The organism is Pseudomonas sp. ICMP 10191 (assembly GCF_001467335.1).
Taxonomy (GTDB): domain Bacteria; phylum Pseudomonadota; class Gammaproteobacteria; order Pseudomonadales; family Pseudomonadaceae; genus Aquipseudomonas; species Aquipseudomonas cerasi.
The window spans coordinates 1-57,292 of record NZ_LKGW01000111.1 but is presented as its reverse complement, the minus strand read 5'-3'; the positions used below and the strand labels follow the sequence as shown (position 1 = coordinate 57,292).

Annotated in this window: 53 protein-coding genes, 2 tRNA genes and 3 pseudogenes (1 of these 58 cut by a window edge); 18 read left to right on the top strand and 40 right to left on the bottom strand. The window is 57.7% G+C overall.

Translation table 11 applies throughout. The features are described from left to right. The 3 genes from AO388_RS14440 to AO388_RS14430 form a co-directional block, all read right to left on the bottom strand. Positions 1–249, bottom strand: the start of a protein-coding gene (locus AO388_RS14440) for a DUF2937 family protein (protein WP_003368303.1). The gene continues 276 nt to the left of window position 1, outside the view; 249 of the gene's 525 nt are visible here — the first part of the coding sequence; the start codon lies at positions 247–249; its stop codon lies beyond the left edge, outside the window. Between the two features lie 46 nt (positions 250–295). After that, on the bottom strand, positions 296–1,096 hold the full coding sequence (locus tag AO388_RS14435) for a class II glutamine amidotransferase (RefSeq protein WP_003368302.1): 801 nt from the start codon (positions 1,094–1,096) through the stop codon (positions 296–298). Positions 1,097–1,172: 76 nt separating this feature from the next. Further along, positions 1,173–1,649, bottom strand: a complete 477-nt coding sequence (locus tag AO388_RS14430) for a hypothetical protein (RefSeq protein WP_003368300.1) — start codon at positions 1,647–1,649, stop codon at positions 1,173–1,175. Between the two features lie 132 nt (positions 1,650–1,781). On the opposite strand from AO388_RS14430, the gene AO388_RS14425 reads away from it, so the two are divergent. From AO388_RS14425 to AO388_RS14395, 7 genes are all read left to right on the top strand, one after another. Further along, entirely contained in the window at positions 1,782–3,842 is a 2,061-nt protein-coding gene (locus tag AO388_RS14425; RefSeq protein WP_058416644.1) for a S9 family peptidase, read from the top strand. 76 nt (positions 3,843–3,918) lie between these two features. After that, the gene (locus tag AO388_RS14420) at positions 3,919–4,395 is read left to right on the top strand and encodes a cyclic nucleotide-binding domain-containing protein (protein ID WP_003345583.1); all 477 of its coding nucleotides are present in this window, start codon (positions 3,919–3,921) and stop codon (positions 4,393–4,395) included. A gap of 66 nt (positions 4,396–4,461) precedes the next feature. After that, a complete protein-coding gene (locus tag AO388_RS14415; RefSeq protein ID WP_003317410.1) occupies positions 4,462–4,836 on the top strand; it encodes a YajD family HNH nuclease in 375 nt (124 codons plus the stop codon). Between the two features lie 86 nt (positions 4,837–4,922). Then, positions 4,923–6,701 carry a copper resistance system multicopper oxidase gene (locus AO388_RS14410; RefSeq protein WP_058416643.1) on the top strand — a complete coding sequence of 593 codons (1,779 nt, stop codon included), beginning with the start codon at positions 4,923–4,925 and terminating at the stop codon, positions 6,699–6,701. Between the two features lie 8 nt (positions 6,702–6,709). After that, positions 6,710–7,606 (top strand): copper resistance protein B, encoded by an 897-nt coding sequence (locus AO388_RS14405; RefSeq protein ID WP_003368284.1) that lies wholly within the window; start codon positions 6,710–6,712, stop codon positions 7,604–7,606. Positions 7,607–7,672: 66 nt separating this feature from the next. Further along, positions 7,673–8,173 (top strand): RNA methyltransferase, encoded by a 501-nt coding sequence (locus AO388_RS14400; protein ID WP_003317406.1) that lies wholly within the window; start codon positions 7,673–7,675, stop codon positions 8,171–8,173. Between the two features lie 105 nt (positions 8,174–8,278). After that, on the top strand, positions 8,279–8,659 hold the full coding sequence (locus AO388_RS14395) for a YgaP family membrane protein (RefSeq protein WP_003368282.1): 381 nt from the start codon (positions 8,279–8,281) through the stop codon (positions 8,657–8,659). A gap of 4 nt (positions 8,660–8,663) precedes the next feature. Here AO388_RS14395 and AO388_RS14390 read toward each other — a convergent pair whose 3' ends face one another. After that, complete coding sequence (locus tag AO388_RS14390) at positions 8,664–9,113, bottom strand: YcgN family cysteine cluster protein (RefSeq protein WP_058416642.1); 450 nt, start codon at positions 9,111–9,113, stop codon at positions 8,664–8,666. A gap of 210 nt (positions 9,114–9,323) precedes the next feature. On the opposite strand from AO388_RS14390, the gene AO388_RS14385 reads away from it, so the two are divergent. Next, the gene (locus AO388_RS14385) at positions 9,324–9,917 is read left to right on the top strand and encodes a nitroreductase family protein (protein WP_003317403.1); all 594 of its coding nucleotides are present in this window, start codon (positions 9,324–9,326) and stop codon (positions 9,915–9,917) included. Positions 9,918–9,983: 66 nt separating this feature from the next. Here AO388_RS14385 and AO388_RS14380 read toward each other — a convergent pair whose 3' ends face one another. From AO388_RS14380 to gvpU, 6 genes are all read right to left on the bottom strand, one after another. Beyond that, the gene (locus tag AO388_RS14380; protein ID WP_003368280.1) at positions 9,984–10,916 is read right to left on the bottom strand and encodes a D-2-hydroxyacid dehydrogenase; all 933 of its coding nucleotides are present in this window, start codon (positions 10,914–10,916) and stop codon (positions 9,984–9,986) included. A 70-nt stretch (positions 10,917–10,986) separates the two neighbouring features. Next, complete coding sequence (locus tag AO388_RS14375; RefSeq protein WP_003317401.1) at positions 10,987–11,280, bottom strand: YcgL domain-containing protein; 294 nt, start codon at positions 11,278–11,280, stop codon at positions 10,987–10,989. After that, positions 11,277–12,410 (bottom strand): ribonuclease D, encoded by a 1,134-nt coding sequence (gene rnd / locus AO388_RS14370; RefSeq protein ID WP_058416641.1) that lies wholly within the window; start codon positions 12,408–12,410, stop codon positions 11,277–11,279. The genes AO388_RS14375 and rnd overlap by 4 nt, the downstream gene beginning before the upstream one ends. A 189-nt stretch (positions 12,411–12,599) precedes the next feature. Then, positions 12,600–14,240, bottom strand: coding sequence for a phosphoethanolamine transferase (locus tag AO388_RS14365; RefSeq protein WP_058416640.1), 1,641 nt, complete (start codon positions 14,238–14,240; stop codon positions 12,600–12,602). 232 nt (positions 14,241–14,472) lie between these two features. After that, positions 14,473–16,164, bottom strand: a complete 1,692-nt coding sequence (locus AO388_RS14360) for an NAD-dependent malic enzyme (protein WP_058416639.1) — start codon at positions 16,162–16,164, stop codon at positions 14,473–14,475. Positions 16,165–16,477: 313 nt separating this feature from the next. Further along, positions 16,478–16,960, bottom strand: a complete 483-nt coding sequence (gene gvpU, locus AO388_RS14355) for a gas vesicle accessory protein GvpU (protein WP_003409447.1) — start codon at positions 16,958–16,960, stop codon at positions 16,478–16,480. Positions 16,961–17,257: 297 nt separating this feature from the next. Between gvpU and AO388_RS14350 the strand changes: the two genes are divergently transcribed. Then, positions 17,258–18,241, top strand: coding sequence for an LLM class oxidoreductase (locus tag AO388_RS14350; RefSeq protein WP_058416638.1), 984 nt, complete (start codon positions 17,258–17,260; stop codon positions 18,239–18,241). A 472-nt stretch (positions 18,242–18,713) separates the two neighbouring features. Here AO388_RS14350 and AO388_RS14340 read toward each other — a convergent pair. The 5 genes from AO388_RS14340 to dapA all read right to left on the bottom strand — a co-directional run bounded on the left by AO388_RS14340 (position 18,714) and on the right by dapA (position 22,407). Further along, positions 18,714–18,803: transfer RNA gene (locus tag AO388_RS14340), tRNA-Ser, on the bottom strand. 90 nt (positions 18,804–18,893) lie between these two features. Beyond that, positions 18,894–19,604: a phosphoribosylaminoimidazolesuccinocarboxamide synthase gene (purC, locus tag AO388_RS14335; protein WP_003430849.1), complete on the bottom strand. Its 711-nt coding sequence runs from the start codon at positions 19,602–19,604 to the stop codon at positions 18,894–18,896. A 28-nt stretch (positions 19,605–19,632) separates the two neighbouring features. Further along, on the bottom strand, positions 19,633–20,391 hold the full coding sequence (locus AO388_RS14330; protein ID WP_003430848.1) for an MBL fold metallo-hydrolase: 759 nt from the start codon (positions 20,389–20,391) through the stop codon (positions 19,633–19,635). Beyond that, complete coding sequence (bamC, locus tag AO388_RS14325) at positions 20,392–21,510, bottom strand: outer membrane protein assembly factor BamC (protein ID WP_003368268.1); 1,119 nt, start codon at positions 21,508–21,510, stop codon at positions 20,392–20,394. An 18-nt stretch (positions 21,511–21,528) separates the two neighbouring features. After that, positions 21,529–22,407 (bottom strand): 4-hydroxy-tetrahydrodipicolinate synthase, encoded by an 879-nt coding sequence (gene dapA, locus AO388_RS14320; RefSeq protein ID WP_003368265.1) that lies wholly within the window; start codon positions 22,405–22,407, stop codon positions 21,529–21,531. A gap of 325 nt (positions 22,408–22,732) precedes the next feature. Here dapA and AO388_RS14315 point away from each other — a divergent pair, with 325 nt between their 5' ends. Next, positions 22,733–23,296 carry a glycine cleavage system protein R gene (locus tag AO388_RS14315; RefSeq protein ID WP_003368263.1) on the top strand — a complete coding sequence of 188 codons (564 nt, stop codon included), beginning with the start codon at positions 22,733–22,735 and terminating at the stop codon, positions 23,294–23,296. Positions 23,297–23,305: 9 nt separating this feature from the next. Beyond that, the gene (locus AO388_RS14310) at positions 23,306–23,779 is read left to right on the top strand and encodes a peroxiredoxin (RefSeq protein WP_003317382.1); all 474 of its coding nucleotides are present in this window, start codon (positions 23,306–23,308) and stop codon (positions 23,777–23,779) included. 66 nt (positions 23,780–23,845) lie between these two features. Here the strand turns inward: AO388_RS14310 and AO388_RS14305 are convergent, their stop codons facing one another. Then, positions 23,846–24,916: an AI-2E family transporter gene (locus tag AO388_RS14305; RefSeq protein ID WP_011267087.1), complete on the bottom strand. Its 1,071-nt coding sequence runs from the start codon at positions 24,914–24,916 to the stop codon at positions 23,846–23,848. A 35-nt stretch (positions 24,917–24,951) separates the two neighbouring features. Continuing rightward, the gene (locus AO388_RS14300) at positions 24,952–25,203 is read right to left on the bottom strand and encodes a sulfurtransferase TusA family protein (protein WP_003368260.1); all 252 of its coding nucleotides are present in this window, start codon (positions 25,201–25,203) and stop codon (positions 24,952–24,954) included. A 140-nt stretch (positions 25,204–25,343) separates the two neighbouring features. Between AO388_RS14300 and AO388_RS14295 the strand changes: the two genes are divergently transcribed. After that, complete coding sequence (locus tag AO388_RS14295) at positions 25,344–26,777, top strand: M48 family metalloprotease (protein ID WP_003368258.1); 1,434 nt, start codon at positions 25,344–25,346, stop codon at positions 26,775–26,777. A 76-nt stretch (positions 26,778–26,853) separates the two neighbouring features. Here the strand turns inward: AO388_RS14295 and nadA are convergent, their stop codons facing one another. Then, entirely contained in the window at positions 26,854–27,912 is a 1,059-nt protein-coding gene (nadA, locus tag AO388_RS14290) for a quinolinate synthase NadA (protein WP_003368256.1), read from the bottom strand. A gap of 322 nt (positions 27,913–28,234) precedes the next feature. Between nadA and AO388_RS14285 the strand changes: the two genes are divergently transcribed. Then, a complete protein-coding gene (locus AO388_RS14285) occupies positions 28,235–29,089 on the top strand; it encodes an oxidoreductase (RefSeq protein ID WP_058416636.1) in 855 nt (284 codons plus the stop codon). Positions 29,090–29,159: 70 nt separating this feature from the next. Here the strand turns inward: AO388_RS14285 and AO388_RS14280 are convergent, their stop codons facing one another. The 3 genes from AO388_RS14280 to AO388_RS14270 all read right to left on the bottom strand — a co-directional run bounded on the left by AO388_RS14280 (position 29,160) and on the right by AO388_RS14270 (position 31,507). Beyond that, on the bottom strand, positions 29,160–30,485 hold the full coding sequence (locus AO388_RS14280) for a hypothetical protein (RefSeq protein WP_058416635.1): 1,326 nt from the start codon (positions 30,483–30,485) through the stop codon (positions 29,160–29,162). Between the two features lie 119 nt (positions 30,486–30,604). Continuing rightward, a complete protein-coding gene (locus AO388_RS14275) occupies positions 30,605–31,186 on the bottom strand; it encodes a DedA family protein (protein WP_054080769.1) in 582 nt (193 codons plus the stop codon). Between the two features lie 54 nt (positions 31,187–31,240). Continuing rightward, a complete protein-coding gene (locus AO388_RS14270) occupies positions 31,241–31,507 on the bottom strand; it encodes a cupin domain-containing protein (RefSeq protein WP_003351897.1) in 267 nt (88 codons plus the stop codon). 319 nt (positions 31,508–31,826) lie between these two features. On the opposite strand from AO388_RS14270, the pseudogene AO388_RS28690 reads away from it, so the two are divergent. The 3 genes and pseudogenes from AO388_RS28690 to tssI all read left to right on the top strand — a co-directional run. Then, a pseudogene (locus AO388_RS28690) lies at positions 31,827–33,450 on the top strand (DEAD/DEAH box helicase); the annotation flags it as partial. 472 nt (positions 33,451–33,922) lie between these two features. Further along, positions 33,923–34,903, top strand: a complete 981-nt coding sequence (locus AO388_RS14260; RefSeq protein WP_046719775.1) for a hypothetical protein — start codon at positions 33,923–33,925, stop codon at positions 34,901–34,903. 741 nt (positions 34,904–35,644) lie between these two features. Further along, complete coding sequence (tssI, locus tag AO388_RS14250; RefSeq protein WP_046719777.1) at positions 35,645–37,501, top strand: type VI secretion system tip protein TssI/VgrG; 1,857 nt, start codon at positions 35,645–35,647, stop codon at positions 37,499–37,501. A 333-nt stretch (positions 37,502–37,834) separates the two neighbouring features. Here the strand turns inward: tssI and AO388_RS27490 are convergent. Both AO388_RS27490 and AO388_RS14235 read right to left on the bottom strand, forming a co-directional pair. Continuing rightward, positions 37,835–38,092 (bottom strand): annotated as a pseudogene (locus AO388_RS27490) (TonB-dependent receptor domain-containing protein); the annotation flags it as partial. A gap of 416 nt (positions 38,093–38,508) precedes the next feature. Then, positions 38,509–40,593 carry a calcium-binding protein gene (locus AO388_RS14235; RefSeq protein WP_058416633.1) on the bottom strand — a complete coding sequence of 695 codons (2,085 nt, stop codon included), beginning with the start codon at positions 40,591–40,593 and terminating at the stop codon, positions 38,509–38,511. A 205-nt stretch (positions 40,594–40,798) separates the two neighbouring features. Here AO388_RS14235 and AO388_RS14225 point away from each other — a divergent pair. Then, positions 40,799–41,948: pseudogene (locus tag AO388_RS14225) on the top strand (IS3 family transposase). Positions 41,949–42,547: 599 nt separating this feature from the next. Here the strand turns inward: AO388_RS14225 and AO388_RS14220 are convergent. The 17 genes from AO388_RS14220 to AO388_RS14140 all read right to left on the bottom strand — a co-directional run bounded on the left by AO388_RS14220 (position 42,548) and on the right by AO388_RS14140 (position 56,192). Continuing rightward, positions 42,548–42,623: transfer RNA gene (locus AO388_RS14220), tRNA-Lys, on the bottom strand. 64 nt (positions 42,624–42,687) lie between these two features. Then, positions 42,688–43,377, bottom strand: a complete 690-nt coding sequence (gene queC / locus AO388_RS14215) for a 7-cyano-7-deazaguanine synthase QueC (RefSeq protein ID WP_003364714.1) — start codon at positions 43,375–43,377, stop codon at positions 42,688–42,690. Between the two features lies 1 nt (position 43,378). Continuing rightward, complete coding sequence (gene queE, locus AO388_RS14210; RefSeq protein ID WP_003390957.1) at positions 43,379–44,026, bottom strand: 7-carboxy-7-deazaguanine synthase QueE; 648 nt, start codon at positions 44,024–44,026, stop codon at positions 43,379–43,381. 171 nt (positions 44,027–44,197) lie between these two features. Next, entirely contained in the window at positions 44,198–45,016 is an 819-nt protein-coding gene (gene ybgF / locus AO388_RS14205; RefSeq protein ID WP_072365720.1) for a tol-pal system protein YbgF, read from the bottom strand. 6 nt (positions 45,017–45,022) lie between these two features. Then, positions 45,023–45,526, bottom strand: coding sequence for a peptidoglycan-associated lipoprotein Pal (gene pal, locus AO388_RS14200; protein ID WP_003314369.1), 504 nt, complete (start codon positions 45,524–45,526; stop codon positions 45,023–45,025). 52 nt (positions 45,527–45,578) lie between these two features. Then, a complete protein-coding gene (gene tolB, locus AO388_RS14195) occupies positions 45,579–46,829 on the bottom strand; it encodes a Tol-Pal system beta propeller repeat protein TolB (RefSeq protein WP_210434907.1) in 1,251 nt (416 codons plus the stop codon). Between the two features lie 47 nt (positions 46,830–46,876). Next, positions 46,877–47,947, bottom strand: coding sequence for a cell envelope integrity protein TolA (gene tolA, locus AO388_RS14190; RefSeq protein ID WP_003364724.1), 1,071 nt, complete (start codon positions 47,945–47,947; stop codon positions 46,877–46,879). Next, positions 47,947–48,411, bottom strand: coding sequence for a protein TolR (gene tolR / locus AO388_RS14185; RefSeq protein WP_002554654.1), 465 nt, complete (start codon positions 48,409–48,411; stop codon positions 47,947–47,949). Before tolR ends, tolA begins: the two co-directional genes overlap by 1 nt. 14 nt (positions 48,412–48,425) lie before the next feature. After that, positions 48,426–49,121 (bottom strand): protein TolQ, encoded by a 696-nt coding sequence (gene tolQ, locus AO388_RS14180; RefSeq protein ID WP_002554655.1) that lies wholly within the window; start codon positions 49,119–49,121, stop codon positions 48,426–48,428. Beyond that, complete coding sequence (gene ybgC, locus AO388_RS14175; protein ID WP_003314364.1) at positions 49,111–49,578, bottom strand: tol-pal system-associated acyl-CoA thioesterase; 468 nt, start codon at positions 49,576–49,578, stop codon at positions 49,111–49,113. Before ybgC ends, tolQ begins: the two co-directional genes overlap by 11 nt. 134 nt (positions 49,579–49,712) lie before the next feature. Continuing rightward, positions 49,713–50,774 carry a Holliday junction branch migration DNA helicase RuvB gene (gene ruvB, locus AO388_RS14170; RefSeq protein WP_003433316.1) on the bottom strand — a complete coding sequence of 354 codons (1,062 nt, stop codon included), beginning with the start codon at positions 50,772–50,774 and terminating at the stop codon, positions 49,713–49,715. Further along, a complete protein-coding gene (gene ruvA, locus AO388_RS14165; protein ID WP_003364731.1) occupies positions 50,775–51,383 on the bottom strand; it encodes a Holliday junction branch migration protein RuvA in 609 nt (202 codons plus the stop codon). Positions 51,384–51,469: 86 nt separating this feature from the next. Next, entirely contained in the window at positions 51,470–51,994 is a 525-nt protein-coding gene (ruvC, locus tag AO388_RS14160; protein WP_003364732.1) for a crossover junction endodeoxyribonuclease RuvC, read from the bottom strand. Between the two features lie 130 nt (positions 51,995–52,124). Then, positions 52,125–52,871: a YebC/PmpR family DNA-binding transcriptional regulator gene (locus tag AO388_RS14155; protein ID WP_003364734.1), complete on the bottom strand. Its 747-nt coding sequence runs from the start codon at positions 52,869–52,871 to the stop codon at positions 52,125–52,127. Positions 52,872–52,988: 117 nt separating this feature from the next. Beyond that, a complete protein-coding gene (gene aspS / locus AO388_RS14150) occupies positions 52,989–54,764 on the bottom strand; it encodes an aspartate--tRNA ligase (RefSeq protein WP_002554661.1) in 1,776 nt (591 codons plus the stop codon). 292 nt (positions 54,765–55,056) lie between these two features. After that, positions 55,057–55,401, bottom strand: a complete 345-nt coding sequence (locus tag AO388_RS14145; RefSeq protein WP_058416631.1) for a ribbon-helix-helix domain-containing protein — start codon at positions 55,399–55,401, stop codon at positions 55,057–55,059. A gap of 317 nt (positions 55,402–55,718) precedes the next feature. Next, entirely contained in the window at positions 55,719–56,192 is a 474-nt protein-coding gene (locus tag AO388_RS14140) for a Dps family protein (RefSeq protein ID WP_003314356.1), read from the bottom strand. A gap of 469 nt (positions 56,193–56,661) precedes the next feature. Between AO388_RS14140 and AO388_RS30030 the strand changes: the two genes are divergently transcribed. Further along, positions 56,662–57,270 (top strand): cold-shock protein, encoded by a 609-nt coding sequence (locus AO388_RS30030; protein WP_003364739.1) that lies wholly within the window; start codon positions 56,662–56,664, stop codon positions 57,268–57,270. Positions 57,271–57,292 lie beyond the last annotated feature (22 nt).

Genomic DNA, 57,292 nt, shown 5'->3' with positions numbered 1-57,292 from the left:
CAGGGTGTCGATAGTGTCCGCATCGCTGCGAAAAACCGGGTCCTCACTGCTGCGATAATGCTGGATCAGCGCCTGAATATCGCCCTTGAAGAACTGCTGCGCAGTGGCGGTATAGCCCTTGACGGATTGCTGCGCCTCGATCAGATGCGCTTCGACACGCTTGCTGTAGTCACTGATGAAACCGGGAATCTGTACCCCGAACAGCAGGCCCATGGTGAACAGGACCAATCGCAGATAACTTCGCAGCATCAATATCCCTCTTCTTTTTTATCCAGTAAGCCGATGGGCCGGTGTCTCAGGGCCTGGTCGTTTCAGTGACGGTGTCGACCGAGCCCTGCGCCACGCACTCGCCCTTGCGCCACAGGCTCCACTGGCCCGGCTCATAGCGGTTCCAGTTTTCGTTCTCGGTCAAGGGTTCGGTCGCGATGACCGTGACCACGTCGTGCGGCGTCGTTTCAGCCTGAAAATCGACAATCACATCGACATCTTTCAACCTCGCCGGACCGAATGGGGCACGGCGGGTGATCTGAACCAGTTTGGTACTGCAAAAGCAAAACAGCCAGTCACCGTCGCTCAACAGACAGTTGAACACGCCTTTGCTGCGATATTCGGCACATGCCTGGATCAGAGAAGGCAGCAATTCCTCGACTTCGACCGGTTCGGGAAAGGCTTCGCGGACGCGATTGAGCAGGTCGCAGAATGCCGCTTCGCTGTCGGTATCGCCCACCGGCCGATAAAAGGTAACGCCCGGGGTGAAATCCGCCAACTGACCATTATGGGCAAAGCACCAGTTACGGCCCCAGAGTTCACGCACGAAAGGATGGGTATTGGACAGGCAGACCTTGCCGACGTTGGCCTGACGAATATGGCCAATCACGACTTCGCTTTTGATGGGATAGCGCTGCACCAGTTGTGCGACTTCCGATTCGCTGCTGGCTGCCGGGTCCTGAAACAGGCGCAGGCCGCGGCCCTCGTAGAAGGCAATGCCCCAGCCATCGCGATGCGGACCGGTGCGGCCGCCCCGCTGCATCAGCCCGGTAAAGCTGAAGACTATGTCGGTCGGGACATTGGCGCTCATGCCCAGTAGTTCACACATGCTCAGGTTCTCGCTTCAAGACGTTTTGCAGCAGGTCACGCGCCGCTGCTAACGGCGCTTGCCAACGAAGCGGGATCTACAGCCGCGGCTCGACCCGTGCAGCCCTGGTCGGCGGAAGGGGCGCAGCGTTTCTGCGAGCGTAGTGATCGTCTTCGGCAAACGGTTCGTCAGCAGGGTCGGTGTCCACAGGCTGGGCCGCAGCCTTGGGTTGGCGAGCCTTGCGGCTGCGCTCGATCGGCCAGCGGATCAGCACGAACAGCAGGTACGCGGCGAAGGCGAACATGCCGTACATGGCAAGGTCCGACACGGCGGTCCAGACATTGCTGCCGACCTTGAACATCAGGTCGAGCGCGGTGATCGCGACGGCTGGCGCCATCGCGTCCTTGGCAGGGTCGACCATGGTCGGCGTAAACAGCAGCACCGCGACCGCCACCAGCAACGGCTCCTTGAGATACCGCCACATCCAGCGGGTCATCAGAAACCATACCAGCAGGCAACCCAACGCGGCGAAGGCGTAGACGCTCCAGGCGATCAGATAGTCGTTTTCGGTCATGACGTCCGTGGTAAGCCAGGTAAAGAGGCGCTTATGATAACGGCTTTTGCCTGACGCGGCTTGCCTCGCTGCAGTATTCGGTTCAGCGTGTACCGATATTTTCCTGATTGATGCCTTAACAGAGAGCCCAGCATGTCCTTCTCGAATGCAACCTCCAGCGCCCCGATCGCTCGCAAGGCCGACGGTTCCGACCCCTACGCCTGGCTGCAGAACCGCGACACTGACGAAGTGCTCGACTACCTCAAGGCCGAAAACGCCTGGCAGGAGCAGCAACTGGCAGAGCAGGCCGGACTGCGCGATAGCCTGTTTGAAGAGATCAAGGGCCGTATCCTCGAAACCGACCTGTCGCTGCCCTCCCCCTGGGGGCCGTACCTTTATTACACCCGCACCACACAAGGCGACGAATACGCCCGGCACTACCGCTGCCCGCGCCCGGCCGACGACAGCAACACGGTGGATGAAAACGCTGAGGAGCTGTTGCTCGACCCCAACGAGATGGCCGATGGCGGCTTTTTCTCACTGGGCGCGTTCAGCATCAGCCCGGATCACCAGCGTCTGGCCTACAGCCTGGACACCAGTGGCGACGAGATATACGAGCTGTACGTCAAAGAGCTGAGCACCGGTCAGATCAGCAGCCTGCCTTTCGAAAACTGCGACGGCAGCATGACTTGGGCCAACGACAGTCAGACCCTGTTTTTCGGCGAGCTGGACGAAACCCATCGTCCGGGCAAGCTGCATCGCCATACCCTGGGCACGTCATCAGCCGAGCTGGTGTTCGACGAGCCGGACGGCAGATTCTTCCTGCATTGCTTCCGCAGCAGCTCAGAGCGCCAACTGATCATTCTGCTCAACAGCAAAACCACCAGCGAAGCCTGGGTGCTGGACGCCGATCATCCGCAACAGGCCTTCACCTGCCTCGCGCCACGCAGCGAAGGCCACGAATACTATCCGGACCACGGGCTGCTCAATGGCGTCTGGACCTGGTTCATCCGCAGCAATCAGAGCGGCATCAACTTCGCGCTGTATCACGCTGCGCAACAAGCCAGTGATGTACCGGGGCGCGAGGACTGGCAGACACTGGTCGCGCACGACGACCAGGTCATGCTCGAAGGCGTCAGCCTCAACGCCAAAGGCATCAGTCTGAGCCTGCGCGAGGGCGGCCTGCCGATCATCGAAGTGCGTCCGCAGGCGCTGCCGACTTATCGCGTGCAGCTGCCTGACGCCGCTTACAGCCTGTACGTGCAGGACACGCTGGAATTCGACAGCGACAAGATTCGCTTGCGCTACCAGTCGCTGAACCGTCCGGCCCAGGTCCGCCAATTGACCCTGGCCAGCGGCGAGCAGGCAGTGCTCAAGGAAACCCCGGTACTGGGCACCTTCGACGCCGATGCCTACGTCAGCCAGCGTTTGTGGGCCACGGCCAGCGATGGCACCCAGGTGCCGATCAGCCTGGTGGTCAAGCGCGAACTGGCCGGACAGGCCACCCCGCTGTATCTGTACGGCTACGGCGCCTATGGCGAGAGCCTCGACCCGTGGTTTTCCCACGCCCGTCTGAGCCTGCTCGACCGTGGCGTGGCGTTCGCCATTGCTCATGTGCGCGGCGGCGGCGAGCTGGGCGAGGCCTGGTATCGCAACGGCAAGCAGGAGCACAAACAGAACACCTTCGGCGATTTCATTGCCTGCGCCGAACACCTTGTTGCCCAGGGGCTGACCAGCGCTGAACAACTGGTGATCAGCGGTGGCAGCGCCGGTGGCCTGCTGATCGGTGCGGTGCTCAACCAGCGGCCAGAGCTGTTCAAGGCAGCGATTGCCGAAGTGCCGTTCGTCGATGTGCTGAACACCATGCTCGACCCGGACCTGCCGCTGACCGTCACCGAATACGACGAATGGGGCAACCCGCAGGAGCCCGAGGTCTACGCGCGTATCAAGGCTTACGCGCCCTACGAAAACGTCACGGCCCAGGCCTACCCGGCCATGCTGGTCATCGCCGGTTATAACGACAGCCGCGTGCAGTATTGGGAAGCCGCCAAATGGGTCGCGAAGTTGCGCGCCACCAAGACCGACGACAATCCGCTGCTGCTCAAGACCGAACTGGGTGCCGGACACGGAGGCATGAGCGGTCGCTATCAGGGCTTGCGTGACGTGGCGCTGGAATACGCGTTTATCTTCAAGGTATTGCAGATCGCTGAATGAACTTGGTGTGAAACACCTGTCTTACTAGGATCGGGGGCAGCGGAGTTGCCCCTTTGTCAGGATTACCAGACCTCACATGTCAGAACCACTGTCCAACCTGAACAACGCCATACGCGACATGCTGCTGGATTGCGGCCTGTTCGACACGCTGCTGCCGGGCGATTTCTTTACCGTAGCCGGCTATTTCAGCATTACCGATATCGATAAAGGCGAGACCATCTTCGCCGAGGGCGATGCCGGAACCTTCATGTGCATCATCCATCAGGGCACCGTGTCTGTGCAGAAGCTTGCTGCAGACGGTCAACAGGTGGAAATCGCCGTTCTGCGGCGCGGACGCGCCTTCGGAGAAATGGCGGTGCTGGATGGCGAGCGCCGCTCGGCCAGTTGTATCGCAGCCACCAGTTGCCAGCTATTGAACCTGGGCCGTGATTCGCTGGACAAGATGCTCGAGGACGCGCCGAAAATCGCCGCCAAGATCATTCGCGCCCTGGCCATCTCGTTGTCCAAGCGCCTGCGCATGGTCGATGGTCAATTACTCTCCCAGCAGGTGTGAGTTTGCCCATCTGGCGCTAAACTTGCCGACATTCCGCTTTCAATGCGCACACGCACAGGTGACACCATGAGCACGGCCAATCCTCCTTCCCATACTGCCAAGCTGGACCGCATCCTGGCCGACGCCCAGCGCGACCGCGAGATGGGCTACCGCGACAAGGCGCTGCGCATGTACCCGCACGTTTGCGGCCGCTGCGCGCGCGAGTTCGCAGGTAAACGCCTCAGCGAACTGACCGTACACCACCGCGACCACAACCATGACAACAACCCGCAGGACGGCTCCAACTGGGAGCTACTGTGCCTGTATTGCCACGACAACGAGCACTCGCGCTACACCGATCAGCAGTACTTCGCCGATGGCTCCCTGGGCAGTCCGAAAACCGCCAAGGCGACCCACAACCCGTTCGCTGCACTGGCCGGACTGATGAAAAAGGACGAGTGACCTCGGTACCTTCAACGCCCCGCGCTCCCCCGCCCTACCTGCACTTCTCCTGGCCTGCGGCCACCCGACCGACCGGATATTTCGCCATGCCCACCCGAACCTCAAGACGAACCTTTGTGAAAGGGCTGGCCGCCAGTGGCCTGCTCGGCGGCCTCGGGCTATGGCGCAGTCCGGCGTGGGCGGTGCCCAATCCGGGTCAGCCCAACGGGTTGTCCGGCACTGAGTTCGATCTGTATATCGGCGAAACCCAAGTCAACATCACCGGCAGCGCCAGGACCGCGCAGACCATCAACGGCGGCATTCCTGGCCCGCTGCTGCGCTGGCGCGAAGGCGACACCGTGACCCTGAGGGTCAAGAACCGGCTCGACGAAGCCACATCCATCCATTGGCACGGCATCATCCTGCCGGCCAACATGGACGGCGTGCCAGGGTTGAGCTTTGACGGCATCGCGCCGGATGGCCTGTATGTCTACCGCTTCAAGGTCAGGCAGAACGGCACCTACTGGTATCACAGCCACTCCGGCTTCCAGGAACAGTCGGGGGTCTACGGGCCACTGGTGATCGACGCGAAAGAGCCGGAGCCGTTCGAATATGATCGCGAACACGTGATCATGCTCAGCGACTGGACCGACGAAAAGCCGGTCCAGCTGATGAAAACGCTCAAGAAACAGTCCGATTACTACAACAATAACCAGCGCACCGTCGGCGACTTCATCAACGATGTGGGTGAAAAGGGCTGGAGCGAGACCACCAGGGATCGCTGGATGTGGGCGAAGATGAGAATGGACCCGACCGATCTCGCGGATGTCAGCGGCGCAACCTACACCTACCTGATGAACGGTCAGGCGCCGAACATGAACTGGACCGGGCTGTTCAAGCCTGGCGAGCGGATCCGACTGCGGCTGATCAACGGCTCGGCAATGACGTACTTCGACGTGCGTATTCCGGGCCTGAAGATGACCGTGGTGGCCAGCGACGGCCAGCACGTCAAGCCGGTGACTGTCGATGAGTTGCGCATCGCAGTGGCGGAGACTTTCGACGTGATTGTCGAACCGGCGGAAGGTGCCTATACCCTGTTCGCCCAGTCGATGGACCGCACCGGTTATGCCCGCGGCACCCTGGCCAGCAGGCCCGGCCTGCAGGCTGTCGTTCCGCCCCTCGATCCACGCCCGCTGTTGAGCATGGATGATATGGGCATGGCGGGCATGGATCATGGCAGCATGAACCACGCCGCAGCCCCGACAACGCACGACATGTCAGGCATGGACCACAGCAAGATGGGGCACGACGCGATGCCCGCAATGGACCACACGCAGATGCCGGCCCCGAAAACGCCGAACCCGCAATCGCACCCCGCGAGCGAAAACAATAACCCGCTGGTCGACATGCAAGCCATGAGCACCTCGCCCAAGCTCGACGATCCGGGCATCGGCCTGAGGGGCAATGGCCGTAGAGTCCTGACCTACGCTGATCTGCACAGCACCTTCGAAGACCCGGACGGTCGTGAGCCAAGCCGCACGATCGAGCTGCACCTGACCGGGCATATGGAAAAATACGCCTGGTCGTTCGACGGTGTGAAGTTCTCGGACGCCAAACCGCTGATGCTCAAATACGGTGAGCGGGTGCGTGTCGTGCTGGTCAACGACACGATGATGACCCACCCCATCCATCTGCATGGCATGTGGAGCGACCTCGAAGACGAAAACGGCCGGTTCATGGTGCGTAAACACACCATCGACATGCCACCGGGATCACGCCGCAGCTATCGGGTGACCGCCGATGCGCTGGGCCGTTGGGCTTATCACTGTCACATGCTGTACCACATGGAAATGGGCATGTTCCGCGAAGTGCGAGTGGAAGAATGAGGACCTTGATGTTGAGCAGAACGCTGAATTCGCCCCGCCTGCCGATGCTGTTGCTGGCTGCCGGGCTGACCGCTGCACCGTGGACCTTGAGCATGGCCGCGGGGATGGAAGGCATGGACCACGGCAGCCATGCGATGCATATGGATGCCAGCGACAGCGAGGACGCGTCCTCGACGCAGTCTGCGCCCGCCCAGAGCCGAACCCCGATCCCGCCGATCACCGATGCGGACCGGGCTGCGGTGTACACCAGCCACGCCGGCCATCAGGTCCATGACAGCGCCATTAACAGTTACTTTCTGGCCGACAAGCTGGAATGGCAGGACGCCAATGACGGCAGCGCGCTGGCCTGGGACCTGTCCGGCTGGATCGGCGGTGATATCGACCGCCTGCTGTTGCGCTCCGAAGGCGAGCGAACCAACGGCAAGACCGAAGAAGCGGAAATCCAGGCGTTGTGGGGCCACTCGATCAGCCCATGGTGGGACGTGGTCGCCGGTGCACGTCAGGATTTCAAACCGGGCGCGCCGCAAACCTGGGCCGCCTTCGGCCTGCAGGGCCAAGCCATTTCGGATCTGGATATCGAGGCCACCGCGTTCATCGGTGAAGCCGGGCAGACCGCCGCTCGCCTGGAGGCCGACTACGACCTCCAACTGACCAACAATCTGGTGCTGCAGCCCACCGCGGAGCTGAACTTCTACGGCAAGAACGACCCGCAACGCGGCAATGGTTCGGGCCTGTCGACCAGCGAGTTCGGCCTCAGGCTGCGCTACGAAATCACCCCGCAATTCGCACCTTATGTCGGCGTGAGCTGGGACCGCTCCTACGGCAAGACCGCCGATTACGCGCGCGAGGACGACGAGGACACCCAGGACGCGCGACTGGTGGTCGGCGTGCGCATGTGGTTCTGAACACAGTCAATGGCATTGCTCTGAGGCTGCCGTATAATCCCCGGTTTTCTTCAGAGCACCCTCCCCGTGGCCAACAAACGGTACGCCTGCATCGGTCTTTACAACCCCAAGTCCCCGGAAAACGTCGGCTCCGTGATGCGTGCGGCCGGCTGTTACGGCGTGGCGTCGGTGTTCTATACCGGTAAACGCTATGAGCGCGCGCGGGACTTCATCACCGACACCAAGAAAATCCATCAGGACATCCCGCTGATCGGCATCGAAGACCTCAAAAGCATTCTGCCGCTGGGTTGCATCCCGGTGGCCGTCGAACTGGTCGACGGCGCCCGCGCACTGCCCGAATACACGCACCCTGATCGCGCGCTGTATATCTTCGGCCCGGAAGATGGCTCGCTGGATCAGGAGATTCGCGACTGGTGTGAAGACGTGGTCTATATCCCGACCGAGGGCTGCATGAATCTGGCGGCGACCGTCAACGTCGTCCTCTACGACCGCATGGCCAAAGGTATCAATACCCGTTCGGGCCCGCAGTTCGGTCGCGAGAAAATTGATCCGGCCAGTGACCGCTGACGGAAAAGCATTGAACCTGTGTCGCGCGCGGGCAGTCAGTTTCTCTGAATCGAGCAACTGCTTCCAATTTGCCAACTCCGACCTACTACCTCATGGAGAGCCATCATGCGCGACACCCCGATCATCGAACGCATCGACACACCTGAACTGCTTCAACGCAACCCCGAGCAGAATGTACAGGGCTGGGAGCGCATCGGCTCACTGGCTGGCGGCGTACTGCTGATGGGTAAAGGCGTCCGTCGTGGCGGCTTTCTGGGCCTGATTCAACTGGCCATCGGCGGCGCGGCACTGGCTCGCGGCATCAGTGGTCACTGCTCGGCGAAAAGCCTGATGGAAAAAGGCCGCAGCGATCTGCAAAGCGCACGCTCGACCATCGAACGTGCCGGTGCAGAACTGAACACCCTCAAGGACGACGCTGAAAATGCCGTGAAGACGGCGGCTGTCAAAGGCGTGGAAGCGTTGACCGAGCCAAAGCCGGTCATTTAAGCGTTCAACCTGCGCGAAAAATCAGGTAATCCTCCCAGTCGTCTTCGGCCACATTGTTCTCGTTGAGCATGCGGCCTGACTGGGAGATGCGTTCGTGATGCACGGCCGTGCGATCACCACACACCAGATGGTGCCAGAGCGGCAAATCCTTGCCCTCGCTGACCAGACGATAGCCGCAGGTCGGCGGCAGCCACTTGAACTCATCTGCCTGACCAGGCGTTAGCTGAATGCAATCGGGCACCGAGGCACGACGGTTTGCGTAGTCGGAGCACTGGCAGGTTTTCAGATCCAGCAGCTTGCAGGCAATTCGCGTGTAATAAACCGCGTTGTCTTCCTCGTCCTCAAGCTTCTGCAGGCAGCACAGGCCACAGCCGTCGCACAACGACTCCCACTCCTGGGTATCGAGCTGGTCAAGGGTCTTGCGAATCCAAAAGGGTTCAACTTTAGCGGCCATGGTTCGGACAACGGTATCGATAATGAAAAGGCCGCCAGTCTAGAGGTACACGGGGTGCGGGCCAAGCACTTGCGACTGCCGGTAGCCGGGACTTGTCAGCGACGGGGCAAAACAGTAGCGTTAACGGGTTTTCAGTGCGTTCAAGCGATGCCTGCCGACCACGGCCCATCAAGCCACGCTCGTTTTCAACCTTCGCTATCAAGGACTTTCATGAGCACGAACCCTCGCATCGCCGATCACCCTATCGACCCGCAATTCACCGAGCGCTGGTCGCCACGTGCCTTCAGTGGCGAGAGCATCGACCAGGAAACCCTGCTGAGCTTTTTCGAAGCCGCACGCTGGGCACCCTCGGCGTATAACTCGCAGCCCTGGCGCTTTCTCTATGCACGTCGCGATACGCCAAACTGGGAGCGTTATCTGGGCCTGCTGAACGAGTTCAACCGCAGCTGGGCGCAACACGCGGCGGCCTTGGTGATCGTCATTTCCAAGACCACCTTCGTCGCCCCCGGCGCAAGCGAAGAGAGCCCGGCGCTATGGCACACCTTCGACACGGGTTCGGCATGGGGTTACCTGGCACTGCAGGCCAGCCTGAGCGGCTGGCACACCCACGGCATGGCCGGTTTCGATCAGGATCTGACCCGCAAGGAACTGAATATTCCCGAGGGCTACGCTGTGCACGCGGCCATCGCGATCGGCAAGCTGGGTGACAAGTCGACCCTGCCGGACTACCTGCAAGGCCGCGAAGTGCCAAGCCCGCGCAAGCCGCTGGCAGAACTGGCCGCCGAAGGTGATTTTTCGCTGTAACTGACTGGTTGCAGTAATCGATGCCTGCGAGCCGGCGCCTGAAACGTCGGCTCGTTGGCAAGGGCGTCAGTAACCTCGCGAAAAATCGACCTCGCCGCGCAGCGCTTCTCCTGCCTGGAAAGCTTGCAGGTTATGGACGAAAAGCTCGGTCATGGCCACGGGCGAGGTAGGCGCCGAGCTGTGACCGGTCAACAGCAGACCGTAGGCAGTCCAGAACGGATGCCGCTGCGGCAAAGGCTCCTGACGGCAGACGTCAATCACCGCGCCAGCCAGATGCCCTTCCTTCAACGCCTCGACCAGATCCGCATCGACAACCGCCACGCCGCGCCCGACGTTGATGAACAGCGCCGTGGGCTTGAAGCTGGCGAACAGCTTGGCATCGTACAGGTCGTGCGTCTCGGGCGTGTTGGGCAGCAGGTTGATGACGTAATCCATCTCGCCGAGCAGACGCGTCATGTCTGACAACGCCGTCACTTCGATGAACGGTTCCTGTGCGCGCGCACTGGAAGCCACACCGTACACCTGCACACCGAACGGCAAGAGGAACTCGGCAACCCGCTGACCGATATCACCGGCACCGACGATCAATGCCTTGCGGCCCGACAGGCTCTGCCCGGTCCGGTTGTCCCACTTGCGTTCGACCTGGCTCATCAGGCGCGCCAGCACCTCGCGCTCATGGCCAAGCATGTAGGTCAAAACGAATTCGGCCATGACCTGACCGAAAATCCCGACTGCACGGGTCAGGCGATATTCCCGCGACAGGCTGTCAGCCAACAGCGGTGTGATGCCCGCCCAGGTGGATTGCAGCCACTGCGGCTTGTGCCCCTGCCGCAACAGGTTGGCCATCAGGTCCGGCTGTCCCAGCCAGACCGGGCAGTCGCTGGCCATGCGCGACAGCTCGGCAGAATCGCCAGTGCTGAAAACTTCCAGATCAGGCGCAGCCTTGCGCAACAATTGGGTGTAAACGTGGTAATCGTGCTCGGCAATCAGAACGCGCATGTTTCAAAAACCTTAAAAACAGGACAGGCAACCCACGTCGATGTGGGCTGCTTTACAACGTGGGCAACGATTACATGGGATCGTTGCGGCGCAGCAGCTCTTCGGGCAGGTGCTCAATGTAATCGTCTTCAGCCGGCGGCATCTGCAAGTGATAGCCCTGGCTGTCAAGGTTCTCAAGCACCACATTGATATCTTCACGCGACAGCGCCCGCTCGGGGCTCAGCACCAGATCGAATGCATGAACCGGCTTGCCGAACGCCACCATCAGCTCTGGAGGCACACGCTTGAGAACGTCGCTCTTCAGGACGTAAAGGTACATCTCGTTTCTTTTCGGGCTGCGATAAATCGAGCAGATGCGCTTCAAGACGGTTCTCCGGGGGTGGCCAGGCTGTCCAGCAGCGCCTGACCCATCAACTCGCGACGCCAGCCACGCAGCGAGTCGGGTAATTGGTAAGGACCGTCGGGGTAGCCGCTCTTGAGCAGGGCTTCGAGGGTCTTCTTGCGCAGCATCAGCTCCGGGGCCATGTCCAGTTGCTCGGCATACTTCTGACCGATTGCACGCAGACGCTTGATCGACCCGGCGGCATCGATGGGCAGCGGCTCGGGCAACGCAGGTGGCCACTCTTCTGGAGGCAGCACGCTCGCGGTCTTGATCAGCTCGAGCAGAAACTCGCCGTCATGGCGGACCGTACGCGGGTGCATGTCTTCGATCCGCGCCAGCGCGCCGAGGTTGTCCGGCTGGGTCTTGGCCAATGGCCAGAGCGAGTGCTCGCGCACGATACGGTTGCGCGGCAGGTTGCGGGCACGCGCCTCGCGCTCACGCCAGGCACACAGCTCGCGCAGCACCGCCAGTTGGGCACGGGACAACTTCCAGGCCAGCTTGGCGTCGCGATACACCTCGTATGGGTCCACCTCACGGCGCAGGTTGGCGACCAGTTCAGCGCCATCATCCAGCAGCCAGGCGTATTTGTCGTCGGACAAGCGCGGGCGCAGGATGGTGAACAGCTCGGCCAGGTGCACGGCATCTTCGGCCGCGTAGCTGATCTGCGTTTCCGACAGCGGACGCTGCAGCCAGTCGGAGCGGGTTTCGCCCTTGGGCAGGTCGATGTCGAGGACCTCCTGCACCAGACGCGAGTAGCCCATGGAAAAACCGAGGTTCAGGTAGGCAGCTGCCAATTGGGTATCGAACAGCGGAACCGGCAGGCTGCCGGTCAGGCGCAGCAATACCTCGAGGTCTTCGCTGCACGCATGCACCACTTTGATGACGTCGGGGTTTTCGAGCAACGCAGACAGCGGCCGCCAGTCGTTGATCAGCAATGGATCAATCAGCCAGGCGCTCTGCCCGTCGCCGATCTGCAGCAGCGCAGCGATCGGATAAAAAGTGTCGACCCGCATGAACTCGGTGTCGAGCGCCACGAAAGGCAGTGACTGCCATTGTGCGCAATGCCGGGCGAGGCTGTCGTCGTCGCGAATCCAGTGAATATCGATGGCCACACGGCTCTCCCTTCAACAATGGCGCGCAGTATATATCGTCATGGGAGATTATCGCGCGTCTGTCGTCCGGGTCTGGCGCATCTTCATGCAAATGAAGGACAGGAGGAGCTATTGCCTCACAGACACGCTGCCAATGATCGCCCCCACGGCTTGAGAGGACGATCAATACCCGGCACGCCGCGCATGTCGTTACTTGTCGGTGGTCGCCAACTCTCTGCGGCATGCGGCAAACATATCGAGACTGGGGTCATAGACCTTGGTATCGACTTTCAGCAGACCGAGCATGGAATGGAAAAGATTGTCCTGGCTCAACGGTGCATTGCGCTGTTTGGCCAGACACTCCGGCGTAACGGCAAAGGACTTCTGATAGGTATCGGACAACCAAACCATCATCGGCACATGCTTTTGCTGATCAGGCGCCAGCACATAAGGCGTGCCATGCAGGAACAGATTATATTCGCCCAGAGATTCGCCATGATCCGACAGGTACACCATGGCGGTATCGACCTTGTTTTGATTGGTGCGCAGAAGATCAATCAGCGTGGACAATACATGGTCGGTGTACAGCAACGTATTGTCGTACCCATTGACGATGCTGTCCCGGCTGCAATTGTTCAGCGCATTGCTTTCACACACCGGGGTAAACGTTTCAAAGTCTTTCGGGTAACGTTTGTAGTATTCAGGACCGTGGCTGCCCATCTGATGCAGAACAAGCACCGTGTCCTTGTCGAGGCCGTCGATAAAGGCCTGCAGGTTTTGCAAGAGTATCTCGTCCCGGCATTCATGGTTGTTGCACAACAGCGGGTCCTTGAGATTGCTCACGTCCTGGAAGGTCACTCGATCACAGGTGCCCTTGCAGCCCGCTTGATTGTCACGCCATATCACGTCTATACCCGCGCGCTTCAGTACGTCCAGCAAGCCTTCCTGATTACGCGCCTGGGTAGCGTTGTAGTTCTTGCGTCCCATATTGGAAAACATGCAAGGCACCGATACTGCGGTTTCGGTACCGCAGGAATACACATCGGTAAACGCCACCAGTCCGCTTTCCTTGTTCAGGTTGGGCGTGGTGTTACGACCGTAGCCAAGGATTCCGAAGTTCTCGGCCCGGGCACTTTCGCCGACCACCAGCACGGTCAATGATTTGCGGGCGTGCGTGGCCCAGTCCGCAGAACGCTTGGCGTCCTCGCCGATCTTGACGAAGGGACGCCTGGCGGAGATCACCTGCTCACTCAGGTAGCCCAGCGACGCACCAATGTAATTGCTTGGCACTACCATCAGGCGCAATTCATGGTGGTTGCGGAACAACGACGACAAGCCCTGGTAATTGGCCAGTGCAATGGCGCCGATTGCCACGCAGCACGCCACCGTCACCAACAGTTTGCTGAACAATTCGAGGTGCCAGCGACGGTAGCTGATCGGCAGTTTCCAGAGTATCAGCGAAGGCACTATGCCCAGCAGAAGGATATACAAAGCCAGTTTTAAAGACAGCAGCCCCTGCACTTCCGTGACGTTGGTTTCGGCGAAGTTTCGAAACATGCCCGCGTCGATCATGACCCCGTATTCGGTCATGAAATAAACCACCCCCGCGCTGATCATAAACAGACTGATCAACACCGGTTTAAACACACGACGAAATGCCAACAGCGTCAGGACAATATTGAACACGCAGAAAATCATCAAGCCAAACGCAAAGCGCATGGCCAACCCTTTGCTATCGGCGCTGGTAATCGAGAAAAGATGCTGCCAAAGATTGATATTGAAACCCAGTAACAGAAACGCACTGGCAAGTAGGGTTACAACCTCTGGACGAACAGTTCTGGGTGTCGGCATCGTGGTCTGCTTATCGAATTAATATGCATCGGGCATTCAGGAGCCAGTGAACACTCCGATGGCGCGCACTGTAGGCAGCGCATCATCAATTTTATGTGAAAAAGGTGAGAGGATTGGGTTGAATGAAGCTTATTTCACTGTAAAGAAACTCATTGCAGCGTTACTGCATTTGCAGAGCAGCGTGTCTCCGCAAGCAAGCTTGCGGAGACGTCATCCTCGCAGATACGCCCGATCAGACCGAGCGGCGGCGATAGGCCCGGTAGCCCGGCAACCAGAAATTACGCTCGATGGCCTCAAGCAGCGCCTCTTCGGTGGTTTCCAGCGCCAGCCCTTCGGCTTGCGCTTCCTTGGCCACAGCCAGGGCGATCCTGCGGCTGACCTGCTGGATTTCCTTGAGCGGCGGCAACACCGCATCGCCCTTCCCTGTCACCATCGGCGAGCACTCGGCCAGCGCATTGGACGCCGCCATGAGCATCCGGTCGGTGATGCGCGATGCCTTGCAGGCCACCACGCCGAGGCCGATGCCCGGAAAGATGTAGGAGTTGTTGCACTGCGCGATGTGTACCGTGCGGCCGTTGATCTCCACTGGCGCAAACGGACTGCCGGTGGCCACCAGCGCATTACCGTCGGTCCAGCGCAGGATTTCTTCCGGAGTGGCTTCTACCTTGGAAGTCGGATTGGACAGCGGCATTACCAAGGGTTTGGCGCAATGCTTGTGTAATTCGCGAATCACCTGCTCGGTGAACAGCCCCCGTTGCCCGGACACACCGATTATTACGGTGGCCCCGGCGTGGGTGACCACGTCGAGCAACTGCGGGAAGGCTTCGGAGCCGGCAGTCCAGCCAGATACGTCGGCAGTCTTTTGCGCCAGTCGCTTCTGGAAGTCGAGCAGGTTATCCATGCCTTCGGTCAACAGGCCGAAACGATCGACCATGAAGATACGTTTGCGCGCCTCGCTTTCGCTCAGGCCTTCGATGCACATCGCTGCGATGATGTGCTCGGCGATCCCGCAGCCTGCCGAACCGGCACCGACAAACACCACCTTCTGCTGGCCGAGGGTTTCATTCTTGGCCTTGCAGGCCGCCAGCAACGTACCCACGGCAACCGACGCGGTGCCCTGGATGTCATCGTTGAAGCAGCACAGCTCGTCCCGATACTTTTCGAGCAGCGGCATGGCGTTGGACTGGGCGAAATCTTCGAACTGCAACAGCACGTCCGGCCAGCGACGCTGCACCGCGTCGATGAACAGCGCGATGAAGTCTTCGTATTCCTTGCCCGATACCCGCTCGTGACGCCAGCCCATGTACATCGGGTCGTCCAGCAGCTCACGGTTGTTGGTGCCGACATCCAGCACGATCGGCAGCGTGTACGCCGGGCTGATCCCGCCACAAGCGGTGTACAGCGACAGTTTGCCGATCGGAATGCCCATGCCGCCGATGCCTTGATCACCCAGACCGAGAATTCGCTCGCTGTCGGTCACGACGATGATTTTGATCCGGTCCTTGGTCGCGCTGCGCAAAATATCATCGATGCGGTCGCGCTCAGGGTAGGAAATGAACAGGCCGCGATGCGTGCGGTAGATCTTGGAAAACTCCTGACAGGCCTGCCCCACCGTCGGCGTGTAGATGATCGGCAGCATCTCGTCCAGGTGGGAGTCGAGCAGACGGAAAAACAGGGTTTCGTTGTTGTCCTGGATCGAGCGCAGGTAGATATGCTTGTCCAGGTCGCTCGCACACTGTTTGTACTGGCTGTAGACCCGGGTGACTTGCTCTTCGATCGTCTCCACGTTCTGCGGCAGGAGCCCGATCAGATTGAATTCGACCCGCTCTTGCGGGGTAAAGGCACTGCCTTTGTTCAGCAGGGGCATTTCCAGCAGTGAAGGTCCTGCGTAGGAAATGTACAAAGGTCGCGAAGTTTTGGTCATTTTCTCTAATCGCCTTTTTCGTCTACTCATTAATTCTTTACGTCGACCGGGGCGGGCAGCCTGGCTCAGTTCTTGTTGTTTTTTCTTGTCGCCAGCTCTCTATCAGGCCATGCCGAAAACCATTCGGCAGATAAGGTCAGGGCGAACATATTACTCGCCTGACAGCGGCTTGCGACATTTTGTCGCGCAAAGAATGGCTAAGTGACGCTACTGCAGGTGCAGCATTCCGTGACCAACCAGTGCATTCTGCACGCTGGAAGCCATCATGGTCTCGGGTTGAAAAAGCCCCGACGGACGTCGAGGCTCCATGGGGTCAGGCTGCGTCAGGCTTTTCGGCGATAAGCCCGATGGTGAACCCATCGACGGCCGAGATTCGGCCCCGCCACAGCACACCGGCATCACAAATCGGGTTGCCGTCAGTGGAATAGGTGCGGCAGTCCTTCAAGTGAATGAAATGGAAGGCCGGGGTGTCTTCAGATGACTCACCGGGCTTGAAGGACAGGATCATCTCTTTCATGGTCGCGTCAGTGCCGTTGGCGAACGAGCTGAACGGTGCCGAGATATCGTCGGCCAACTGCTCGAAATACGCATCGTGAGAAATCAGATGCCCGGAAACCAGATTCCCGCCCACCGACAGCGTCACGCCCATCTCAACCTTGGTGTTGGCAACAAACTTGACCAGCCATTGCAGCAACCAGTCGATCTGCTTGCCCTGCCATTTGAACTGAGCAATCACGTCATCGTGGCTCTGGCTGGGAGAAGGTTGCGACTTTTGTACCTGATCTACGTCTGACATCTGAAAGCTCCTCGCCTCACAAAACGTTGAACCCAAGGTATAGATCAGAAAGGGCGAAAGCGAAACCGGGAGGCAGGATTAGTTTGCGAATGGCCGAATGGGACGAGTGAGACCAGGCGATTTCGCAGGAGGATGATGACAGTGTTTCTACCCTGCACGGGATGCCAGTGGTTCGGTTAGGTGCTGCAGACCGACTATTCGTGATTTTTTTTCACCATGACTGATCCAAAAGGTCTGAGATCAGCCTGAAGGTCATCTATAGAATCAAATGATCGATTTCCGAAACGGAGTAAAACGATGACTCAGAACAATCAATCGCTCGGCCTGGAGAACCATACGGCGTTCAGCGGTACATTCCAGCGTGATCAGTTGACCATCGGATTCATCTCGCCCGCGCGAGGCTATCCTGACGGCCCTTTTCCCAGCCTGGAGGACCAGGCCGAGATCGTGCAGCGCCTTGATCAGAGCGATGCTGCGGCGCTGTGGCTGCGCGATGTGCCGTTTTACGATCCGTCATTTGGCGATACCGGCCAGGTCCTTGATCCGATGGTGTACGCGGGCTGGCTGGCAGCGCTTACGAGCAGAATCGCCATCGGCACCGCAGGCATCGTCAGCCCGTTGCGGGAGCCGGTTATCACCGCCAAGCAGATTGCGACGGCGGACCAACTCCTCGGAGGCCGCTTTCTCGCGGGCATGGCTTCGGGTGACCGGGCGACAGAATATCCGGCTTTCGGAGTCGACTTTGCCAGCCGGGCTGAACGCTATCGGGAAGCGGTAACGCTGATCAAAACGCTGCTTTCAGAGTCGTTTCCGCGGCTGAAGACACAGCATTTCGGCCAGTTGCGGGGCGACATAGATCTGGTACCCAAACCCGCTGCTCAACCGGTCCCTGTCATCGCCATCGGTCGTGCTGGACAGAGCCTGGAGTGGCTTGCGGCCAATGTCGATGCCTGGATCTGGCATGGCGATGCGCTGCGCATGCCGGAGGCTGTACCGCATTGGCGTGAGGCAACCGCTTCCAGGGGATTCATCCCTTTCGGCTACGGCGCGATGTTCGACCTCGACGCCAATCCTGACGCGCCGCTACAAACGGGGCGGATGCTACGGGGTGGTCGAAAGGCGCTGAAGGACTTCTTCTCCCGGCAACGCGAAGCCGGGATCAATCATGTCGCATTGAACCTCAAGCCGACGCGGCGTCCCTCTCTGGAGGTGATCGATGAACTTCAGGAGCACATTCTCCCCGAGTTTTCCATCACGTCCCAACACGCCCGGCAGGCGTGAGGTTAGCTCCCAGGCAGGCACTTAACGCGCTGACTTTGGCAGCGCCTCGCGACTTCGCAGCCAGACAAGACTCATCGGCAGGCCTTCGGTAGCAAGATCCAGTAGCACCGCCACCAGCCTGCCGCTATTCAGATGCCGCTGGCCAATCAATACGCGCCTTGCCCTGTGGCTCGGTCTGGGTTGAAGTCAGCGCAATCTCGACTTCCTGCAGATCTGAAACGACCGTCGTGCAGGTACGGTAGAAGGTTTCCCCCGCCTCGGTGAGCGGCAACCGACGCGTGGTTCGCTGAAACAACCGGGTGCGCACACGCCCTTCCAATCATGCTACTGGTGAGGCACCGCGTTCGAGCGGTGGCTCGGCTGGTCTCACGGTAAAAGCAGCCTTTCAGGATAGAAGTGAGGGGCTGGGCTGAGGATCATCAAATCCCGGAAACCAAAAAGCCCCGCATTGCGGGGCTTTTTGGATAAATAATGGCGGAGAGATAGGGATTCGAACCCTAGGTACCGGTGAAGGTACAACGGATTTCGAATCCGTCCCATTCGGCCACTCTGGCATCTCTCCAACGGCGCGCATCATAACAGCATCAACGCAGAAGGCGAAGCCCTTCTGCTGTTTTTTTTGTGCTATCAAGCGCTTGCGTGCTTTTTTCGCTTACAGCGGCACGCCCAGACGGTTTGCGACTTCTTCATAAGCTTCGATAACGTCGCCCAGACCCTGACGGAAGCGGTCCTTGTCCATTTTCTTGCGGGTGTCCTTGTCCCAGAGACGGCAGCCGTCAGGGCTGAATTCGTCGCCAAGGACGATTTCACCGTGGAATACGCCGAACTCGAGTTTGAAGTCGACCAGCAGCAGGCCAGCGTCGTCAAACAGCTTGGTCAACACGTCGTTGACCTTGATCGACAGCTCTTTCATGCGAACCAGTTGCTCGGCGGTACCCCAGCCGAACGCCACAACGTGGGATTCGTTGATGAACGGGTCGCCCTTGGCGTCGTCCTTGAGGAACAGTTCGAAGGTGTAAGGATTGAGCCTGGTGCCCTCTTCGATGCCCAGACGCTTGACCAGGCTGCCAGCGGCGTAGTTACGCACGACGCATTCGACCGGGATCATGTCGAGCTTCTTGACCAGGCACTCGTTGTCGCCCAGCAGCTTGTCGAATTGGGTGGGGATACCCGCCTCTTCAAGCTTCTGCATGATGAAGGCGTTGAACTTGTTGTTCACCATGCCTTTACGGTCCAGCTGTTCGATGCGCTTGCCGTCGAACGCCGAGGTGTCGTTGCGGAACAGCAGGATCAAGCGGTCAGCGTCGTCGGTCTTGTAAACCGATTTGGCTTTGCCGCGGTAGAGTTCTTCACGTTTTTCCATGATGGGCTCCGCTTGCTAAGTAGTTGGGCTAGGCGATATGTCGCCAGTCGAGCCCTGAATCTTGATCGGCCAGTTGCAGCCAGTCCGGGTCGCACCCGAGGGTGTCGACGAAACATTGCCGGGCCAGATGCGGCAGGTTGTTCTTGCTGCTGAGATGCGCCAGCACCAGGTGCTGAAGGTCCTGCCATCCCAGCTCGCTCACCAGGCTGGCGGCCTGATGGTTGTTCAAATGACCTGTTTCACAGCCCACGCGCTGCTTGAGAAAGACCGGATACTGGCCTCGGGCAAGCATGTCGCGACAGTGATTGGCCTCGATCATCAAGGCATCCAGGCCTTGATAACGCTGTAATACGTTGGAGCAGTAAGACCCAAGGTCGGTCAGCAGGCCGAAGCGGCGCTTGCCGTCACTGAAGACGAACTGCGTCGGCTCGAGCGCATCGTGAGCGACCGACACCACGTCGATGTCCAGTGCGCCGATCCGCAAACTCTCCCCGCCTGCCAGGAGGCCGGCAATTTCCACCGGCTTGCGCATTCCGCGCAAGGTCCCGTTGCTGAGGTAGACCGGCACATTGTAGCGCCGCGACAGCAAACCCACGCCATGCACGTGATCGGCATGTTCGTGGGTTACCAGAATAGCGCTCAGCTGGCTTGCCGAGACGCCCAGACGAGCCAGGCGCCGCTCGGTTTCCCGCAAGGAGAAACCGCAATCGACCAGTACGTACGTATCGTTGCTTGCGACCAGCGTGCCGTTGCCACGACTACCGCTGCCGAGAACCGCGAAACGCACTTAACCCAGGTTGTCTTGAATAACGCTCAACACCCGGCGCGCGATATCCGCTGGCGCAACGGTGTTGATGTTCTTCTCGACGGTCACTTGAACGTTGTCACCGACCTTGCTCAGGCGGACCTGATAGCGCTCGGCACGGGCATCGATCTCTTCCTTGGTCGACTTGCTGCCAAACATCCGGCCGAAGAAACCAGGCTCGTTTTCAGGCGTTTTGGCCTTTTCAGCCAGGTTGATGTAGTACAGACCCAGGCTGCGGTTGATGTCCTCGACACGCCAGTCGCCCTGATCCAGGGCGCGGCCAACACTCGACCATGCGCGGTCCAGATCGGCACCGAGGTTCAATACCGGGTTGCCGCTGCCGTCTTCGCTCAAGGCAACACGGCTCGGGGTGTCGTAGTCACGTGCCGCCAACAGGGAAATAGAGCCGCCCTTCTCGGCGTTGCGGCCCATGCTGGCCAGCAGATCGTCGGTCAGTGCGGCATCGAGGCCCAGGTTGGTGGTGCGCGTCGGGAAGGCCACGTCGGCAGTGCTGCCGGCAGGACGCTCGACGCTGACCACGTAGACTTCACTGGTATTGCGCTGCACGCCCGGCTCGATACGCACCCGCACGCGGGTTTCTGCATCGGCGGCGACGCCAGCGGCGCTCAGACGCTTGGCCACCGAAGCGGACAACTCATCGAGGCGCTGCCACGAGGAGCTGAACTCGCCTGTCTGCGGACGCTCTTCGGCGATACGGAAACCGTTGTCTTCGAAATACTGATGAGCCACCGGCCAGACTTCGGCAGGCTGGCGCTGAGCCAGGATCCAGCGCGCATCGCCACTCTTCTGCAGGCTGAAGTCGCTCGACTCGGAAGTCGTGCCCAGCGGCTGAGGACGCGGCACGATGTACTCGCCGTCTTTCTGGGTGCTGTCAGCCACGTTACGCGGGATCGGCAGCAAAGGATCCAGGCGTTTGACGCCGCTAACATCGGCGGGCAACTGCATGGGCGGGGTCTGGGTCGCCTGGAGGTAATCGCTGCCGCGATCACGGAAGTAACCATCTTCGCCCCAGAGCCAACCGCAACCGCTGGTGCTGGAGATAATAAGAGCAAGTGCGGAAAGTCCGGCCAATCGCTTCATTGCGTGATACTTCCTCAATTAAACCAGGACGCCGGACTGGCGCATGGCCTGACGCAGCGGTTCATGACAGGCTTCGCTGAGCCAGGTAAGCGGCAGACGGATACCGTCTGGCATCAAACCCATTTCATGCAAGGCCCACTTCACGGGGATAGGGTTGGATTCGATGAACAGGGTGTTGTTGAGCGGCATGAGCTTTTCGTGAATCGCCCGGGCCGTTTGCGCATCGCCACGCATGGCCGCTGCGCACAGATCGCTCATGGCGCGCGGTGCAACGTTGGCGGTGACGGAAATATTGCCCTTGCCACCCAGCAGCATCAACTCGACTGCTGTAGCGTCGTCGCCGGAGTACACCAGAAAATCGCTGCTGACGCTGGCCAGGATGTCCTTGGCGCGTTGCAGGTTGCCGGTGGCTTCCTTGATGCCGACGATGTTTTTTACCGTCGACAGACGCGCAACGGTCTCTGGCAACATGTCGCAGGCCGTACGGCCCGGCACGTTGTAGAGGATCTGCGGGATGTCGACGGCATTGGCGATGTGGCTGAAATGCTGGAACAGGCCTTCCTGAGTCGGCTTGTTGTAGTAAGGCGTCACCAGCAGGCACGCGTCGGCACCCGCATTTTTGGCGTTGGTGGTCAGTTCGACGGCTTCACGCGTCGAATTGGCGCCTGTACCGGCGATGACCGGAATGCGACCTGCAACCTGAGTGACCACCCGGCGGATGACTTCGATGTGTTCGTTCACATCCAGCGTCGCCGATTCACCGGTGGTGCCTACGGCAACAATGGCGTTGGTGCCCTCTTGCAAGTGGAAGTCAACCAGTTTGCTCAGGCTGTCCCAGTCCAGACGACCTTGTGCATCCATTGGTGTGACCAGTGCCACCATACTGCCCGCAATCATGCAACCGCTCCTGCCGGAAAAAGAGAGCCGTAATGGTACTGGCGCTATCAGCCTTGTACAAGCGAAGTACCGCGCTCTGAGCATTCCCCTGAGCGATGGTTTTCGCTACCCTTCGTCCTTTGATCGGTACTGGTCACCTGCGCACCTCGCTCAATCGGTCGAATTTGTCGCCAGAAGCCCTGCCCCAGCGCACTCCAGCCCAGTCATGGTATATCCATGCAGGCCGGGCGCCGAGGGACCCGGCAAGTTATCTTGCGCCATCGATTGTCGAAACAGCCCCGCAAGTCCGAAAAAGTACCGACCGCTCATCGTCTAGGAATGCTGCATGTCGTCCACCCCCACAGTTCGCGAACAATTCCTTGTCATCAGTGCCCTTGGCGCAAACCCCATGGAGCTGACCAACGTCCTGTGCCGCGCCAGCCATGAAAACCGCTGCTCGGTCGTCACCTCGCGCCTCACCCGCCACGGCGAGTGCAGTGCGCTGATTCTTCAGGTGTCGGGCAGCTGGGACGCTCTGGCGCGCCTTGAAACCGGCCTGGCGAGTCTCTCCAAGAAGCATGCGTTCACGACCAGCGTCGTGCGCAGCGCCACGCTGGAGAACCGTCCGGAAGCCCTGCCCTACGTGGCCTACGTCAGCTCGGCGTACCGCCCGGACATCATCAATGAGCTGTGCCAGTTCTTTATTGACCACAACGTCGAGCTGGAGAACCTGATCTGCGACACCTATCAGGCTCCGCAGACCGGCGGCACCATGCTCAACGCCACGTTCACGGTGACACTGCCTGCCGGGACGCAGATCAGCTGGCTGCGCGATCAATTCCTCGATTTCGCCGACGCGTTGAATCTGGACGCACTGATCGAACCCTGGCGCCCACAAGCCCCAATGTAAGGAGTCCTCATGACTGTCACAGTAGATCATCCGGTTCCCGATTTTCAGGCACCCGCTACCAGCGGACAGACTGTCGAGCTGTCTGCGCTCAAGGGTCAGCAGGTCGTGATTTATTTTTACCCGAAAGACAACACGCCCGGCTGCACCACGCAGGGCCAGGACTTTCGTGACCATATCGCGCAGTTTCAGGCAGCCAACACGGTTGTGCTCGGTGTTTCCCGGGACAGCCTGAAGACCCACGAAAACTTCAAGGCCAAGCAGTCTTTCCCGTTCGAGCTGATTTCGGACAAGGACGAAGCCGTCTGCCAACTGTTCGACGTCATCAAGCTCAAGAAGCTCTACGGCAAGGAATACCTGGGCGTCGACCGCAGCACCTTCCTGATCGACAAGGAAGGCGTACTGCGTCAGGAATGGCGCGGTGTGAAAGTGCCAGGCCATGTGGCTGAAGTATTGGCGCAGGCCGAAGCCCTGAACAAAGGCTGATCAGCATGCCCCGCTGCGGCGCGCAAGGTGCCGCAGCGATTCAGTCCTGCTGTCGCAATGATCGCGTCAAAGCAACGGGGCTACTGTCGGCTCATTGCGTGGCCAGGCGTCGAGCACGGCCTTGAACAGCGTGGCCAGCGGAATCGCAAAGAATATCCCCCAGAACCCCCACAGCCCACCGAACAACAGCACGGCGCAGATGATTGCGACCGGGTGCAGATTGACGGCCTCGGAAAACAACAGAGGCACCAGCACGTTGCCATCCAGCGCCTGAATGATCCCGTGAGCGATCATCAGGTAGATGAACTGATCACCCCAACCCCACTGAAACAGACCGATCAACGCCACCGGCACGGTGACCACCACTGCGCCGACATAAGGCACGACCACCGATATGCCGACCAGCATTGCCAGCAGCGCCGCGTAATTGAGCCCGAGCGCGGCGAAAGCGATGTAGGTCACGCCACCACAGATGAAAATCTCGATGACCTTGCCGCGAATGTAATTGGCAATCTGGCGCTTCATCTCATCCGCCACCCGGTTGATCAAGGCACGCTCACGGGGCAGATAACCACGCGCCCAGCGGCCGATCATGTGCCGATCCTTGAGGAAGAAGAACACCAGAATCGGTACCAGCACCAGATAGATCATCAGGTTGACCAGCAGAGGCAGACTGGAGATCGAGAACGTCAGCGCCAACTGACCGATCTTGCCCACTTCACCACGGGCGACTTCAATGGCCAGCAGCACTTGCTCGTCGGACACCAGATGCGGATAACGCTCGGGCAGCAACAGCAGTACCGACTGCCACTTGGCAAGCATGCCCGGTGCTTCGTTGAACAAGGTGATCAACTGATGCCAGAGCAGAGGCACCAACACCAGCAGGAACACCAGCAATACGCCGATGAACAGGGTGAATACCAGACCGACGGCGGCCATTTCAGGCATGCGCAGGCGTTCCAGAGCGCTGACCAGACCATGCATCAGAAACGCCAGCACCAGACCGGCGAGAACCGGCGCCAGCATGCCGCCCAGCGTCAGGACAAGGGTGAACGCCAGAAACAGCAAAACTGCCAGGACCACCGCTTCCTCGTCAGAGAAATAGCGTTGCACCCAATTGCGAAGCACATTGAACATCAAACATCCTTTTCGAAAAAAACCGCAGCAATGGATCAGGCCTTGCGCAGCCAGTAACGATAAATGCCAGCATCGACCTCTTCATACAGCAACTCATGCCCGGCAAGCCTGGCAAAGGTTCGAAAATCGCGCTGCGAACCGGCATCGGTGGCAATGACTTTAAGCACCGCACCGCTGGCCAGGCGGTTGAGCTCCATCTTGGCTTTCAGCAGGGGCAGCGGACAGTTGAGACCACTGGCATCCAGTTCGGCATCACAGGCCTCGGGGCGCACTACAGCGTCAGACATCGTTTCTCTCCAGGCGGACACATCGAATTACAAAGCGGGGCCGAAAAGGCAGCACGAACAAGGCGGCAAGAATACCTCACTCTGGTCAGCACGCCATTGAGCCAGCTACAGTACAGGTTCTTCTGACCAGAGCTTCATGCATGAATTTTTTGCGTCCTACACTGCTCACTCTCGCCTGCCTGTTCGCTACACACGGCATGGCGGATGACCTCCCCTCACTGGGTGACGCCAGCTCCTCGATTGTCTCTCCCGAACAGGAGCACCGTCTGGGCCGTGCGTGGCTGGGGTTGCTGCGCGGCCAGGTGGCGCAGCTGTCGGACCCGCAACTCAAGGACTACGTCGAAACCTCGGTCTACAGCCTTGCCGAGACCAGTCAGGTTCAGGACCGGCGGCTTGAATTCATCCTGATCAACAGCCCGCAACTCAACGCCTTTGCCGCACCCGGCGGGATCATCGGCGTCAACGGCGGTCTGTTTCTCAATGCTCAGACCGAGGGCGAGTACGCTTCGGTATTGGCTCACGAGCTGGCTCACTTGTCGCAGCGCCACTTCGCCAGAGGCATAGAAGCCCAGCAACGCATGCAGGTGCCAGTCATGGCCGCGATGCTGGCAGGTATCGTCATGGCAGCCGCAGGCGCCGGTGATGCGGGTATCGCCACCATCGCCGGCTCACAGGCCGCCGCGATCCAGGAGCAACGGCGCTTTTCACGCCAGAACGAGCAGGAGGCCGACCGCATCGGCATTCTCAACCTGGAGAAGGCCGGTTATGACCCGCGTAACATGCCGACCATGTTCGAGCGCCTCATGCGCCAATATCGATTCGACGCCAGACCTCCGGAGTTTCTGCTGACTCACCCGGTCAGCGAATCGCGGATCGCCGACACACGCAACCGTGCCGAACAGGCCAAACCGGGCGGTAAGGAAGACAGCGTGCTGTATCAACTGATGCGCGCCCGCGTGGCACTGATCTATGAAGAAACGCCTGGCATCGCCGCCAAGCGCTTCCGTGCGCAACTGGTTGAAAACCCGAAATCCGATCCGGCGCGCTATGGCCTGGCCATCGCACAGATCAAGGGCGGACAGTTGAACGAGGCCAGGGAAACCCTCAAGCCATTGCTCGAAAAAGCGCCGAACGACATTACCTACAACCTGACGCAGATCGACCTGGACATCACCAATAACCGGCTGGCCGATGCGCAGCAGCGTGTCGATCGCATGCTGACGCTGTACCCCGGCAATTATCCGCTCAACGACGTGCGTATCGACGTGCTGCTCAAGCAGAACCGGACGGCCGAAGCCGAGAAAAGCCTTGAAGCCCTGCTCAAGACCCGCCCGGACGATCCGGACATCTGGTACGTCGTGGCGGAAACCCGTGGCCTGAATGGCAACACCATCGGACTGCATCAGGCGCGCGCCGAGTACTTTGCGCTGGTCGGTGATTTCCGTCAGGCGATCCAGCAGCTGGACTTCGCCAAACGCCGTGCGGCCAATAATTTTCAGCTGGCATCACGGATCGATGCGCGGCAAAAGGATCTGATCGAGCAGGAGCGGATGGTCAAGGACATGATGAACTGATCGTCCGGCGCAAGGCGCCCGATACGACCACAAATGAAAAGCCCGACGCTTCAGTCGGGCTTTTTCATCACAGCGGTCAGGCGTTGCCTGCCTGTCGCAAGCGCGCTGCCTGAGTGAAGTCCAGCATGCGTTGCAATGGGCGCACGGCATTGGGGATCAGCGCCGGGTCGACGAATATCTCGTTACCGCCCTCACGCAGGCACTGCAAGGTGCGCTCAAGCGTATTCATCGCCATCCACGGGCAATGTGCGCAACTCCGGCACGCCGCGCCGTTACCGGCCGTAGGCGCCTCGATAAAGATCTTGTCCGGACACAGCTGCTGCATCTTGTAGAAGATGCCGCGGTCAGTGGCGACGATGAACGTCTTGTTGGGCAAGCGTTGCGCTGCAGCAATCATCTGGCTGGTGGAGCCGACCACGTCAGCCAGCTCGATGACCGCTTCCGGCGACTCCGGGTGAACCAGAATCGCAGCCTCGGGGTACAAGGCTTTCATGTCTTCGAGCTGCTTGGATTTGAACTCTTCGTGGACGATGCAGGCACCGTCCCACAACAGCATGTCGGCACCGGTTTCACGCTGAATGTAGCGGCCCAGGTGCTTGTCTGGCGCCCAGATGATTTTCTCACCGTTGTCCATCAGGCTCTCGACGATCTCCAGCGCACAGCCTGAGGTCACTACCCAGTCCGCACGGGCTTTGACCGCTGCCGAGGTGTTGGCATACACCACCACCGTACGCTCCGGATGCTGGTCGCAAAAAGCGGAAAACTCGTCGACCGGGCACCCCACATCGAGCGAGCAGGTGGCCTCGAGCGTCGGCATGAACACGCGTTTTTCCGGGTTGAGGATCTTCGCGGTTTCGCCCATGAAACGTACACCCGCCACCAGCACAGTACTGGCCGCGTGGTTATTGCTGAAGCGCGCCATTTCCAGAGAGTCGGCCACGCAGCCACCGGTTTCCTCGGCCAGCGCCTGGATAACCGGATCACAGTAATAGTGAGCGACCAGCACGGCGTCCTGCTTCTTGAGTTCCTCAGCAATGTCGGCACGGTAACGCGCCTGCTCTGCCGGGCTCAACGTCCTGGGCTGTTTGGCATCAAGATGCGCCTGCACCAGGAAACGTTCGGAGATCTGTGTCATGTTCACGGGACCTGAAAGCGCCAGTGCGCGAAAGGCAAGTTTACACCCGAAATACAGGCAATAAAAAAAGCCTGACAGAGGTTGTGCCATCTGTACAAAGGCTTATGGCTGATATCCGATGGATATCGGCCAGACTTCTTGAGGCGCGCCGATTCTAGCGCCAAAAAACTGATTTAACAGCTGTTTCTGGCTCATCAGGCAGCGATGAGAAGCGTTCCTGAAGACCCGCTTGCCGAGGCGTGATTCCGACCGGCGACTCAATGAAACGACGCACGCTATGCCATGTCACAACCATCAGACCCCTTGTGACGGAGAAAATGACATGGCAGGCGAATCGACCAATACCCCGGTGTGGTTCATCACCGGCTGTTCCACCGGCTTCGGCCGCGAACTGGCCAAACTTGTCATCGCTCGCGGCTGGCGCCTCATGGCAACGGCCAGGGACAAGTCGCGAGTCGCAGACCTGGCCGAGGGTGCAAAAGGCCAGGTACTGGTGGTCGACCTCGACGTCGGCAAGGCAGACCAGATAGAAGCCGCCGTGGCTGCCGCAAAGGAGCAGTTCGGCAGAATCGACGTACTGGTCAACAATGCGGGTTACGGTTATCAGAGCTCGATCGAAGAAGGCGAAGACGCTGAAATCCGTGCCCAGTTCGATGCCAACGTGTTTGGTCTGTTCGCCGTCACCCGCGCCGTGCTGCCGATCATGCGTGAGCAACGCAGCGGCCACATCATCAATATCACTTCGGTTGCCGGCCTTATCGGCTTTCCGGGATCGGGCTACTACGCAGCCTCCAAGCACGCCGTCGAAGGTTTTTCCGACGCGCTGCTCGCGGAGGTCAAGCCATTGGGGATTTCCGTCACGTGCGTAGAGCCGGGGCCGTTTCGAACCGACTGGGCAGGACGCTCATTGCGCCAGACGCCATCGCGCATCGACGACTACAAGGACACTGCCAGCAAGCGTCTGGAGTCGACCAGACAATCGAGTGGCAATCAGGCCGGGGACCCGGTACGTGCCGCAGAGGCGATGGTCGCCCTGACCCAAAAACCCGATGCGCCGCGTCATCTTGTATTGGGTAGCTGGGGGTATGACGCCGTGGTGGCTGATCGTCAGACACGCTTGAAGCAGATCGAGCAGGTTCGCGACATCAGCATCGGCGCGGACTTTCCGAAAGAGTGAGGTGCTGAGCACTGCACAGCTGCCAGGCAGGGACGATGAATGCTGTCAGGCACGCATCGCCCGCCCGTTCTCAAACGTTGGTCCAGTCACTTAAATCGCCAGCCCGCAGTTGAGAATTGATCTCCTGCAACTGATGCAAAGGAAGTGCTCCCAGAGGCTTCCCCTTTGCCTGCTCGGCCACTTGAGCTGCCAGGTTTTGCCGAAATGCCTGTATTTGTTGCGCGTCCAGATACTGAGCTTTTTGGCTTTTTTGGCCTTTAACACGCACGACTATGTCGGTAGGCAATTCAAAGCCCTTGACCGCGCACCCCAGGCACAATGTGGCGAAATCACCCAGGCTACGCACCTCCACTTCTTTCAGCTTCCCACCATTCTCCGGACTTCCGGCAAGTGGGTGCTCGGTATCCTGATAGGAGTGCTGTGTGGTTTTCGAGCGTAATTTGATTTCATGCGTAGACAGGTTGTTGATTTTCTCGAAACCGAACACCAGTGGAACAATGGCTCCCTTGTTCAACAAACCCAGGTAAGGGGCCTTGCCATTTTCCAGAGAACGCTGCAGTTCACTCGCCGCCTGATGATAAAAGCGATTCAGCTCTTCACCCTGTAACTTCTTTACCTGCCCATCGACTCTCAACTCAATCGAGCCAGGTAACCTCAGTGAGTCCAGATGCTCGCCCAGTGGGGCATTGATGAATGGGAGCCCGCCTAATTTATTGATGTACCCGCCATGCAGTAAACGTTGCAGCCACGCAGCACCTTCGATATGCAGCGTCTCTGGGCTGCTCACTTCGATCGATGGCGCGAGTTCATTGGTGGAGAGCGATCTGCCGTTGTCCAGCGCATGCAGGATCACTTGCGCCATTCGGTGTTGCTGAGCGCGCGAGTAAGCATTGCTGGGATGCATCCCCTCACCTCTCGCATAGACTCTGGGCTTGCTGCGCAAGTCTGCACGAGTGGTTTCAGCGCTCGCACTCTCCCGCGTTCGATCAGAGAAAAACACCTTGCCTTCAAGAGACTGGGTTCCACCCTTTGCATCATTGACACCGCCCCTGAGCGCTCCCGACTGCAGGATTTCCAGGCCCCAGGGCGTTCCGTGCAGAGCCTCGGGCTTGGTATAGCCCAGTTGCGCAGTCGGATTGAGTGACTGCAGTAATGCCATGCGCAGACTGGAACGGCTGCGCTCGTCGATATCACGCATAGTGTCGAGGACGTCCAGAGGCGAGTGCCCTTGTGCATCCAGTTTATTGGCGCGCGCGCCCTCATTGCGCAGCTGCGCTACGGCCTTGCTGTCGCGACTGACCACTGCAGCATGCAGCGCAGTGCCAGGCGATGGCGCTTGAGTTGCCGGCGAATGAGCGGGCGGGATGAAAGACGGAGAATTACGAATGGGGTTCATGGCGGGTCTCATGGCCTAAAACCCCTTGGTGGACCCGACGCAGACAGCGGTTCCAATACAGACAGGTCTCTGTCCGTCACTGAAGGGCGTCTTGCCGTTACGCCGACTCCACCGCCACCTCAATCATGCGTTGTCTTGGATCGGCGACGCATATACCGCACCAACGCCGCGAGAGTCACCAGTGCTACCACCGAAAGGAAGATTGGCAGGCGATACGGCTTCAGGTCACCAAGTAAATGCTGTAACGCCTCTCCGGCCCAATAGCCGGCGCAGACGAACAGGGTTGCCCAGACTGCCGCACTCAGCACATTGATAAGCGCGAAACGCCAAGGCGACAGGCCACTTGCACCTATTACCATGGGCCCTACCAGGCGCATGCCGTAGAGAAAGCGAACAGCGAATACCGAGGTCGTGGGGTAGCGCTGGATGAGCCCCTCGACCCGCCTAATGGCAGACTGGTGACGCTTGAGTCTGGGCAGCAGGCGCTCCCCGGAATAACGTCCGGTCCAGAATAACAACTGATCGCCGAGCATACCGCCCAACGTGGCCAAGCCGATTACTTGCAGCAATTGCAAAGTGCCCTGATGCGCAGCGATACCGCCAAGGATCAACACTGTTTCACCTTCCAACAGGCAGCCCAGGAAGATGACCCAATAGCCGTAGGCGGCGATCAGCGCGTTGAGGTCGAGATGTTCGAACATGGTCTTTCCTGTACGTCTGACATCACTTGAATCCAGGCTGAAAGGCCAGCGTCGTCACTTTCTTCCCACGAGGTACCGTACGCCATGCTCACCAAACACTTCCGAATGGGGCTCGTTACATTCCAGGTGAAAAATATCTCCTGAGTTGTAGGTGAAATCACCATCAGATTTATGGATGACGAGGCTACCGTGCAGAACCAGCGCCATCGCCTCAAAGTTGTGGGCATGCGAGTTCAGCGTTCCAAACGCTTCGCGCTCAACTTCAACAACGGTTCCAAACCCTTCGGCAGCCAGCAGTTGCAAAAAAGCCTCTTTTTCCATTTTTCACTTTTCCTGAATCTTTTGGATGGAGTAGCGAACCTGATCGACGGCTGGAATGGCGGCGCCGGGACAACTAATCACAGCGTTATAGATCACTTTGAGGGAGCAACATTCAATAAGTTTGCCAGCGCTTCCGGCCCTGCCTGCCGAGCACATTGGAGACCATCGCCTAGTGGCAGGGAGTTCCCGAAAAGCGCACACGCAAGCCCCGACTTCCAGCTGGTGAAAGGCCGGTGGTCTGACAATCAAGGGGGCATGTGGGGGAAACGTCTACTGCCACAGAGGCTTCATGCATCAAACGGACGATATAAGGCAGTGTCTGAAGTTCCGGCTCGCGCCGCTGGCAGAAGGTGGTGTGATCCTGTCGGGTGATTTTCACCTTGGTGCGGTAGCAATCGCCAAGCGCATGCGTGGGGTGTTCCTCTCGGCGGGCAAAGCTTGGCGGGTGCAGGGCACACCAGAATTGGTTCGCAGCAACCTGATTCTGGAACTGGGTTTGGCCGAAGATCAGTTCGAAATTATGGACACGTTGCAGGAGTTGCTCGCTGACGGGTCGGTCAAGGCGGTGAGTGAGGTCACCAGCATCAGTCTGGGTGGTCACTCTCCGGAGTCGACCAAAAGCGAAGAGGAAGTTTCAGACTCAGGTATCTACCTGGCATCTGTCCCATCCATCAAAAACACCGAGCTGACCAGCGCCGAGATCGATAAGGCGCTGGGAGGGTTCTCGCTGATGGAACATCAGCCAGCAGGTATCAGGCACCTGCTGCAGCGCACGAGTGCGCTGCTGGCCGACGATATGGGGCTGGGCAAAACTCGCAAGGCGGTGATTGCAGCTGGTATACGCGCCCAAGGCAAACCGGTGCTGGTGATTGTGCTCAACAGCCTGATCATCAACTGGCAGCGCGAGATCCTGATGGTGTTTCCCCAAGCTCAGATCGCTATGCAAACCTTTGATGCCAGTGCTGGCTGGATCATCGTGAACTACGAGAGGCTGGGTGTTTTGTCATGCACGCGAGCCGTTTCGCGGTGATGGTCATTGACGAGGCTCACCGACTCAAGGAACCCACTGCAGCGTGGACACGCCACGGCTTCGACATTGCTGCCCAGGTACAAAACCGCTAACTGTTAACGGGCACGCCAGTGCTCAATCGCGAAGCGGAGCTGCACACACGCTGAGGCTTTCGGGCCATCCAATCGGACAACTGCCCCTCAATGAGTTCTGCGAGCGATTCGCCGGCAGTCCTGAGTTTCGCAAGACGCTTAGAGATGAAATATCTGACTGGATGCTTCGACGCCGCAAGGATGTGCTGCCCAACTTGAAGGGGAAGCAGCGCCAGACTGTGCCGGTGATACTCAGCCAGGTAGAACGTGACGAGTACAACCAGATCATGCGCAGCGACCAGCACCGATTCGCAAGGCTGGGCGCACTGCGCCAACTGCTCGAGCGCGTGAAGGTACGGATCCTCGCGGATCTGATGGCCGAGCTGGACGTGGACGACAAGGTGATCCTCTTCTGCGAGTATCAGGAGTCCGTGGCCACGTTGCGTGAGCACTGCCTCAAGATGGGCGTGGGGTGCGTAACGTTAGTAGGTAGTGACTCGCCCAAGAAGCGACAGAAGGCGATTGATGCTTTTCAGCAGGACCCGGACTGCAGGGTGTTTATCGGCACCCGGTCGGCCGCCGGCACTGGTTACAACCTGACAGCCGCGAACTATGTCTTTTTTCTGGGGCTTCCATGGACACCGGGGCTGCAGGACCAAGCTGAGGATCGAGCCTATCGCAATGGGCAGTTGCGCGTGGTTGTCGTCAAAATCCCCCTAGCTGAGGACACTATCGACCAGCAGCTGTGGCAGATGCTCATGGACAAGCGCGCCCTGGCCAGCGATCTGATCGATCCAGAGGCGGAAGAGCTGAGCAAGCAGACCCTGGCCTGGATGCTTTGACTGTTTCCCATGGAGGGGTGTGACAAAGCAGCTATGATTTTTTCAGTGCGGCCGACAGTTTTAGGCAACTATGACGAATCCTTCTTTTCCGACACTGATGGCACTTTCGCGCGTTAAGCATGTCTGAGCAGTCACTGCCGGGTGCAGTGATCGCTAGTCGCCTAGGGTAGACTTGAAGCAAGGGAACTGCTGAAGTTTTGGTTTTACGGATTTCCGCTGCTTTTAGCATAGCTTTCGGGTTGAAAACGCAGTACTGATGCGTGCAAGCGGCCAGTATTGCTCGGTAGAAGCCTAAGTGACTCCGGGCTGCGGTTCTGACCAGTGGCGAATGCATCTTGGTTTCTAGAGGCTTTCGTTACGATGGGTGGCCTTGTTTTGTTGCTATTGCTGGACGGTAATTTGCATTGAGCCAGCATTTAAAAGGAGGTTGGTCGTGAGTAATGGACTCTATCCATGTACAGCTGCAGATCCCATGGGCACAGGCTCCCAGCAAGGATTGTTGGGCGAAGGGTCATTGCCATGGCCAAGTGTTGTTGCCGCTAGGGCCTTCCCCTCATCCTTGGACATCGCAGGCACTTACGCCACTGACGATTTAAGTGCTGCGGAATTTCTCATCAACGAGCTTAGCTCTCCAGAAGCTGAGCTTTCTCCTGAAGAAACCGAAGACTACTACACGACGCTGATTTTCTTGTTTGGTAAGCTAAAAAAAGCCCCTCACATAGCAGCAAAACAGTTTTTGGAGCTCAAGGAGAAGGCGGAAAAAATTCCGGTCGTGGGCCCTTTGCTATTTTCTACAGCTAACCTGCCAGGCACGCTTGCGAGCGTGGGCGGAATCCTCCATGCAGGCTCGAAAGCAACCAAGGTTGAAAATTTACTCGATCTTAGTAAGTCGACAAAGACGCAGCTTAAAAAATGGGCGGCCTCCCGTGGAAAGCCAGGAAGTGTCTCTGCTCATCGGGCTTTTCGTGGCAGGATCAAGCTAATTCGCGTAGGTGGTAACTTATACTTTGAAATACCAGCCACGGCCAAAGCTAGTATCTATCGAGTGGGCGGTAAGGTCGTAGGTAATACGATTCATGTCCCGGCATACAATACAGCCAAGGCGTTAAGATCGACTGCGCATGTCGACGGCGACTTGTACAGTCAGCGAGGGGTTGGGAAGATGCTCGTCGGGAAAGCCGCCGGCCCGATTCTCGCGTTCGGCCCACAATTGGTTATGGATATAAACAGCGCCACTAGTGGCAGGGATTTTTTAGAGAAAACTGCCTATAGCCAGCCCACGAATGCTTTAGTTTTCGCAAGTGGAGTGGCGCTTGGTGCGACCGTGAGTGCGCCTGCGGTAGTAATAATTGCGATTGGATTAGGTGTGGGCCTCGCAATACAGATTATTATGAGCGACGATGTAAGCGGGTGGGGTACCTCTCTTGGTAATTTGCTGACAGGAAAAGACTAATAATGTTCAATACTGAACCGCATCGATACTTAGCCACCATATGGGGCGCTTGGTTTCTATTCACCATGTTGGCTGTGTTTTCGGCGGCTGTCGTACCCAGCATATTGACTATTCCCTCCGCTGTATTTGTAATGTGGATAACTTACTGGTGTGTTGACTGCGCGTACCGGACTGAAAGATTTAGTAAGTATGCCAGTCTTAGGCTGTTTACTAATCTGGGTGTTGCCCCTGGATTCGCATTTTTAATGGCGTTAGTCGCAACCTACAAGCAGTTCAAGCTGGGACTTGGCACGTCGCTATTGATCAGTTGTATACCTCTAGTTCTCTGCACGATTATCTATTCGCTATTATGTGTATGGCGGAGTCCTAGAAAGTCTCTGGTCGTACGCTCGCAGCGCGTGGAGGTCGTTGAGCCAAAGCAGGAGAATCGTTGGGCACTCGGCACTGTTGGGGGCGGCCTGGGAATATTGATTTATCCAGTTTTCCACGCTTATAGATCGCCAGCGATGCTGCTCGTCTTTCTATTTATAGTTATTGCCCTATTTATGCTGTTCTACCATCGTACCAGTATCTCATCCCTACGTAGTCTGAAGGATCAAGAGGCAAGAGAACATCAGGAATACACATTCATGAATGTGGAAGAGCTTCGTTCAAGGCGCGCGGCGTCTTGGCTTGGCCGCATCTTCGTTACCAAGGTAGACCGATGAGTTTTGCCAGTAGCTAGTTTTCAAGGAGCGTACAATGTTGACAGACCTTCTTTCCATGCTGAGCCCGCAGAATAAAAGGCTTTTCAAGCTAAATACATTTGCGTCCGGCGGTGATGAGGAAATGCTGCTGGAGCATTTTTCTGGTTCAGAAAGCCTCTCCCGACTTTTCGAGCTAAATTTGGCGCTACTAAGCCAGCGTTCCGATGTGAAGCTAAAGTCACTCATTGGCCGCCCCGCGACCGTGGAAATCGAACTTGCCGATGGTTCTATACGATACATAAACGGCTACGTGAACCGCTTCAGTACTCAAGGTAGCGATGGAGGGCTTTCTCGCTACAGTGCGGTACTTGGGCCGTGGTTATGGATGCTTACCTGTAGATTTGACACGCGAACATTTCAAGATAAAACAGTTCAAGATGTGTTAACTGAGGTATTTGGCAGCTATGGAGCATTTCCAAAGTACGAATTTCGCCTGAGCAAGTCCTTAAAAAATCATAGCTATGTCACTCAGTACCGCGAAAGCGACTTCAACTTTGTACAGAGACTTCTTGAAAATGAGGGGCTTTTTTACTATTTCGAGCACACTGCCGACTCGCACGTGATGGTTGTGGTCGATGACTCCAGCACATTAGTGCCTCTAGCGGAGCAGCCTCAGATTCGTTTTCACACAGCCTCAGTGACCGAGACGGCTGACTCGATTACCCAGTGGAGTGCGACTCGCCAACTGCAGTCTGGCAAAATTTCCGTACGTACCTTTGATTACCGCCAGCCAAATAATGCGCTGCCAGTCTCCATGCAGAGTATGAATCAGCAGGGAGACATCGACAGTTTTGAGATATACGATTTCCCAGGGCAGTATACTCATGGAAACTATGAGGATGGTGAGGCAATGGTCCGTAGCCGGATTGAGGCCTTGGAGTTATTAGGTAAAACATTTTATGGCGATAGCAACTGTCGCGCCATGAAGCCGGGCTATACGTTCGAGCTGACCCAGCACTACGAACACGATGCTGGCACCTCTGAAAACCGGCAGTTCTTAATCATATCGGTTGACCATGTAGGTAGTAATAACTACTTGACTGGTGATCAGGCCGGTTACCTCAACAAATTTGTATGTGTTCGCAAAAAAATTGCTTATCGGCCTCAGTTAGCAACTCGCAAACCCTCAATTAACGGCCCACAAACCGCAATTATCGTTGGCCCCCCTGGTGAGGAGATCTACACCGATGAAATGGGCCGCGTGAAGGTGCAGTTCCACTGGGATCGCAACGGCCAGTTCGACGACAAAAGCTCTTGCTGGGTACGCGTCGCCCAGTCCGGTGCAAGTGGCGGCTTCGGCAGTATTCAGATACCCCGTGTCGGAGACGAAGTCGTCGTTGTATTTCTCGACGGCAACCCTGACCGTCCGCTGATCATGGGCAGCCTCTACAACAGCCAGAATACCCCGCCATGGTCGCTTCCGGCGAACAAGACTCAGAGTGGTTTCTTGACCCGGTCGATGAAGGGCGACGGCGGGACGGCGAATTTTTTCCGGTTCGAAGACAAGGCCGGCGCCGAGCAACTCATCATGCATGCCGAGCGCAACATGGACACCGAGATCGAGGTCGACGAAACCCATAAAGTTGGCAACAACCGCACGATGACTGTCGATGGCAGGCAAACCGAGATCATCAAGAAAGACACTGTGATGAACGTTCAGGAGGGCTCACTGACGATTCAGGTGGATAACCAGTTCATCCAGGTCAACGCCAAGCAACACATCATTCTCCAAGTGGGGGAAAGCAGCATCACCCTCACGCCGGATGGCATTGAGATCAAGGGCAACGCTATTACCACAGTGAGCAAGGGTACGACTCAAATCACCGGTGCGCCGGTCAGAGTCAACGACTGACGTGGATGTAGGATTAATAGCGACTGTGATTACTCTATCGATCGTTATGATGATGTGCACTACTTTTTATATCGCACACGCTTATACCGAAAAACTTGAACGCTGCCTCCCCAGCTGTGTGTTTGTAGAACATAACAAGATGGCCTTCTCAAATGCGGGGCTTTTGGGGAAAATCATGCGTTGCAGCATGACTTATTTTTATCTGTGGGTGCCAGGTCTAGGCAAAAAAAGAGGCTTGGCGGATATCGAAGAGATTAAACGCTTCCCCGCAAAGTTCAAGTACCTGCTTACAACCCCTTGGACAGCACAGTTTATTCTTTTTATAGCATTGGTTTTGAGGGGGGTGTCGTTGAAGGTGTAGTTCAACCAGGTGGACGCCATGTGCCTGGGCATGTTGGCCGGGCGTTTGCCTTCGTCGCCGCGATTGCTCTTAGTAATTTCGACGTGGGTGTAGGTGTAGGACGCGATCAGATCCCAGTGCTGATCCAGCCGCGCCTTGATCTCAGCTTCGATGCCACGCTATTGTTGTTCGCCCGACGCCACGGTGAAACCGGTATTCACGCCGCCGACGATTTCCGTCGTCAGCACATTGACCCATGAAGCTCGGATCATTATCTTCTAGTGCTTGCACGCCCGAGTCTGATACTGCTACACCTGCAACACGCCAACTGCCGTAAAGCGCGCTTTCTCCAAGCTGATCGCGCTTTGGAGGATCCATACTGACTGCGCATCCTGTCAGCGACAACATAATCAGAAAGGATGAGCTGAAAGAAAATCGAGATCTCATAAATGGGATCCGTGATTTTGGTGAATGCGAATATCGAATCCTCGTGCTGAGCAACCCTTGGATCGACATCAGGCCGTGGCGGGCATTAGAACGACTTTTATGAGTTCGTGGAGTGGCTGTTGTCCAGAATAGCGTCGCCCTGGATAACGGCAGCCAGCAAGCCCAAAGGCGCGCCAGCCACCCTCACCACTGCTCAGAACCCCATCAATGTTCTGCCCAGCTACACCATATCTGGTGATTGGGTGAACGCGCTAGCCACACCCACCATCGACACCTGCGCGGTTGGCGCAAAGATCATATCGTTGTTGCCCAGATCCTGGGTCCAGTCGTCGGTGAGGGCAATCTCAAACCGATGGCCCTGAGCGTCAGGTTCCACATCCTTGAGGTAGGTGCGGTCCAGATCCGCATTATAGGCCATCTTCAGTGTAGTGCCGGTACCGTCACCGAACCCTGTGTAACCCAGCGCCGACACATCTATCTTGTCGTTGTTGTTTGCGAACCGGACAATCAGGTCCACGAAACTCTGGCTGTCCGTGCGGTAGCTGTCAGTGGCTGCCGTGTAGCGGAATACGTCAGCGTCATTGATGCCATTACGGCCAGAGACAGAAAGGTTCGGGTCGTCGCCGCCGATCAGCAAGTCGGCGCCCGCGCCTCCGATGATCACATCCGAGCCTCTGCCGCCGTCGATACGGTCGTTGCCGGCCAGGCCATAGATGACTTCCGACATTGCGCTTCCCGTGATTACGTCCTTGCCAGCCGTTCCTTCGACGGTGGGGGCCGTGAACACCAGGTTGGTGCTGTTAAACTGCCCCGTCAAGTTGCCTTCGAACGCCAGTTCGAAGCGCTGTCCGTTGGCGTCGGCATCGAAGCTTTTCAGGTATGTGCGCGTGCCCTCGGCGTTGGCCTGGATGGCCAGCGTGCCATTATGGCCATCGCCAATGCCGGTAAAGCCCAACGAAATCAGATCGACACGGTCCTGAGAGGCGTCGAAGTCCAGAATCCGGTCGCTGCCTGTTTCGGTAGCGGTACGGTAGCTGTCGCTGATCTGGGTGAAGCGGAAAATATCTGAGCCCGTCCCGCCTGCCAGCACGTCACGGCCACCCGCGCCTTGCAGCACATCGTCTCCGCCCAGGCCACGGATAATCTCGGCTGTGTCGTTGCCAATCAGGTGGTTGGCCTGGCTGGATCCGTCCACGTGGTATTGGCCGTCCTGGCTGCCGAAGGTGGTGTCCAAGCTGCCATCGGCGTTCAGTCGGGTGATCACGTCGCCGACGATAAGGATTTTGCCATCCGGCTGAACGATTGCCGAGTGGGCATAGTTCTTCGCGCCTTGGGGCACCTGGATCGTCAGCTTGCCATCGTCACTAAAGGAGGTGTCGAACGAGCCATCCGCATTCAGCCGCAGTACGTTGAAGGCGTTATTGTCGTTACTCTCGCCGGCCACGATGATCTTGCCATCGGCTTGCATGGTTATCGCAGCCCGGTAGTCCAGCCCCAGCGCAGTATCAAAATACACCACACCGTCCACACCGAACGCGGTATCCAGGTTGCCGTCGGCTACAAGTCGCTGAACGGTATAAACCGGATCGCCCGGGTCGTGGGGGCCGTCGGCGCCCACATACAGCCAACTGCCGAGCAATAAGCTGCCGTCGGTCTGCACAACGGTGGCGATATTACCGGTGCCGTAATGCCCCGTCGGGTTGAGGAGAAGTGCGCCGTTGGCACCGAAATCCTCGACCGGCGCCCCGGTGCTGTCCAGCTTGAACACGATCGCTTGGGACGTGCCGCGAAGGCTGACGTACACCGAGCCATCTGCTGTGGCGGAAATAGCCATTCCATCAGCGCCGATCGGTACATCAAGGCCAGCCGCGCCGCCTTTGCCGAAAGTGGTGTCCAGAGTGCCATCTATGTTGAAGCGTTCTACCTTCAAACCGCCAAGCCCTGGCTGTGCTGATAGCACTTTACCGTCGGCCTGCACCGCCATTACGTAGTAAGCATAATCTTCCGGGTCCAGGTTGCCGGGCACGAGGGCAATTCCCTCTTGGCCGAAGCTGTTGTCCAGGCTGCCGTCAGCGTTGAGGCGCACCGCCGTGTAGCTGCCGCGCGTACCATAGCTTTCATCGCCCGGCGAGCCAGGATAGCCAATGGCAGTCTGGAAGCTTTCGCCACCGACAAGGATTTTGCCGTCAGGCTGAAGGATGATGCTCCAGTTTGAATCGCCACCCGAGGATGGGTCGACCTGCACTGTTCCCGGGCCTGTTCGCACGGTGTAGTTGATGGTGGCCTTGCTATCGATTGACGCCATGACATTGTCCTTTAGGCATGGAACCCGAACGGATTGGGAAGGGGCTTGCACGGATCCTGTGGATCCGACCTTGGCAAGATGAATAAATGCGAACGGTTTAAGCTTTGCCGACAATCGCAGTGCGAGCATCGCTCAGTGCATATTGAATCGCCGCGGGTTTCGTAGACACCTCCATGCCTTAAACTGAGGCCAATCAGGAGGTGCCATGAGCAACCCACGTTATCCCGAAGAATTCAAAATCCAAGCGGTCAATCAAGTGACCGAAAAGAAGCTGCCTGTCGCTGATGTGGCGGTGCGTCTTGGCGTGTCGCCGCATAGCCTCTATGCCTGGATAAAGCACTACAGCAAACCTCAGGTAGAACGGCAGCAAGACGATGATCAGCACGCTGAACTGCGTCGTCTGCGAGCGGAACTCAAGCGGGTCACTGAAGAGCGAGACATCTTAAAAAAGGCCGCCGCGTACTTTGCCAGGAGTGCGGCTGAAGTACGCCTTTATCAAGCAGCGCGCGGGCGACTACTCCATTCGACGGCTTTGCCTGACGCTGAAAGTCCATCCCAGTGGTTATTACGCTTGGTTGTCTGAGTCGCAATCTGCACGCGCTAAAGACGACCAGCGATTGCTGGGTTTGATCAAGCACTCGTGGCTGGAGAGCGGCGGAGTTTATGGCTATCGCAAAATCCATGACGACCTGCGCGAGGTCGGTGAAGATTGTGGTCGGCATCGTGTGGCGAGGTTGATGCGTTTTGAAGGTCTGCGCTCTCAGACAGGGTATCGACGTCGCCCTGGAAAGTACGGCGGTAAGCCAGCGGTCGCCTCACCCAATTTACTGAAGCGCGAGTTCGATGTCGTGGAACCCAACAAGGTTTGGGTCACCGACATCACCTACATTCGTACGTATGAAGGCTGGCTGTATTTGGCGGTGGTGCTGGATCTGTTTTCTCGTCAGGTCGTTGGCTGGTCAATGAAGTCGCAGATGACCAGTGATTTGGCCATTGATGCGTTATTGATGGCGGTTTGGAGGCGAAAACCGAAACAAGAGGTGATGGTTCACTCCGACCAGGGCAGCCAGTACAGCAGCTCCGATTGGCGCAGTTTTTTGAAGGCAAACAATTTGGTTGCCAGCATGAGCCGCCGAGGCAATTGTCATGACAACGCCGTGGCTGAGAGCTTTTTCCAGCTTCTGAAACGGGAACGAATCAAGCGGAAAATCTACACCTCACGGCAAGATGCTCGTAGTGATGTGTTCGATTACATCGAGATGTTCTACAACCCAAAACGCCGCCATGGTTTCAACAATCAGCTGTCACCGGTAGAGTTTGAAAAACGTTACGCAATGAGCTTGCAAGGTGTCTAGAGAATCCGGGGCGATTCATATGAGTTCGGCGAATTGGAGGATATTGCTCGCTGGATCAGGGAAAATGCTGCTGGCGAGATGGTTGTTCAGATTGCAGCCGAAGAAGACATAGACACAATCAGCGAAGGCAAGGCATCTATTCAATCGCCCGACGGCTATTACAGGATCCCTTGGAGCAGTGGATCTGTAAAGTGAGTCGACGGTGCGGCGGATCCCTAAATGCCATCATCATGAGCGCTCGCCAGAGCATGTATTCAGTTTCAGTAGACGTGCAAGATAGCCGATAACAGCCACGCACTGCGTCAGGATGAAAAAATATGCGTGGCCTCCAGTAGCTCTGAAGCTGCACTCCGCCTTGCAATTTGACATCACGGCTTGCCGGCGCTATTTCTCGCGACAGACGGCTGCTTGTCTGGGTGGCATCGCGTTCAAACGGTATCGCCTGCCTTCAGCTTCGAAAGACTAGCCAGCTGCCTTACAGATCGTTGCCTCAATGCCGTGACGGAAGCCCAATCAGCTACCCACCTTAGGCCGGATATCTGCAAGGCAAAAAAAAACCTGGAAATCCGCATTTTCATGGGCCTTCCAGATTTTCGAAATGGTGGGTCGTGTGGGATTCGAACCTACGACCAATTGGTTAAAAGCCAACTGCTCTACCAACTGAGCTAACGACCCTCTGTTGTGTGGCGCGTATATTACTGATTTTTATGAGTAATTCAACACCTTTTTTTAAAAAACTTTAAAAATAGCGAGTCGGGTCTGCGATACCGGCGGCGGTAAAGCCCTCTGCGCGCAAACGGCAGCTGTCGCATTTGCCACAGGCACGACCCTGGTCGTCAGCCTGGTAGCAGGAAACCGTCAGCGAGTAATCGACTCCCAACGCAGTGCCTGCCTTGACGATGTCCGACTTGCTCAGATTCTGCAGCGGCGCCCTGATGGTGAAGCCCTGCCCTTCCACACCGGCCTTGGTAGCCAGATTGGCCATGCGCTCGAATGACTCGACAAACTCGGGACGGCAATCCGGATAACCCGAATAATCCACGGCATTGACGCCAATGAAGATATCCCGCGCGCCCAGGACCTCTGCCCAGCCCAGGGCGAGCGACAGGAAGACGGTGTTGCGTGCCGGTACGTAGGTGACCGGAATGCCTTCAGAAGGCGACTCAGGCACGGCAATCGAGCTGTCGGTCAATGCCGAGCCACCTATACCGTTGAGGTTCAGGCCGATGACCTTGTGCTCCACGGCACCGAGATCACCGGCAACGCGTGCAGCGGCATCCAGCTCGGCGCGATGACGCTGGCCGTAATCGAAGCTCATGGTGTAACAGGTGTAACCCTCGGCGCGTGCCATGGCTACGACGGTCGCAGAGTCCAAACCACCAGACAGGAGGATCACGGCTCTTTTTTCAGTCTTGGTCAATTCACTCATATCAGCGCCCCGGCTCGTCATCCCAAAGAATTTTATGCAACTGCATCTGCAGGCGTACCGGCAGGTTATCAGCCACGATCCAGTCCGCCAGATCACGGCCCTTGAGCTCGTGGTGGCTGGCCGAGAACAGAACTTCGCCCGCACGACGATCAAGACCGTACTGAATCAGCTTGGAAACGGCCCAGTCATAATCCTCGCGCGAACAGATCACGAATTTAACTTGATCATTGGCCGTCAGCAGTTCCATGTTCTCGTAGCGATTACGCGAGACTTCTTTTGACCCTGGGGTCTTGAGGTCTACTACGCGACTGACACGAGGGTCCACCGCCGAGATATCCAGAGCACCACTGGTCTCCAGAGACACTTCATAGCCTGCATCGCAAAGACGCTTCAGCAACGGAATGGCATTGGGCTGGGCGAGAGGTTCGCCACCGGTGACGCAGACATAACGAGGGCGATAGGAGGCCACTTGTCCAAGGATGTCGTCCAGCGTCTGAATGGTGCCGCCACTGAACGCGTAGGCACTGTCACAGTACTGACAGCGCAACGGGCAGCCGGTAAGGCGTACGAATACGGTGGGCAGGCCAGCCGTACGGGTTTCACCCTGCAACGAGTGAAAGATTTCGGTGATGCGTAATGTGTCTTGCATATCAGCCACGGGCGTAACAGCTAAACAGGCCGTCCGCCTCCGTCAGGCACTTCAAGGGACTCGGCAATCGCGGAATCCAGAAAAGCGTAAGGTGTACCGGAATTTCGGGTGCGAGATTCTAACGAAAAAAGCCGCGACTAGCGCGGCTTTCTTGATCAGCGGGTCAGGACATCAGAGGCGCTGGAGATCCCGTTGCGCCAATTGTGCAGCTGAAGTGCCCGGATACTGGGCAACGACCTGCTGCAATATGCCTTTTACCTTATCGGTGTGACCCAGACGGCGTTCTACATCAGCCAGCTTGTAGAGCGAATCAGGCACCTTGGCATGCTTCGGATACTGCTGACTGACTTTGGCGAACGCCTGACCAGCGCCCTGAAGGTCGCCTTTGGCCAGATTTACTTCACCCAGCCAGTATTGGGCGTTGCCCGCATACGAGCTGTTGGGGTATTTGCGCAGGAAAGCGGTGAAGGCCTGACTGGCCTTGTCGAAATCCTTTGCCTTGATCAAATCGAAAGCTGCTTCGTAATAAAGCTTTTCCTTCGCCGGATCAGGAGGCTCGGTGCCTGCTGCCGGTGCCTGCTGAGCCGCTGAGGCCAAAGGCGTCCCGCCGGCGTCGATAGCGCCACCAGCAGGTTGGGAATTATTGGTAGCCGGAGCGGCTGCGCCACTGGCTATACGTTGATCGAGTTCCTGATAACGCTCCAGAGCTTCCTGCTTCATGCGCTGGATATCATTTTGCTGGACCTCGACAACACCGCGCAAACGCGCGATTTCGTCCTGCATTTGCTGCAGCTGCATGAACAGCTGACCTTGTGCCGAGGCAGGGGCCGTAACCCCTCCCCCGGCATAGGCGCCGGACGTGCCATAACCCGCTGGCGGATAACTGCTGCTGCCAGAGCCAGAATTGTTATCGACCACAGGTGCCGCACCCAACGCTGAAAGCGGAAGGGCGAGGGCCAAAACGGTTAGAGCACGTCGGCACGTTCGCATGTCAAATTACTTACGCAGTTCGACGCGACGGTTTTGAGCCCAGGACTGCTCGTCGTTGCCGGTAGCAACTGGACGCTCTTCGCCGTAGGAAACCAGTTCCAGCTGAGCTGGGGAAACACCTTGCAGTACCAGGTAGCGCTGAACGGCTTTCGCACGACGCTCGCCCAGTGCCATGTTGTACTCGCGAGTACCACGTTCGTCGGTGTTGCCTTCCAGAACAACGCGAGCGCCGTTAGCTTTCAGGTCTTTGGCGTGCACGTCCAGGGAGCGCATGGCTTCTGGCTTCAGGTCCGAACTGTCGTATTCGAAGTAGAAGGTGGTGATTGCGCGCAGAGCAGCTTCTTCGCTCAGGGAGCCGTCAACAGCACCCGAGTTGGCGCCGTAACCAGCGTTAGGATCAACAGCAGCACCGCCTGCACCGGCATTGTCGCCGCCTTTGGACGAGCAACCTACAGCTACGGCCATGGCCAGAGCCAGCGCAGCAAATTTACCAAACTTCAGCATTTCCATCTTGAAACTCCTAATGAACCCCAGTGTGTTAAGCAAATCGTGTAGCGCCGCGTCAGTTCAGGTAAGGGGACCAGGAAGGTTCTCTGACTTCGCCTTGAGCGGTAGGAAGCGGGAGCCTTACGCGTCCGTTAATGGACACGAGCATCAAGACTCCCCGGCCCTGCTGGCGGGTGGCGTAGATTACCATGGTGCCGTTGGGCGCAACAGTAGGCGACTCATCAAGGTTGCTATCTGTGAGGATTTTTACGCTACCGCGGGCCAAATCCTGCACTGCCACCTTGAAATTAGTGAAGCCGTCCTGCCGGTGAATCATTACCAGCGTCTTTTCATCGGCTGACAATTTCGGGTTGGCGTTGTAGTTACCCACGAACGTCACGCGTTCGGCACCGCCGCCATTGATATTGGTCTTGTAGATCTGTGGCTTGCCGCCACGGTCCGACGTGAAGTATAGCGTAGACCCGTCCTTACCGAAGAAAGGTTCAGTATCAATCGAAGAATCGTTGGTGACGCGGCTCAATTGACGCGACGCCAGATTGATTACATAGATCTCCGGGTTGCCGTCCTTGGACAGCACGAACGCCAGCTTGCTGCCATCCGGCGACCAGGCAGGCGCACCGTTCAGGCCTTCGAAGTTGGTGATCTGTTCGCGACGACCGGTATCGATGTGCTGAACAAAGATGCGTGGACGCTTCTGTTCGAACGAGACATAGGCAATACGCTTGCCGTCCGGCGCGAAACGCGGCGACAGGATTGGCTCACGGGATTGCAACAGGGTTACCGCACGAGCACCGTCGTAATCCGAACGCTGCAGGGTGTAACGCGTGTTGTTTTCCGAGAAGCGTTCGGCCGTCACGTAGAGCATACGAGTGGAAAACGCACCCTTGATACCGGTGAGTTTCTCGAACGACTGGTCGGCAATGTAATGCGCCATGTCACGCAGCTGGTCATTGGTACCCGATACGTTGCCGGTCAGTACCTGCTGCTCGGTAGCGACGTTGAACAGTGCGTACTGGATCTGCAGACGTCCGCCGGCAGGCGTGATGTTGCCGACCATGACGTACTGGGCACCCAGCGCTTTCCAGTCACGGAAAATGACTTCGCTGGCCTGGGTCGGCAAGCTGATCATGTTCTGCTTCGGGATCGGCGCGTAGTAGCCGGAGTTGCGCAGATCGTTGCTTATGATTTCGGCCATGTCTTCAGGCAGAACGTTACCGCCCTGCCATCCGAAAGGCACAACAGCGATGGGCGCTGCACGGTCACTGCCGCTGGTGACCAGAATGTTCTTTTCTTCTGCCGACACCATTGCGGATGCGAAACAGAGAACGACCAGCAGTCCTCGAAAAAGGTTGATCACAAGGCTAGATCTCCAGGTGTGAATGTCATCTTGAATGAACGATAGGGCGCGAAGTCAGCCGGCTTCAGACCCTGCATTTCTGTCAAACGTCCAATGTTCTTCACCGCAGCAACCGCAGAGCTGTCAAACGGTCCGTCACCACTGGATTTGGCAATCGATACAGAGGCAATCGTACCGTCGGGCAACATCCCGATCTGCAACGTTACCGACATGTTGTTACGTGCCGATGGTGGACGACTCCAGCCTTCGGAAGCCCTGACACGAATCAGGTCATCGAAACTGCCAGCCGTTTCATCGCCCCGCTCGTCAGCCAAAGCCTGTTGCCGCTCCGGTTTGTCGGAGAGCAAATCGGCCAATGCCTGCGCCTTCTTGTCTTCAGCGGATTTACGGGCTGCTTCCTGCGCCTTCTTGGCGGAATCGGCAGCGGCTTTTTTCTTCGCGTCCTCGGCAGCCTTTTTCTTGGCGTCTTCTGCGGCCTTTTTCTTGGCCTCATCAGCAGCCTGTTTCTTGGCTTCCTCGGCAGCAGCTTTCTTGGCGTCTTCTTCGGCTTTTTTCTTCGCCTCTTCTTCGGCCTTTTTCTTGGCTATATCAGCCTGCTGCTTCTCTTCAAGCTTTTTGGCGTCGGCAACCTTCTTGGCTTCATCGGCTTTCTTGGCATCGTCAGCCTTTTTGGCCTCCTCTGCTTTCTGTTCGGCCTTTTTGGCTTCGTCGGCAGCTTTCTGCTCTTCGGCTTTTTGAGCAGCCTCTTCTTTCTTTTGTTCCGCAGCTTTTACAGCTTCCTGTTTTTGCTGCTCGATCTTTTTCTGCTCCAGCTGTTCGACTTCGGTTTGTCGCGCAGCGGTTTTCTTCGCCTCACCGGCAATCTTCTGGTTGGTCTGGGTAGTGGCCTGGCTCTTGGACTTGAGCTGATAGAGCGTTGCCTGAACGATAGGCTTGGCTTCGGGCAGATCCGGAGTCATGGCAAAACTGACGAACAGCATGCCAAAGATCAGAATATGCAATGCCACGGCCCAGACACTGGGCCAGAAGTAGCTTTCCGAGGCGGACGGCTCTCGAATCGGCTGCATCAGGGTGCCTCGGTAATCAAGCCAACATTCCCGACCCCAGCCTTCTGCAGCCCGCCCATCGTGCCCATGACCGAGCCGTAATCGACGGTCTTGTCACCACGAATGAAAACCTGCGTCTGCTTGCCTGCATCACGACCGGCAGCGACGATCTTGGTCACTGCGGCAGTCAGCTGTGGCAGGGTCATTGCCTTGTCCATCTGCTTGTCGGTATCGACTTCGCTGCCAAGGTTCCAGTAATAGGTCTTGTCAGCCTTGATCGAAATGGTCAGGACCTGATTGTTGTTGTCTTGCGGCAAAGCCTCGCTGGAGACCTTGGGCAAGTCGACTTTCACGCCCTGGTTGATCATGGGAGCCGTCACCATGAAAATCACGAGCAACACCAGCATCACGTCGATGTAGGGCACTACGTTCATTTCGGCGACCGGCTTGCGTTTTCTGCGACGATCTCGAGCGATTAAAGCCATGGGGAATTACCTGCTCACTCTTCGCTGGTGTGCACTTTACGGTGCAGGATGGCCTGGAACTCGTCAGCGAACGTGTAGTAACGGCTGATCAAGGTCTCACTGCGCGCGGCGAAACGGTTATAGGCAATAACGGCCGGAATGGCTGCAAACAGGCCGATGGCCGTTGCAATCAGTGCTTCGGCAATGCCCGGTGCCACGGTCGCCAGCGTTGCCTGCTGCGCCGTCGCCAGACCGCGGAAGGAGTTCATGATCCCCCAGACAGTACCGAACAGACCGACATAAGGGCTGGTAGAACCCACGGTCGCCAGATATGGCAGACCCGCTTCGAGCTTCTCTTCCTCGCGGGAGATGGCAACACGCATGGCGCGCGCCACACCTTCCATGACCGCATCAGGATCGACGCCGGACTGCTGACGCAGGCGCGAGAACTCCTTGAAACCGGCACGGAAGATCTGCTCGACGCCCGAGTCCGGATCGGGATTGCTGCCCGCCTGACGGTACAGTTTGGACAGATCGATACCCGACCAGAAACGCTCTTCAAAGCTGTCCAGTGCACGTCGGCCTGCGCGCAGCATGTTGCTGCGCTGAAAAATCACGATCCACGAAGTGACCGAAGCAGCTACCAGAATCAGCATTACCAACTGAACAACAATGCTGGCATTGCTGACCAAACTCCACATGGAGGAATGGTCGACGACGTTAGCTTCCACGCTTTATCTCCTGCTCTGAATGTATGCCCGCGCCGCCCTGGTCGGCAAAGGCCGCTCGCAGAGCTTCGGGAATGGCCCGGGGTTTAAAACTATCGGCGCGTACACACGCCACCAGGAACTGCCCTTCACAGAGCAGCGTTGCATCCGACGCCCGCCTGATCTGCTGTTTAAAGCGCAGGCTGACGCGATTCAATTCGGTTACTTCCGCACTGACGAGCAACTCGTCATCCAGCCGCGCCGGCTTGTGATAACGAGCCTCACTGGAGTGCACGACAAATAAAAGGTTTTCCTGCGCCAGTTCGGATTGGGCAAAGCCCAATTCCCGTAGCCGCTCGGTACGAGCCCGCTCCATGAATTTCAGATAATTGACGTAGTAGACGATGCCGCCGGCATCGGTGTCCTCGTAATAAACGCGACAGCGATGTGCGAACGACTGAACCCCGTTTTGCGCGCGCATACTCTAGAGCTTACTCCTCAGGTTGCCAATCGGGTCAGGCAACTGTTTTTCAACCTTTTGCCACTTAGTTACAGGTATCGGCGGCAGGACTGGCAATGTGACCACAGAGACCGCAAATAAATTGCAAGCCATCGCTATAAATCCACAGGCTCGTCGCCAAAATCGTCCGGCACTGGTATCTCCCCCATCCTCGACGGGATGTTCAGGCCGAAATGCAGATACGCATGCCGGGTGACCACACGCCCGCGAGGTGTGCGCATGATATAGCCTTGCTGGATCAAATAGGGCTCGAGTACGTCTTCGATGGTATGACGCTCCTCGCTGATAGCCGCTGCCAGGCTGTCGATACCCACCGGACCACCGTCGAACTTCTCGATCATGGTCAGCAGCAAACGCCGGTCCTGATGATCGAAGCCGTGCTCGTCGACGTCCAGCAGGTTGAGGGCCTTGTCGGCTGTCTGCCGGGTAATCTGCCCGTTGCCACGAACTTCGGCAAAATCCCGCACCCGACGCAACAGGCGGTTGGCGATACGCGGCGTGCCACGGGCGCGCCTGGCGATCTCGAAAGCGCCCTGCGGTTCGATGACCAGCCCCAGAATGCCTGCCGAGCGCGAGACAATCGTCGAAAGATCGGCGATGTTGTAAAACTCGAGTCGCTGCACAATGCCGAAGCGATCGCGTAACGGGTTGGTCAACATGCCGGCGCGGGTGGTCGCGCCGACCAGCGTGAACGGCGGCAGATCAAGTTTAATCGAACGCGCTGCCGGGCCTTCACCGATCATGATGTCGAGCTGGAAGTCTTCCATTGCCGGGTACAGCACTTCCTCGACGATCGGCGACAGACGATGGATCTCGTCTATGAACAGTACGTCATTGGGTTCGAGATTGGTCAGGATCGCTGCCAGATCGCCAGGCCGTTCGAGGACCGGGCCGGACGTGCTCTTGATCGACACGCCCATTTCCTGAGCGATGATGTTGGCGAGCGTGGTCTTGCCCAGGCCGGGCGGACCGAAGATCAGCGTGTGATCCAGCGCTTCGCTGCGACCACGGGCAGCCTGGATGAACAACTCCATCTGCTCGCGTACGGTCGGCTGGCCGATGTAGTCCGCGAGGCTCAGTGGCCGAATCGCGCGGTCCATCTGTTCATCACGATCACGGCCACCAGTGGCGGTTATCAGGCGGTCGGCGTCTATCACTTAACCCATCCCCTTCAACGCACGGCGAATCAGATCCGCACTGCTCAAATCTTTTTCCTTGATGGCGGAGACGGCCTTGCTCGCCTCCTGAGGTTTGTAGCCCAGCGAAATCAGTGCGCTGACCGCATCGGACTCTGCCGACGCGACAGGCTCGGCCTGGTTGGGGCCATTGGAAACCAGCGTGAAGGTGCCTGGCAAGGACTCCCAGGCCTTGAAACGGTCCTTGAGCTCGACCAGCAGCCGCTCGGCGGTCTTCTTGCCCACGCCCGGGATACGCGTCAGCGCTGATGTGTCCTGCGCCTGCACGCAACGCACCAGCTCATCGACTTCCAGACCGGACATCAGCGCCAGTGCCAGCTTGGGGCCGACGCCATTGAGCCGGATCAGCTCACGAAACAGCTCGCGTTCGCGCTTTTCGTAGAAGCCGTACAAAAGGTGCGCGTCCTCGCGGACCACCAGGTGGGTGTGCAAAGTCACCGTTTCGCCAACATGCGGCAGCCGGTACAGGGTGGTCATCGGCACTTCCACCTCATAGCCGACACCGTTGACATCCAGCACCAGATGCGGAGGCTGCTTTTCGGCGAGAGAGCCGCGTAAACGTCCAATCACGTTTCAGATCCTTTCGTGTTGCCTGTCGCTCGCGCGAAGAAGTTGAACACCGTCATCATAGAAAATAGGCGGACACATAATGCCAGTCAGAGCCGCAAGCGGCCGCCGCGACTGCGCGCAGTGCCCAACCCGTGAGGAATCAGACTGGAGCGCGTATGCGCGTGGCACAGGGCGATGGCAAGGGCATCGGACGCATCGATTTGCGGTTTCTGGGTCAGCTTGAGCAGGTGCATGACCATCATCATCACCTGTTCTTTATTGGCACCGCCGGTTCCTGCAACGGCCTGCTTGACCTGGGTTGCGGTGTATTCGGCAATTTCCAGCGCTTCTTCGGCACCCGCCACGATGGCCGCGCCCCTGGCCTGCCCCAGCTTCAATGCCGAATCGGCGTTACGCGCCATGAACACCTTTTCGATACCCATCGTCACCGGTCCGTAGGTCTTGATGACCTCCCGCACACCGCGATAAACGATCTGCAAACGCTCGTGCAGCTCGCCGCTGCCAGTGCGGATACAGCCCGACGCGACATAGACACAGCCGCGTCCGGTGTCGCGTACCACACCATAGCCGGTAATTCGCGAACCGGGATCGATACCAAGAATAAGAGTCATAACGCCTGCAGCTTGAGGAGGTCACGCAAAACAATAGGTGCAGCATAAAGGCAGAAGCCGGGGGCCGATAGCTGCGTGTTGCTCACAGCTTCGTTCCCCCGGCTTCCGACCTGGTGTTACCGGTGAGCGATCAGCCCAGCTGCTCCATCACTTCGTCGGGGATTTCCGCGTTTGAATAGACGTTCTGCACGTCATCCAGGTCTTCGAGCATATCAATCAGCTTGAGTACCTTTTCAGCGGTTTCCAGATCAAGCACGGCGCTGGTGGTCGGCAGCATGACGATTTCTGCATCTGCCGCCTTGAAGCCCGTAGCCTCCAATGCGTTACGCACCGCGTAAAACCCGGAGAACGATGTGAACACATCGATCGAGCCGTCTTCGTTGGTCACGACATCGTCTGCATCGGCCTCCATGGCAGCCTCGATCAGCGAATCCTCATCGACACCGGCAGCGAAGGATATCTGGCCCTTGCGATCGAACAGGTAGGCAACAGAGCCGTCGGTGCCGAGATTGCCGCCGCATTTGGTAAATGCGTGGCGCACAGCCGCCGCGGTACGGTTGCGGTTGTCGGTCATGGTTTCGACCATGATCGCCACGCCGCCCGGACCGTAGCCCTCGTAACCCAGCTCCTCGACATCATCACCGTCGGATGCCCCTACCCCTCGCGCCACCGCACGATCAATGGTGTCACGGGTCATGTTCGCACCAAGCGCCTTGTCCAGCGCCAGACGCAGACGCGGGTTGGAACCAGGGTCACCGCCGCCCTGACGTGCAGCAACGGTCAGCTCACGGATCCACTTGGTGAAAATCTTGCCTTTTTTGGCATCCTGACGCTCTTTGCGGTGCTTGATGTTCGCCCACTTAGAATGACCTGCCATTTTTCGCTCCAGATTCTTTTTGAAACACCTTCACCTTTCGCCCCGAACAGCCCGGGCAAAAAGCTTCACTCAATAAGGGCAGATACAGGGCGTATCGACGATACGCCCTGCCCGGCATCACTCGGCCTTCGGCTGCTCGCGCAGACGGATGTGCAGCTCGCGCAACGCTTTGGCATCGACAACGCCAGGCGCCTGGGTCATGACATCGGCCGCGCTCTGGGTTTTCGGGAACGCGATCACTTCGCGAATCGATTGCGCGCCGGTCATCAGCATCACCAGACGGTCCAGACCGAAAGCCAGACCACCGTGCGGTGGCGCGCCGTATTTCAAGGCATCGAGCAGGAAGCCAAACTTCTCCTGCTGCTCGTCTTCGGCAATGCCCAGCAGACGGAAGACCGCCTGTTGCATTTCCTTGCGATGGATACGGATCGAACCGCCGCCCAGCTCGGTGCCGTTGAGCACCATGTCATAGGCACGGGACAGCGCGGTCGCGGGGTTGGCTTCCAGCTCTTCAGGCGTGCACTTGGGTGCGGTGAAGGGGTGGTGCAACGCGGTGAAGCTACCGTCGTCGTTTTCTTCGAACATCGGGAAGTCAACGACCCACATCGGCGCCCACTCGCAAGTGTGCAGCTTGAGGTCATTACCGATCTTGATACGCAGCGCGCCAAGGGCCTCGCTGACGATCTTGAACTTGTCCGCACCGAAGAAAACGATGTCGCCATCAACCGCACCAACGCGATCGAGGATGACGTTCAGATTGTCTTCCGGGATGAACTTGACGATCGGCGACTGCAAGCCTTCCGGCCCCTTCGCGCGCTCGTTGACCTTGATGTAGGCCAGCCCCTTGGCACCATAGATGCTGACGAACTTGGTGTAGTCGTCGATCTGGCTGCGCGCCATGCTGGCGGCGCCCGGTACACGCAGTGCGGCAACGCGCCCCTTGGGGTCGTTGGCCGGGCCGCTGAACACCTTGAATTCCACGCCGGTGAGCTGATCGGCAACATCCACCAGTTCCAGCGGGTTACGCAGGTCCGGCTTGTCGGAACCGTAGCGGCGCATGGCCTCTTCGAAAGTCATGTGCGGGAAATCACCGAACTCCAGGTCCAGGACTTCCTTGAACAGCTGACGAACCATCTTCTCGGTCAGACCGATGATGTCCTCTTCATTGAGGAAGCTGGTTTCGATGTCGATCTGGGTGAATTCCGGCTGACGGTCGGCACGCAGGTCCTCGTCGCGGAAGCACTTGGCGATCTGGTAGTAACGGTCGAAGCCGGCCACCATCAGCAGTTGCTTGAACAGCTGAGGCGATTGCGGCAGAGCGAAGAAGCTGCCCGGGTGTGTACGGCTTGGAACCAGATAGTCGCGAGCGCCTTCCGGGGTAGCGCGGGTCAGGATCGGCGTCTCGACGTCGAGGAAACCGTTGTCATCCAGGTAGCGACGGATACTGGTCGTGATGCGCGAACGCAGACGCAGCTTCTCGGCCATCTCCGGACGGCGCAGGTCGATGAAGCGATAACGCAGGCGTGTTTCCTCGCCGACGTCGGAGTACTCATTCAGCGGGAACGGCGGCGTTTCGGACTCGTTCAACACCTCGAGCTCGTAACCCAGAACCTCGATGGCGCCAGACGCCATGTTCGCGTTCACGGCACCTGCCGGACGAGCACGAACCTTGCCCACGACCTTGACCACGTACTCGCTGCGCACACGGTCGGCGGCTGCGAAACTGTCGGCACGATCAGGGTCGAACACGACTTGAGCCATGCCTTCACGGTCGCGGATATCGAGGAAGATAACGCCCCCGTGGTCACGACGACGGTGGACCCATCCGCAAAGGGTAATTTCCTGGCCTTCCAGACTTTCGTTCAGTTGGCCGCAATAATGGCTGCGCATCATGATGGTGTTTTCACTTCTCGTAATTCGAATTCGGTGGCGATTTCGCTCCTGGCTTGCGCTCAGTGGTACAAGGCACCGGCACAAGGCTAAAGCCAGCCCTGGCCCACGCAGAGTCACGCCCGCTAGCAAGACGGAGGATTATATAGAGTTAATTGGCACCGTGCAGCCGAACGAACCCATTAACGACCGGATAAGGTTGTGACCACCCCGCGCAGCCGCGCTGTTCACTCGCGCTGCTGGGGACAGCGCAGGCACGCCTGAGCGAGCCCGCAGAAATAAGGATAAAACCAAGCTAGACGTGGGAATTTTCCAGGCAGTCGCCCTTCAAAAGATGCGCCACACAGACAACACGAATCAGGCCACTGAAATTCTTTACCCCCCCGTACCGTAAGTGAACCTCCCGATCAATGTAGGACAATACCGCATTAACGGAGCATTCATTGGAACTGGCGATACCTGAAAGAATGTTCCAGTACACGTTCTCAAGACGCAGGCACGTCGCCAGACCGTTAAGCCGAACGGATTTGGAATGTGGCTGCGCCAGCGTCATATTGAAATCCTCGACAAAAAGATCATGGCGTATTTCCACCTCTCGATGTAACAACTTAAGTTCTCGCTCAGCACTTCGTAACACCATAACCGCCACCTTCGAATCATTGAGTTTTAAACACCAAAAGAAATATTCAAAAACAAATAAATGTCCCGATGTATAAAACATGATTGGCGATTTTATAGCCAGAAGCCCCTACACCTTATCACTGTAGGAGATGGCAACAGGAAATAGCGGAATATCGTTTAACCTTGAAGGGACTATGAAGAAAGCGAGGAGAACTGCAGCGCAGGACATTCGGGCCTTGAGCTGCCCGAGTGATTGCGCAATGAAGGCAGGTGACGAGAGGGAGGAACAGTTGAAGAGCGGGACGAGTGGCACTTGAAGCCACCCGCCCCTGGCCGTTACTTCGATTCAAGCATCGAGCGCAACATCCAGGCCGTTTTCTCATGAACCTGCATGCGTTGTGTCAGCAGGTCAGCTGTCGGCTCATCGCTAACCTTATCCAGAAGAGGAAAGATACTACGAGCAGTACGGACAACAGCCTCTTGACCCTGCACCAGACTTTTGATCATATCTTCAGCACTTGGCACGCCTTCTTCTTCCTTGATGGAAGACAGGCGCGCATAGGTCGAATAAGTGCCAGGAGCAGGGAAGCCCAACGCACGAATACGCTCGGCAATAGAGTCAACCGCCAGTGCCAGTTCGTTATACTGTTCTTCAAACATTAAATGCAGCGTGCGAAACATCGGCCCGCTGACATTCCAGTGAAAGTTGTGAGTCTTGAGGTAAAGCACATAAGTATCCGACAGCAGATGCGACAGACCGTCCACGATCGACTTGCGATCCTCTTCACTGATACCAATATCGATTGCCATGTTTCATGCCCTTTTAGTGAGGATTGAAAAGCAGTAAAGACCACTACTCTATCAAGAGAACCCGAATGGCGCAGCTTTCCGTTGGTGCGATGCTGCCAGCTGACAGCGACTCGCACCAATGCCACGGCTGTTCCAACGGGGCCGCAGCGGGCACCCGGCGCGGAAAATCCCCGCCAGCCTGTAAGAATCATCAGCAAAATCCGCCAGAGCCCTCTGTTTCGGCCTCTGCAGAGGCACTAAAGGACAGCGTGATGCCAAGGCAGGACAGGCGCCTGCACCATTATCGATTGCTGATTTGAGTAGGATCAGGCTTTGCTGTTAAATACACGGCGTGTCGCCAACGAGTTGTCATCCAGCGCTGGCACATAGGCCGGCCCAGCGTCCGTGCATCACGCCTCATCTTGTTCAGAAGCGTACCGGGCGTTACCAGCTATTTCTTGTAATCCTTCTTGCATGTGAGCTTTTTAAAATGTTGAAAATCGTCCACCTGGTAACGGGAGCAGCAGCCCTGTTGCTCTCTTTCATACCCAGCCTGCGTAGTGAAGCGGCATCTCTCTACCTGCAAAATCCTGACGCGATCTGCCTGGCTTTTCTAGGGCTGCTTAACCTGATACTCGCTCCGGTCATTCCTTACTGGAATCGAGGCCCGCGTCATAATCTGCAAAATCTGGTCAGTGCACTGCTTGTCATTGCGGTAATCGTACAAACGCTAACCTTGCTTGTTCCTCTACCAGGCATCGCAGGCCAACCCGCCATTCTGGTGAGCCTGGCTATCGCCATCGTAGCCGTCGCCCTGCACCTGGGTGTCAGCTTTTACAGGTCTTACACCCCTTCGTCCGCGCCGCAAAGCCACGACATGGGAAATCGTGATACCGGCACCGTAAAGTGGTTCAACACGTCCAAGGGTTTCGGCTTCATCTCCCGGGATTCCGGCGACGATATTTTTGTGCATTTTCGCGCCATTCGCGGTGAGGGTCATCGCGTACTGGTCGAAGGGCAACGCGTCGAATTTTCCGTGATGAACCGCGACAAAGGCCTGCAGGCCGAAGATGTCATTGCAGCCCTGCCCCGCCGCTAATTGTTTCAAGCAATAAAAAACC

Coding starts and splice junctions, on each gene's coding strand:
- AO388_RS14435 (WP_003368302.1), bottom strand. CDS start 1,096: ATGTGTGAACTACTGGGCATGAGCGCCAATGTCCCGACCGACATAGTC.
- AO388_RS14430 (WP_003368300.1), bottom strand. CDS start 1,649: ATGACCGAAAACGACTATCTGATCGCCTGGAGCGTCTACGCCTTCGCC.
- AO388_RS14425 (WP_058416644.1), top strand. CDS start 1,782: ATGTCCTTCTCGAATGCAACCTCCAGCGCCCCGATCGCTCGCAAGGCC.
- AO388_RS14420 (WP_003345583.1), top strand. CDS start 3,919: ATGTCAGAACCACTGTCCAACCTGAACAACGCCATACGCGACATGCTG.
- AO388_RS14415 (WP_003317410.1), top strand. CDS start 4,462: ATGAGCACGGCCAATCCTCCTTCCCATACTGCCAAGCTGGACCGCATC.
- AO388_RS14410 (WP_058416643.1), top strand. CDS start 4,923: ATGCCCACCCGAACCTCAAGACGAACCTTTGTGAAAGGGCTGGCCGCC.
- AO388_RS14405 (WP_003368284.1), top strand. CDS start 6,710: ATGTTGAGCAGAACGCTGAATTCGCCCCGCCTGCCGATGCTGTTGCTG.
- AO388_RS14395 (WP_003368282.1), top strand. CDS start 8,279: ATGCGCGACACCCCGATCATCGAACGCATCGACACACCTGAACTGCTT.
- AO388_RS14390 (WP_058416642.1), bottom strand. CDS start 9,113: ATGGCCGCTAAAGTTGAACCCTTTTGGATTCGCAAGACCCTTGACCAG.
- AO388_RS14385 (WP_003317403.1), top strand. CDS start 9,324: ATGAGCACGAACCCTCGCATCGCCGATCACCCTATCGACCCGCAATTC.
- AO388_RS14380 (WP_003368280.1), bottom strand. CDS start 10,916: ATGCGCGTTCTGATTGCCGAGCACGATTACCACGTTTACACCCAATTG.
- AO388_RS14365 (WP_058416640.1), bottom strand. CDS start 14,240: ATGCCGACACCCAGAACTGTTCGTCCAGAGGTTGTAACCCTACTTGCC.
- AO388_RS14360 (WP_058416639.1), bottom strand. CDS start 16,164: ATGACCAAAACTTCGCGACCTTTGTACATTTCCTACGCAGGACCTTCA.
- gvpU (WP_003409447.1), bottom strand. CDS start 16,960: ATGTCAGACGTAGATCAGGTACAAAAGTCGCAACCTTCTCCCAGCCAG.
- AO388_RS14350 (WP_058416638.1), top strand. CDS start 17,258: ATGACTCAGAACAATCAATCGCTCGGCCTGGAGAACCATACGGCGTTC.
- purC (WP_003430849.1), bottom strand. CDS start 19,604: ATGGAAAAACGTGAAGAACTCTACCGCGGCAAAGCCAAATCGGTTTAC.
- bamC (WP_003368268.1), bottom strand. CDS start 21,510: ATGAAGCGATTGGCCGGACTTTCCGCACTTGCTCTTATTATCTCCAGC.
- dapA (WP_003368265.1), bottom strand. CDS start 22,407: ATGATTGCGGGCAGTATGGTGGCACTGGTCACACCAATGGATGCACAA.
- AO388_RS14315 (WP_003368263.1), top strand. CDS start 22,733: ATGTCGTCCACCCCCACAGTTCGCGAACAATTCCTTGTCATCAGTGCC.
- AO388_RS14310 (WP_003317382.1), top strand. CDS start 23,306: ATGACTGTCACAGTAGATCATCCGGTTCCCGATTTTCAGGCACCCGCT.
- AO388_RS14305 (WP_011267087.1), bottom strand. CDS start 24,916: ATGTTCAATGTGCTTCGCAATTGGGTGCAACGCTATTTCTCTGACGAG.
- AO388_RS14300 (WP_003368260.1), bottom strand. CDS start 25,203: ATGTCTGACGCTGTAGTGCGCCCCGAGGCCTGTGATGCCGAACTGGAT.
- AO388_RS14295 (WP_003368258.1), top strand. CDS start 25,344: ATGAATTTTTTGCGTCCTACACTGCTCACTCTCGCCTGCCTGTTCGCT.
- nadA (WP_003368256.1), bottom strand. CDS start 27,912: ATGACACAGATCTCCGAACGTTTCCTGGTGCAGGCGCATCTTGATGCC.
- AO388_RS14285 (WP_058416636.1), top strand. CDS start 28,235: ATGGCAGGCGAATCGACCAATACCCCGGTGTGGTTCATCACCGGCTGT.
- AO388_RS14280 (WP_058416635.1), bottom strand. CDS start 30,485: ATGAACCCCATTCGTAATTCTCCGTCTTTCATCCCGCCCGCTCATTCG.
- AO388_RS14275 (WP_054080769.1), bottom strand. CDS start 31,186: ATGTTCGAACATCTCGACCTCAACGCGCTGATCGCCGCCTACGGCTAT.
- AO388_RS14270 (WP_003351897.1), bottom strand. CDS start 31,507: ATGGAAAAAGAGGCTTTTTTGCAACTGCTGGCTGCCGAAGGGTTTGGA.
- AO388_RS14260 (WP_046719775.1), top strand. CDS start 33,923: ATGGGCACAGGCTCCCAGCAAGGATTGTTGGGCGAAGGGTCATTGCCA.
- tssI (WP_046719777.1), top strand. CDS start 35,645: ATGTTGACAGACCTTCTTTCCATGCTGAGCCCGCAGAATAAAAGGCTT.
- AO388_RS14235 (WP_058416633.1), bottom strand. CDS start 40,593: ATGGCGTCAATCGATAGCAAGGCCACCATCAACTACACCGTGCGAACA.
- queC (WP_003364714.1), bottom strand. CDS start 43,377: ATGAGTGAATTGACCAAGACTGAAAAAAGAGCCGTGATCCTCCTGTCT.
- queE (WP_003390957.1), bottom strand. CDS start 44,026: ATGCAAGACACATTACGCATCACCGAAATCTTTCACTCGTTGCAGGGT.
- ybgF (WP_072365720.1), bottom strand. CDS start 45,016: ATGCGAACGTGCCGACGTGCTCTAACCGTTTTGGCCCTCGCCCTTCCG.
- pal (WP_003314369.1), bottom strand. CDS start 45,526: ATGGAAATGCTGAAGTTTGGTAAATTTGCTGCGCTGGCTCTGGCCATG.
- tolB (WP_210434907.1), bottom strand. CDS start 46,829: ATGGTGTCGGCAGAAGAAAAGAACATTCTGGTCACCAGCGGCAGTGAC.
- tolA (WP_003364724.1), bottom strand. CDS start 47,947: ATGCAGCCGATTCGAGAGCCGTCCGCCTCGGAAAGCTACTTCTGGCCC.
- tolR (WP_002554654.1), bottom strand. CDS start 48,411: ATGGCTTTAATCGCTCGAGATCGTCGCAGAAAACGCAAGCCGGTCGCC.
- ybgC (WP_003314364.1), bottom strand. CDS start 49,578: ATGCGCGCGCAAAACGGGGTTCAGTCGTTCGCACATCGCTGTCGCGTT.
- ruvC (WP_003364732.1), bottom strand. CDS start 51,994: ATGACTCTTATTCTTGGTATCGATCCCGGTTCGCGAATTACCGGCTAT.
- AO388_RS14155 (WP_003364734.1), bottom strand. CDS start 52,871: ATGGCAGGTCATTCTAAGTGGGCGAACATCAAGCACCGCAAAGAGCGT.
- aspS (WP_002554661.1), bottom strand. CDS start 54,764: ATGATGCGCAGCCATTATTGCGGCCAACTGAACGAAAGTCTGGAAGGC.
- AO388_RS14145 (WP_058416631.1), bottom strand. CDS start 55,401: ATGGTGTTACGAAGTGCTGAGCGAGAACTTAAGTTGTTACATCGAGAG.
- AO388_RS14140 (WP_003314356.1), bottom strand. CDS start 56,192: ATGGCAATCGATATTGGTATCAGTGAAGAGGATCGCAAGTCGATCGTG.
- AO388_RS30030 (WP_003364739.1), top strand. CDS start 56,662: ATGTTGAAAATCGTCCACCTGGTAACGGGAGCAGCAGCCCTGTTGCTC.